Below are 54,060 nucleotides of genomic sequence, written 5' to 3'. Positions count from 1 at the left end.
TGACGGTCCTCAATACCATGGCGAAGACCGGTCAGCCGTGGGAAAACAAACTGCCCGCTTGACACGGTTGCTCTCCCATTTCATGGGAGAGGGGAGCAAACCAGCGTGTTGCTTCCCGCCACTTACCCACGCGAAAGTCTGAAGAACCTCTGCTTTTAGCTTTTTACTTTTAGCTTTTCAGTTTTCAGCCTTGAGGGCGCTCCGCGGAGCGCCCTTTTTCATTGGCACGCCGTTGCTGGTGCCTTGTTTTCCACACGGCCTTAATGCTGCCTTAAGCTGCGGTGAAATAACCTTGCGCCACGGACTGCGTAGAGCGGCCGATCCTACGCCAGCCCCCCTAACAACCAACAGGGCAAGCCGCCCCCCAGCGCATAGCAAACCTGGAGCACGCCATGAACACGCTGTCCCCCCGGCCGATGCCAGCCTGGCTCAACAAAGTGCCCGAAGTCACCGTGGGCTTCTGGATCATCAAGATCCTGTCGACCACGGTCGGCGAAACCGGCGCCGATTTTCTCGCGGTCAACGCGGGGCTGGGCCAGGCCGTCACCGGCTGCGCCATGGGCGCCTTGCTGGCCATCGCACTGTTCGCGCAGGTCCGGGTGCATCGCTATGTTCCCTGGATGTACTGGCTGACCGTGGTGCTGGTCAGCGTCGTCGGCACGCAGATCACCGATGCGCTCACCGATGGCCTGGGCGTGAGCCTGTATCTGAGCACGGCCGTCTTCGCCGTCATGCTGGCGGGAATATTCGTGTTCTGGTACCGACGCGAAGGCACGCTCTCCATCCGCACGATCTGCTCGCGCCGCCGCGAGCTCTTCTACTGGGCCGCGATTCTTTGCACCTTTGCCCTCGGCACCGCCGCGGGCGACCTGGCCACCGAAGCCCTGGGGCTGGGATTCCAGCTCGGCACCCTTGTGTTCGGCGCCCTCCTTGCTCTGACCGTAGCCGCGTTCTACCTCGGCGCCAACGCCGTTCTCACCTTCTGGATCGCCTATATCCTGACGCGCCCGCTCGGCGCCTCGCTGGGCGACCTGTTGTCCCAGGCGCAGACCTATGGCGGCCTTGGCTTCGGCGCGGCGCTGACCAGCGGCATCTTCCTGGCCGTCATCGTCGCCCTGGTCGCGATGGCCCAGCGCAATGCAAGCCAGGCCGTGGGAGCGACGACGGCGCCATGAATGGCACCGATGGTCCTGCGCCGCTGGACTGCTTGCGCTCGCGGCATTCCTGCCCGGCCATTTCAAAGAGATTCTGGCGTCGTTGCGCGGCCTTGGCCGTACCGCTTGTACGTCTGCGGCCGCGCGCCTGGCCAGAACCGCCTGGCTTCATGTTGAAAGCCGCTTAAGCCGCGCGCTCAATCCTTGTTCGGATGCGTCATCTCGATGGGCACGATCCAGCGCGCGTATTCGTCCTCGGTGAGATAGCCCAGCGCCAGCGCGGCGGCCTTCAGCGTCAGCCCTTCCTTGTGCGCCTTTTTGGCAATGGCGGCGGCCTTGTCGTAGCCGATATGGCGGTTCAGCGCCGTCACCAGCATCAGGTTCTTGTCGAGGTTCTCCGCGATCTTCGGCAGGTTCGGCTCGATGCCGAGCGCGCAATGGTCGTTGAAGGCCAGGCAGGCGTCGGCGATCAGCTCGATGCTCTCCAGCACGTTGTGGACCATCACCGGCTTGTACACGTTGAGCTGGAAATTGCCCTGGCTGCCGGCGAACGCCACCGTGGCATCGTTGCCAAACACCTGCGCGCACACCATGGTCATGGCCTCGCACTGGGTCGGGTTGACCTTGCCGGGCATGATCGACGAGCCCGGCTCGTTCTCGGGGATGTTGAGCTCGCCAATGCCGCAGCGCGGGCCCGAGGCCAGCCAGCGCACATCGTTGGCCATCTTCATCAGGCCGCCGGACAGCGTGCGCAGCGCGGCGGAGGTTTGCACCAGCGCGTCGTGCGCGGAGAGCGCGAAGAACTTGTTGGGCGCATCGACAAACGGATGGCCGGTCAGCGAGGCGATATAGGCCGCCGCGCGCGCGCCAAACTGCGGATGCGCGTTCAGCCCGGTGCCCACCGCCGTGCCGCCGATGGCCAGTTCCAGCAAGCCCGGCTCAGCCGTCTTGACGCCATGCAGCCCGAAATCGATCTGCGCCACCCAGGCGCTGATTTCCTGGCCAAGGGTGATGGGCGTGGCGTCCTGCAGGTGGGTGCGGCCCGTCTTGACGATGTCCTGGTACGCCTGCGCCTTGGCGGCCAGCGTATCGCGCAAGGCGCCTACCGCCGGCAGCAGCTTGGTATGGATCTGCTCGACCACGGCGATGTGCATGGCGGTGGGGAACGTGTCGTTGGAGCTTTGGCCGCGGTTCACGTGATCGTTCGAATGCACCGGCTTCTTGCTGCCGAGCTCCCCGCCGGCAATCTCGATGGCCCGGTTGGAGATCACCTCGTTGGCGTTCATGTTCGATTGCGTGCCGGACCCGGTCTGGAACACCACCAGCGGGAAGTGCTCATCCAGCTTGCCGGAGATGACCTCGTCGGCCGCCTGCACGATCAGCCGGCCGATGTCGGGCGGCAATTCGCCAAGTTCCGCATTGGCCTCGGCGGCCGCGCGCTTGAGGATGCCCAGCGCGCGAATCACCGGCCGCTGCCAGCGGAAGCGGCTCACCCCGATCGGGAAATTAATGGTGGAACGCTGCGTCTGCGCGCCCCAGTAGCGATCTGCGGGCACATCGATGGCGCCCATCGAATCGGTTTCGGAACGGAATGCGGGCATGGAAGACACTCTCCAAACAAACTACGTCAAGGATCGCCCGGTACGGGGCAACCTGGACCTGGAGGCACCCATCACCGAGCCGGAATAAACGCCGGCGCCAGTGGCGGCCAGGGCGTGACATGCGCTGATCTTTTCAGTTGTGCGCTGTAGTGCGCTGTAGTTCGCAATACAGCGGGAGGACGATACGGTCTCTCCGTTTTCCTTTTGCGGGGGCAGCCCAGCCGCATGCGTTCCCGCAGCCGCTTCGAGCCAAGACGAACGATAGCCCAGGCGCCGGCCATGGGCAATGAATCCCGACGAAATGAAAGGGGTTCGCAGGCAATGCGGCACGCTGGCCATGCGGGCAAAGTGGAAGTGGGCCAGCGGCCCCGGCCCGAGCGCAGCGCGCCCGCTAGCCGGCACTTTCCGGCTGGGCATCGGGCAAGCGCGCTTTGCCCGCATGCCGCAGCAACGCGCCCGCGATCCCCATGACGATGGCCGCCATGGTGGCACCCGGCCCGAAGATCGCGCTCACCCCCTGGGCGCGCAGCCGCCGGGCGTGGCTGGCGGGAATCACGCCGCCAGCGAAGACCAACGCGCCTGGCCGGCCAGCGCGCAGGCCAGCGCGCAGGCCATCGATCAGGCAGGGCAGCAGCGCCAGGTGCGCGCCGGCCAGGGACGATGCACCCACCGCGTCGACCTGCCCGTGCAGGGCCATCGCTACGGCGTCCTGCGGCGACTGGAACAGCGGCCCCAGCGTGACCGCGAACCCGGCGTCGGAGAGCGCCGCGGCCACGGCCTTGGCGCCGCGGTCATGCCCATCCTGCCCCAGCTTGGCGATGAGGATGCGCGGCGGCCTGCCCAGGCACGCGGCCAGCGCTTGGACCTGCGCGCGGGCCGCCTCCCAGGCCGGGCTGTCGTGCAAGGCCTCGCCATAGGCTTGACGGGCGTAGCGAGGCGCCATCGCATGGCGCGGCCACACCAGCTCCAGCGCCTGCGTGCACTCGCCGAGGGTCGCGCGGCAGCGGATGGCGTTCATGGTCAGGGTCAGCAGGTTTTGCTCGCCGCTGCGCGCGGCGTGCGCCAGTGCGCGCAGCGCCTGTGCCACGGCCACGCCATCGCGGCTTGCCTTCAGGCAGGCCAGCCGCTCGCCCTGCTGCGCCCGGACCTGTCGCCCATCGATCTCCAGGCAGGCCGGCGCCTCGTCGGCTCCCTCCTGGTACCGGTTGACGCCGACGATCACGCGCCGGCCTTCGTCGATCTCCGCCTGTGTGGCCACGGCAGCGCGATGAATCCGCTCATGGACCCAGCCCGAGCCGATCGCCGCCAGCACGCCGCCGGCAGCGGCAATCTCCGCCATCACCGCGCGCACCTTGTCCGCCATTTGCGCCGTGAGCGATTCCATCATGTAGGAGCCCGCCCATGGGTCGGCCACATCGCACAGGCCCATCTCGTGCTGCAGGATCAACTGGGTGTCCCGCGCGAGGCGGGCCGATGCGGCGCTGGGCAATGCCAGCGCTTCGTCATAGGCATTGGTGTGCAGCGACTGCGTGCCGCCAAACACCGCAGCCATGGCTTCAACCGTGGTCCGCACGATGTTGTTGTCCGGCTGCGTGGCCGCCAGCGACCACCCCGAGGTCTGGCAGTGCGTGCGCAGCATGGTGGCCCGATCCGTGGTGGCACCCAGCTCGCGGACGATCTCGCACCACAACAAGCGCGCGGCGCGCAGCTTGGCGATCTCGGTGAAGAAATCCTTGCCCACGCCAAAGAAAAAACTCAGGCGAGCGCAGAAATCATCCACATCCAGCCCGCGCCCGGCCATCTGCCTGACGTATTCCTGCCCGTTGGCCAGCGTCAGCGCCAGTTCCAGCACCGGGTCCGCCCCGGCTTCCTGGAAGTGGTAGCCGGAGATCGACATGCCGTTGAACCGCGGCACATGCCGCGACAGGTAGGCCACCACATCCGCGCAGATCCGCATCGACGGCCCGGGCGCGAAGATCCACGTGTTGCGGACCATGTACTCCTTGAGGATGTCGTTCTGGATCGTGCCGCTGAGCTGATCGAGCGGCACGCCGGCCTCCTCGGCGCTCACCAGGAACGCGGCCAGCACCGGCAATACGGCACCGCTCATGGTCATGGAGATGGAGACGCGGTCCAGCGCGATGCCATCGAACAGGCGCTTCATGTCCTCGACGGAATCAATCGCCACGCCGGCCATGCCAACATCCGCCGGCGCCAGCGGATGATCGGAGTCATAGCCACGATGGGTCGGCAGATCGAACGCGACCGACAAACCCTGCGCCCCCTGCGCCAGCGCCTGCCGGAAAGCCAGGTTGGAGGCGGTGGCGTCGGCAAAGCCCGCGTACTGCCGGATGGTCCACGGCTTGCCCGCGTACATGGAGCGATGCGGCCCGCGCACGAATGGCGCCTCGCCGGGCAAGCTGCCGAGATGCCGCAGCCCGTCCAGGTCGGCGGCCGTGTAGACGGGCTTGCGCGCCAGTCCGCCACCCTTATCTGCGTTCATCGCACTCTCCAACGCTTGCGTGTCACCACATCGGCGATCTTCTCGCCGTCGCTGCCGCGCCGCACCTCGCACCAATGGGCCAGCCCGTCCTGGCCGAACTCCACCGCGGAGAACGACAGCTCCAGCGCTTCGCCAAGGTTGACGTTGCCGTGGAAAAACAGGTCGCGCCCGGCAATCACCGGCGGCTCGTCAAAACGCTGCCATTGCCATTCGGCACGATCGACGATGGCCTGGAAGTTGGCGAAGTAGAGCAGGTCCGCGCCGTTGAAGTCAGCATAGGGGCAAGGCAGGTACTCGGCCATGTGGCTGCCGAGGTGCCGTGCCCGCTCCAGGCCAAGATGGAAGGACCAGTCGCCCGCCCGGAAGCGCTTGGCCAGCGCGCCCATCTCCGCCGCCGCCGCGGGTGGCGGCCCGTCCGCCGGCAGGTTGAAAGCAGCCCTGACCACCGAACGATTGTCGCGTTCGCGCTCACGGCGGATAAAGGTGGACACCATCGATACCTCGGCCCGCCTGGCGCTTGGCCCGTCACCATCACCATCGCCATCGCGCCTCAGTGCATGCGTGCTGAAGTGGCGCGCGCCGGCCACCCGCATCAACTGCGTGTTCACCGAGAAGCCATCGTTCTCGCCAAGCGCTTCCAGCGATGCCTCCCGCAGCCGGATCGCGGTGAATGCGGCATAGGCCTTGTTGCCCTGCGCGTCCCGGAACGCCGGCAACGCCTGCCCGGACAGCGCCGCCAGCCCTTGCCAGTGCAGGTCGCCGCAAGCCTTGAGCAGCCAGTTCTCCGACAGGCCGGTATAGGACAGGTTCGGCATGCCGGCGACATAGCTTGTGCTCGCGCGGAACATGTCAGGCTGCCAGGGCTCGCGCGCCGAGCTTTTCGCTGACGATGGCCGCCAGGTATTCGGCATCGCGCGCAACGCCGGAGAAACGCCCGGAGCCCCAGGTGTGCAGCCACGGCAGCCCGAGGAAGTACAGGCCGTCCTGCGCCGTCACGCCGCGCACGTGGCCGGGATAGCCGCGCCCGTTGAAGACCGGCGCCTCCAGCCAGCTGAAATCCGGGCGAAAGCCGATGCACCAGACAATGGCGCCGATGCCCGCCTGCGCCAGGTCCAGCGCCCAACGCTCCTCGCCCGGCGACCATACCGGCGCATACGTGCTGGCGGGCGGGGCGGCGATGCCGTGCTTGTCGATGAACTTGTCGATGCTCGCGTTGATGCGGTTGTAGGTGTCGTCCGCATCGTCAAGGTTGGCTTTCAGGTTCGGCGTGAAGCGCAGCTTGCCGTCATGGAAATCTTCCAGCGCGCCGAACAGCTCCATGCCTTCGGTGGCGAACTTGCGCAGATCGATGTCGCGCCCGCCGTCGCGGCCCGTCACATAGTGATTGGTGTTGTCGCGCACGCCCTCGCGCAGCGGATGCTCCTGCACCGGCATGTCGTAGTACTGCATGTCAGCCAGCCAGTCCACCACGTCGCGGCCACGGTAGAAGCGCGCGCAGCGCGGCGCCTGGCCCACGGCCAGGAACACCTTGCGGCCCGCCAGGTGCAGGTCTTCGGCGATCTGCGCGCCGGACTGGCCGGAGCCCACCACCAGCACGCCGCCCTCCGGCAAGGCCTGCGGGCTGCGGTACTCGGAGGACTGGATCTGCCGGATGCCGGCGGGCAGGCGCTCGGCCATGCGCGGCACGATCGGCGTGTGATAGCCACCGGAGGCCACCACCACCTGACCGGCGGTGAAGTCGCCCTGCGAGGTGCAGACCAGATAGCCGCCCTGCTCCAGCGGCTTCACACGCAACACCTCGGTGTGCTCCAGCACCGGCGCATTCACCATGCCGATAAAGCCATCGAGGTAGGCGGTGATCTCGTCCTTCTTCATGAAACCGTGCGGGTCGTTGCCCTGGTAGGGATAGCCGGGCAAGGCGCACTGCCAGTTTGGCGTGACCAGGCAGAAGGCATCCCAGCGCTGGCTGCGCCAGGTGTGGGTGACGGTGTGCTTCTCGATGACGAGATGATCGATGCCGGCCTGCTTGAGGTAGTAGCTCATGGACAGGCCAGCCTGGCCGCCACCGACGATGATGACGCTGTAGTGTTGGGGGGAGGTGGCCTTGGTTTCGTTGCGGGTGTTAGACATGATGCGTCCTTCGTTGATTGCTGTGAGATGCGTTAGGGCTTTCAGATGCGGGCTCTTCAGATGCCGGTCTTCGAACTTCCCCGTGGGCTAATCCACCACTGGTTTGCTCCCCTCTCCCACGCAGTGGGAGAGGGGCCGGGGGAGAGGGTGGGCTCCTGCTCAGAGTGAGGGCCTGCGCCATTGCCACCGCCCGCCCTCTCCCCCGCCCCTCTCCCGCAAGCGGGAGAGGGGAGACCACAATTGGCTGAACTTAACGCCCGAAGCCGATCACGCGCACCGTGGCGCCAGGCTGCGAGCAAAAACGCGCGGCGGTGGTCTCGATCTGTTCAAGCTGGTCCATGGCAGAGGAGCAGGCATAGCCATACTTCGCCCTGACGCGCTCCGAGGCACTGCCAAGCGCCTGCCTGGCGATCGCCAGGAACTCGGCCAGCGCGTAGTCCCGTCCCGGGACAAAGAACTCGGTGACCACCGAGGACGGGGAATAACAGGTGACCTCGGTCTGATCGGGCCAACGTATGCGGAAATGCGTGACTGGCATGAGGGCTCCTCAGGCATCGATGTGGGTGGTATCCCGCGTGGCACGGTCGGCCTGCGGGACGATAAATGCATCACGCGCGAAGTCCCACAGCAGCGCGGTTTCGCCGGCACCGCTGACCAAGACCTGCCGTGAATCGTCGATGACGCCGATGTCCGCGCAGGCAATGTCCCGCGCCCTGAATCGCTCGCTCACACGCGCCACATCCTGCTCGCGCACGGCCAGCAGGAAGCCGTAGCTCGGAAATGCCGTGAGCCAGCGCGCCATCGGCACCCCCACGGGCGCCGGAATGCGGCCCAGGTCGATCCGCGCGCCCACGCCGGAACATTCCAGCAGCATCAGCGCCGTGCCCAGCGTGCCAGCCATGCTGATGTCCTTGGCCGCGGCGCACAGGCCGTCTTCGGCCAGCGCGGGCAGCAGTTCGAGATCGGCGCGCAGCCGCGCGGGCGGCGCCTCGGTGGAGGCGTTCCAGTACGGGTACGGCTCGGCAAAGGCGCCACGCAAATCAACCGCCATCAGCAACCGGTCGCCCGGGCGCGCCGCGAAACTCGATAGCAGGCGCCGCGCCCGCCCGACAATGGCCACCGCAAGCTGGGCCTGATCGCTGCGGGCATTGCTGTGCCCGCCGACGATCGGCACGCCATACGCCGCCGAGGCTGCCGCCATGCCCTTGAGCACTTCGGCGGCGTTGGCCACGCCGTTGCTCCAGATGGCGTCCACCACCGCCAGCGGGCGGCCGCCCATGGCATAGATATCGCTGACATTGACCATCACCGCGCTGTAGCCCGCGAACCACGGCTTGGCATCGATGAAATCCCGGACCATGCCTTCGATCGCGAACAGCAGGTAGCCGTCATGATCGGCAATCGCGGCGCAATCGTCGCCCACCGCAACGGCCTGGCCGAGATCGCGCATGCCGCCCGGCAGCGCATTGCCCAGCGACGACAGCACGCCGGCAATATCGGTCTTGTGGCCAAAGCCACGGCTGGCGCGCAGGCTTTGCACAATCCGCGCGACGTTCATGTCCCGCTCCTGCCCAGCGTCGACAGGCCAATGCGCGGCGTCAGGCACGCCGGGTAGTAGTCCAGGTCCGCCTGCATCAGGTGGTGCGGGCGGCCAAGCAGCGTTTCCTCGGCCAGCACGTCCCAATGCAAGCGGCGGAACAGCGGCACATTCTGGCTCTGCACATGCGCGAGGAATCGGGTGCAGCCCAGCCCGTTCGCGCTGCTCACCGCCAGCTTGATCAGCGTCGCGCCGATCTTGCCGTGGCTGCGGTATGCGGCGTGCACGGCCAGCCGTGAGCCAAACCACACGCCGGGCTCGGTTTCGTGGATGCGCACGGTGCCGACCACCCTCTGCGACGCATCCGCCTCGCACTTCACCGCCACCAGCAACTGGGCGGTGTCGTCGATCGCGTCGCGGTCGTCGTCAACAAAGATGCCCTGCTCATGGCAGAACACCGCCCGGCGCAGCGCCATGGCCTCGTCCGCCTCCCACTGCGCCCCGGCCCAGCGGATGCGGAACGTCGTGGCCGCGGGCACTTCCACACAGAGATCGTCGTTCATGCCGCCACCTCTTCATACGAAGACAGCGAGGAGCAGGCGCCGCACTTGCCGCAGCCCGCCTTGATATCCGCCGAGCGCATGCCCGCCGCGCTGATCATCGCGCCCAGCGGCTGGAGGATGGACTTCATGAATGCAGGCGGCGGCGCGGGATGGTCTTCCAGCGGCGTGCCGGTGATGGGCACAAAGGGCACCACGAAGGGATAGACGCCAAGCGCGACCAGTTCCTTCGAGATCGACAGGATGGTCTCAACGCTATCGCCTAGCCCGGCGAGGATATAGGTGCTCACCTGCCCCCGGCCAAACACGGCAACCGCGGCCTTGAACGCTTCCATATAGCGGCTGATCGGCACGGCCGCCTTGCCCGGCATGATCCGCGCGCGCAGCGCGGGCGTGACCACTTCCAGGTGCATGCCCAGCGTATCGATGCCGGAAGCTTTCATGCGCTCGAACCAGCGGTCGTCGTCCGGCGGCTCGCACTGCGCCTGGATGGGCAGGTCCACCGCGGCCTTGATGGCAAAGGCGCTTTCGCAGAGAATTGCGGCGCCGCGGTCCGGCGTGGGCGGCGTGCCGGTGGTCAGCACCATATGCTTGACGCCGTCCAGCAGCACGGCGGCGCGCGCCACTTCGGCCAGTTGCTCCGGCGTCTTGCGCGCAATGGTGCGCCCCGCCGCGAGCGATTGCCCGATCGCGCAGAACTTGCAGGTCTTGCGCCGGCTCTCGTAGCGGATGCAGGTTTGCAGCACCGTGGTGGCCAGCACGTCCGCGCTGTGCAGCGTGGCGATGTGCGAGTACGGCACGCCCTCCATCGTCTGCAGCGCCGAGAAGCGCGGCGCCTTCGGGAAGCTGATGTTCGCAATCGGGATGGTGCCGCGCAGCAGCGCGCTGGTGCCCTTGCCATCAGGCGACGACGCCACGTACGGCGAATGCCAGGCGGTATTGGTATGCACCGGCACCATGATGGTCACGCCATCCACGGTCACCGCCTTGTGGTCGGACGGGCCCGCGCCGCCGCGCCGGCTGGCGGCGCCCGCTGCCGGGTCCAGCAGGCGCAGCCCGACCGATTGCAGCTCGGTCCGAAGCTCAGTTACCGACAACCGGCTCAAGGCCGGCGTCATCTCGCTGGAGTTCATGGTGGGTGCTCCCGTGGTAATTGGAGAAGGCGGTGGCCATGGGCGATGCGGTCGCCGCCGGCCGGTCGTTGATGGCAAGGCTGAGCAATTCCGGCCGGGCGTAGTGCCCCACCGAATCCATCATTCGCTTGCGCTTGGTGATGAGCGACATATCCAGGTCCGCGATCACCATGCCCTCGCCCTCGCGCAGCGGCGGCGCCAGGTGCTGGCCCTCCGGCGACACGATGGCGGTGTTGCAGCCGCCGCGCAGCGCCTTTTGCAAGGCGGGGTCGGTGGTCACCGAGGCGATCTGCTCGTCGGTCAGCCAGCCCGTGGCGTTGACCACGAAGCAGCCGGATTCCAGCGCGTGATGGCGGATGGTGACTTCGATCTGATCGGCAAAGATGGGGCCCACCAGCGAGCCGGGAAACTGGCTGCAGTGGATTTCCTCGTGCTGGGTCATCAGCGCATAGCGGGCCAGCGGGTTGTAGTGCTCCCAGCACGCCAGCGCGCCCACGCGGCCGATGGCGGTATCGGCCACCTTCAGGCCGGCCGCGTCGCCCTGGCCCCAGATCATCCGTTCATGGAACGTCGGCGTGATCTTGCGGCGCTTGAGCACCAGGCGGCCGTCGGTGTCGAAGATGAGTTGCGTGTTGTAAAGACTGCCGTGGTCGCGCTCGTTGACGCCGAGCACCACCACCATGGCGTGCCGGCGCGCGCGCTCGGACACGGCATGGGTGACGGGGCCGGGCACCACCACCGCCTGCTCGTACAGCCGCATATGGTCGCTGCCGGATTGCACGGGCGGCCGTACGAAGGAGAAGTACGGGTAGTACGGCAGGAAGGTTTCCGGAAAGACGATCAGTTGCACGCCTTCCCGTGCGGCGCGGTCGATGGCCTCGCACACTTTGCCAAGCGTGCCTTCGCCGTGCTCGAGGTCCGGTGAGATCTGGACCGCGGCCGCGCGCACAATGCGTTTCTGTGACATGGTGATGCCCGCCCTTTTTCTAAGCGTTGAACCGAAGCGTTAAACCGTCCAGGTATCCAGGATCAGCGCGTTCTCTTTGCGGTGGATCAGCTTCAGGTCCAGCACATCGAGCGGGCTGATCGGGCGGATGCCTTCGATCAGCGAGGCTTCGCCATGGCCATACAGCGCTTGCAGCGCAAAGCGGCAGGCGTAGACCTTGCCGCCCTCTTCCATGAACTTGGTGATCTGCTTGTTGAAGTTGAGATGGCCGGCGAAGGCTTCGTCGCCCAGCGTGGGAAAACCGCGCTGCAGGCCCAGCGTCACGCCCGGTCCGTACAGCAGGATGGAGGTCTCGAAGCCCTTGCGTTGCAGGCGCGTGGCCTGCAGCAGGTTGACGAAGCCAATCGAGCCTTCGAAGGCCACGGTGTGGAAGGTAACCAGCGCCTTCTCGCCCGGTTCTGCCTTGACGTCCTCGAATACCTTCTCTTCGTAGTCGACCAGGAAGTCGCCTTTCTTGTGGGCCGGTTTGTTCACTGCGGGCATGTTGCACTCCATAGGGTTGGTGGATCTGTCGATCGATCGGCGCTGGGCCGACACCAAACCTTGAGCATGGGACATGCCATCTGCCACGCCCGATCATGCGATCAATGCCCGATCAAGCAGCGAATCGCTCATTGATCGCATCGCTGATTTTCCGGATGGCGAAATGTGCGGGAAACGCTTGTGCGCTAGCCGCTACCGGCCCGCTGCGGGCCTTTTGCCGCCATGCACTGTGGTGGAACACGCCAGCCGGGAAACACGCCCGGGCGCGGTGCAGTCCCGCCATATCGCACCATCATTGCGCAAACAAAAATGCAATCATTTCAAGCGCAAAAAACGATCATTGTGGTAGCCTGAGGCCTCAGCTAACCCAGCTGAAGCCGCATCCGACAACCGCGAACAAGCGAACGCCAGGAGCCCACCGTGCCCGGACTTGCCAGCCACTGGCTCAAACGCCTCGGCGAAAGCACCAAACCCGCTTACCTGCTGATCCCCGACCTGATCGAGGAAGACCTGGCAAGCGGCCGCTTGCAAGCGCGCGACCGCCTGCCGGCGCTGCGCGACCTGGCCGACGCGCTGCAGCTCAACTACACCACCGTGGCCCGCGCCTACGCGGAAGCGCGCAAGCGCGGGCTGATCGACGCCAAGGCCGGCAGCGGCACCTTTGTGCGCGGGCGCGCGCCGGCCCTGCCGCTGCGCGCGGGCACCGGCGCCGAAATGACCATGAACAACCCGCCCGAGCCAGCGGCGCTCACTGTGAGGCTGCGCGAGTCGGCAGCGCGCCTGATGAGCACGACGGATCCCTACGACCTGCTGCGCTACCAGGATTTCGGCGGCACGCCGGCGGATCGCGCCGTAGCGGTGGACTGGCTCAAACGCTATGTGCCCGCCTGCCGCGCGGATACCGTGCTGATCTGCCCGGGGATTCACAGCGCCCTGGTGGCGCTGGTGTCGCTGCTGGCCCGGCCCGGGCAAACGATCTGCCTGGATACGCTGGCCTATCCCGGCATCAAGGCCATCGCCACGCAGCTCGGCGTGCGGCTGCAGGCCCTGCCCAGCGATGAGGAAGGCCCCCTCGGCCCGGCCTTCGAAACACTCTGCAAGACGCAAAAGCCAAGCGCGCTGTACTGCAATCCCACGCTGCAGAACCCCAGCACCAAGACCATGCCCCAGGGACGGCGCGAAATCCTGGCGGATATCGCCCTGCGCTACAGTGTGCCGATCATCGAGGACGATGCCTACGGCATGCTGCCGCAGCGCACGCCGGATGCCATGGCCACGCTCGCGCCGGAACTCACCTACTACGTGACCGGCCTGTCGAAATGCTTTGGCGCCGGATTGCGCATTGCCTTTATCCACGGCCCCACCGCGCGCCAGACCCAGCGGCTGGCCGGCACGCTGCGCGCCACCACCGTGATGGCAAGCCCGTTCAATACGCTGCTGGCCACGTCGTGGATCAAGGACGGCACGGCCGAAGACATGCTCAAGGCCATCCGCGCCGAGTGCGTGGCCCGCCAGCTCCTGGCCCGCGACGTGCTGGCGGGGCGGCCATATGATGCCGACCCGGAAGGCTTCCATCTCTGGCTGCCGATACCAGCGGACAGCGGCTGGCGTCCTTCCGAGCTGGCGCTGCATCTGCGCTCGCGCGGCATCGGCGTGGTGTCTAGCGCGGCGTTCGCCACCGATGGCAATCCCCCGGATGCGATCCGGATCTGCCTGGGCGGGCCGGGCGAACGCGACGAGGTCGAGGAATCTCTGCAGATCGTGGCGGATACGCTGGACGATCCGCACCATCTGCATTCGGCCATGCTGTAGCGCGCCACTGCGCCTTCGCCCTGCCGGCGCTTGGCCGGCGCTGGGCCGGCTTCGTTGGGTTTTGGCAACGGCATCAATGTCTGCCGGCGAAACCGCAAATGACTTTGCCGTCTCGCGGACAACCGTCGATAAAATACGCCCCGCTGCGCCCGGCAGGCGCTGCCATTCCATTTCGTTCCATTTCAATACGTATAAAAAGTGCACCTCGGCATCGACCGAGACGTGTGCAAGCGGATCACTGTTTTTGGGAAATCACGGGAAATCATGATGCAAACAAAATTGCGGGCCCTCTATCTGTCCATGGCCGCGGCCTCGCTGCTGAACGCATGCGGCGGCGGCGGCGGCAGCGACACCGCGCAATCGTCCGGCAACGCGCCGGTCACGGTGGCACCGGCAGCCTCGATCTCCGGCGTTGCCGCCACCGGTGCGCCGATCGCCAACGCCACCGTGGCACTGAAATGCGTGGCCGGCACGGCCTCCGTCACCACCTCGGCCACCGGCGCCTGGTCGGTCACCACCGCCGGCCTGGTGCTGCCGTGCGCGGCCCGCGTGACCGGCCCGAACGGCGTGCTGCACACGCTGATCCTCGGCCCCGGCGTGACCAACATCACGCCGATCACCGAGCTGGTGGTGGCCAGCGCCACCGAAAACCCCGACACCGAAGCCTTCTTCAACACGTTCTCCGCCACCTCGGCCGGCGCGGCAAGCAACCGCCTGCCCACTGCCCTGGCCTTGACCAAGCAGCGCCTGGCCAACCTGGGCGTAACGGTGGACACGCTGAACCTGCTCAACCAGGTGTTCCAGCCGCAAGCCGGCGACGCCTATGACGACAAGCTCGAAGCGCTGATCGTGCGCCTGAAGGCCAACAACGCCACCCTGGTCACGGTGGCACAGGAACTGGCCCGGGGCGATGTGGGCCCGGCAGGGGCAACGGGCGCGACCGGCGCCACGGGTGCCGCAGGTCCCACCGGGGCTACCGGGGCTACCGGCGCTACGGGGGCAGCCGGCGCACAGGGTCCGCAGGGTGCCGACGGGAGCAATGGCGCCACTGGCGCTACCGGCGCGACCGGAGCGACTGGCGCAACCGGTGCGCAGGGCGTGACGGGGCAGACGGGCGCGACCGGGGCCACTGGCGCCACCGGCATGCAAGGCCCGACGGGAGTCACCGGCGCCCAAGGCGCCACGGGTGTCACTGGCCCGACGGGCGCTACCGGCGCCACCGGTGCGCAAGGCGTAACGGGTTCCACGGGAGCGACAGGGGCCACGGGAGCAACGGGAGCAACGGGAGCAACGGGCGCTACCGGCGCCACAGGCCCCGCCAACCCGGATCTGGGACAAAACACCGGAAACGCGGCAGGCGGCGGCACCGGCGCCCAATGTACGATAGGCAGCGTGTGGCTAACCGCCACGACATTCGGGCAAGGCCTGCCGGCCGATGGCCGGCTGCTCCCCATCGCGCAAAACACGGCGCTGTTCTCGCTGCTGGGGACTAACTTCGGCGGCGACGGACGGACCACGTTCGCATTGCCAAATCTTGCGTCCGTCACGCCCAACGGCCTGACGTACATGATCTGCACTGACGGCATCTTCCCCGGCCGGAGCTAAGCAGCCGGAGGCCGGGGACACAAAAAGCCGGCCTGCTTGCCGCTCAAGCCTCGGACGCGTTCATTGCCCGGGTGGTGCCGAGCGCGGCTGCGCGGGCACCGGCGCAAGGCTGCGCGCGATCACCAGTTGCTGGCTGTCCCCGCTCGCCAGTGCCAGGTCCCGCAGCTTTCTCCGGATACGAGCCTGGAAATCCGGATCGAGCCCCGCCTTGCCGGCTTCATAAAGGCCGAGCATCTGCCGGAACACCAGCGCCGGCGCAACGTCGGCCGGCAGCGCGGCGATCACCTCCGCCTCCCGCTTGCACCAGGCAAAATCCGCTGCGCCCAGGTCCGTACCGCCCACCGTCAGACTTAGCGTGCGCACCTGGCGGCTCTGCGCAAAGTGCGTGCCACCGCGGCTATTCGTCATGCCGCAGAACAGATAGCTGCCCTCGACGTCCAGCACATACGTCATCTTCGGCACCGGCGCGCCATCGGCGCCACCCGTTGTGGAGAATGCCCGGCCAAAATCGCCCTCCCCCACGATGGCGTCGAGAATCCATTGCGCCTGCGCATGGCGCTCGGGCAGGCGCACCGACACGGTACGGCCTTGCCGGTCGGTCATGCCGAAGACCACGCTGGCCTTGTCCCCCGGGCCAACCGGTATGCCGGCAATCTGGTGCTCAGGCAGGGCCAGCCGATAGCGCGCTTGCGGCATCGGTGCTCCGGTCACTGCATCGCGCAGCACGAACTGATGCCGGTATGGGCCTTCACCGACCGTTCCGGGGCCGCGATATTCGCGGGCCTGGGAGATGCCGGGCAACGCCAATGCCGCCAGCAGGATGACGCTGCTCAGGAAAGGGGGGGTTCTGGCCATTACCATTCATGTCGGATTGAATTCGCCCACACTCAGCGATTTTGCTGTTTATGGCGAATTTCAAGCGACGGATTCTACGTCAGCCAGGCCGCTGGCGTGGCTGCCTAGCGCCAGCCGATCACCGCCTCGGTGCCGTGACAGCTAGCGTAGTTGTCGCATCCGGCGCAGGCCGGTTCGGGACACGGGTGCAGGTCCAGCCGCCGGCATAGCTCGTGGTAGAAGAACTTCTTCCACTTCATGTCCGTGGTGTTGGCCGCGTAGAGCGAGGGAAAATACGCCTGCAGCAAGCGCGAAACGTCATGCCGGCCCGACAGGCCCATGTCGTGCCAGAGATGGGAGCCACCAAAGCAGCCGCTGGCCAGCGCGTGGGCGGCCCAGCGCATTTCGGGGCGAGCGGGGCGAGCGGGATCGCCCGATGCGATCAGCATCTGCACCAGGTCAGCAAACTCGCAAGGCAACGCGGCGGCATCAACCGGCGCCGACTCCGGCGCCCACCCCGCCGCCCTGGCACCCGGAAAACAGTGATCCAGCATCTGCCAGAACTCGGGCTCCGCAAGCCCGAGCCACTGCGCGAACCTGGGCAGCCTGGCAGCGTTGGCGCTTTCCAGCACACCCGCCAGGGCGCGGCAGGCCGGCTCGCCGGGAGCGAGCGAAAACGCGTCTAGGATCAGCAACGACTGGTTCACTGGCAATGCCTTGTGGAGCCGGGCCGGCAACAAAGAGGGGAGAATGCCCTGTGACCGCAATATAGCGATGTATATAACGACAGTCAAACGCAGGCCAGAGCATACCGGGGCAGGCATCGCCTAAAGCTGGAGCCGCTCGAAGGGCATCGGGGGTGAAATGGCATACCCCTGCAGCAGATCCGCGCCGAGCGACCTTGCCAGCACCACGTCGTCCGGGCTCTCCACGCCTTCGGCCACCGTCTGCAACTCCAGCGAGCGCGCCAGCGCCATCGAGGAAAAGAACAGCCGCCGGGCGCGCTCGGTATGGCGTGCGCGGTGCAGCAGGATCTTGTCCACCTTGACCTGTTTGAACGGCAGCAAGCCAAGGGCTTGCAGCGAGGCATAGCCCGAGCCGAAATCGTCCTGGGAGATCACCATGCCGCGGGCGGAAAGCGCGCTGAGGTTTTCCAGCAGGCGCGCCTCGCTACCGCGGGAAATGCGGGTCTGCTCGGTCAGCTCCAGCACGACGCGGGCGATATCCAGCCCATGGGACATGCTTGCGCGCACGAATCCCTGGACGAAGCCGGCCGCCGCCGCGGTCCTCGGGTTGACGTTCAGGGAGAACCGGCCTGCGTATTGCGGAAACCGCATGCGCACCCGGCCGCATGCGCCAAGGAAATGATCCAGCAGCAGTGTCTCCACGCCATGGCCGGTGATGCTGCCGACAAACTTGTCCGGGGCATGGTGCCGCCCCTTGTCGGACCAGCGCGCCAGCACCTCCAGCCCGACGATGCCGCCGTGCTGCGCGCTGATCTGCGGTTGGAACACCGGGTAGATATGCCCGAACTCGATCGCACCGATGAGGTCGCCCCGGGTGAGCGAGAGCAATTCCTCGTGATCCAGGCCGCGTTCGGTGGCATCCATGTCCTGCGGCCCGCCTGAAGGCCACGCCATCCTCTGGCGCAGCCCCGCCAGGCGCGCGGCTGCCGGATCGGCGAAGCCACCGTCGGTGCCGGCGCTGGCCCCGTCCGGATGCGGGACCCTGGTACCGGGAGACGCCGTGCCACTGAAAAACGCGTAATGCAATCTAAGCTCCTGGAAGGCATTTGGACGGCCGGGTGCGACATGCACACGCATCACGCAGGTTCCCCTCTGAAGGAGGACCACCTACCAAGGCAGGGTACTGACGTAATACAAGCCGTAAGACAATCCGTTCTAGCAAGACTGACCCCTTGCTGAACTGTTCAAGGGGTGTAGGAGCACCCTGCGCCTACACCTCCTTTTTTTTGCCCGGGTGTCCCGCACCTGGATCCAGGTGCAGCCCCCCGCCCAAGCCCGCATTGCCCCGATCCCTGTTTTGAAATTCCCGTTTTAAAATCCCTGCTTTAAAACCCCTGCCTTAAAACCCCGAAAAGCGAATACCGATCGAGCCATAGCCGTAGTAGCGATCGAGCTTGCCTGCGGTAGCGGCGTTATAGAGAAACGGGATCGTGCCAACGAAGTTGTACAGCGATGCCTGCCCACGCAGGAACACCTCGACATTTTTCACCACCGCATACGACAGCTCCATCCCCAGCGTGTGGTTTGACTTGATGGGGGAATAGCCGTAAGCACTCGCGCGGCTATCGACGTTGCTGCGCAACAGGTACTGGAACTGATAGCCCAGCCGCGCGCTGAAGTTCTCGTACTTCCAGCGCCAGGAGCCACCCAGGTTCAGGAAGCCGGCCGTGTAGTTGAAATCATCGTTGATGTTCAGGCCGTACTGGCTGGCATCCGTTGAAAACGACGCCGACTGCAGGTTGGTGTTGCCCACGCGGCAAGGCGCGGCCAGGTTGCCGCTGGCAATATTGTCCGAGCCGATGCTCACATTGAAATTGCACCCGCCCTGCTGCAGCCGCGTATTGATGCTGCCGATTGTCACGCGGCTGACGCCCAGGCCAATAAACCCGGTGAGCTTGTTGCGCTCGGTAAGGTCGCCAGAAAAAATCACATCGGCCTGGCCCTGGATGTCGTTGGCGTCGTTGACCGTGACGCTGTTGAACGTGGCATTCCTGACCTTGAGCGCGGATGAGCGGGTCAGGCTGCCGGCGCGGTCACCCCAAAGGGAAAAGCGCAGCATGATGCGGTCCCGCGCGCCAGGCTCGGCCAGCGGGTCATAGTGCAAGGCCAGCATCCAGCTATCGATCTGGTTGTTGTCCTGGCCGTAGTCGATGCCACGGCGCCAGTACGTGGCCGATCCCGACCACTTCGGCGAAAACTTGTAGCCCAGCATCAGCTTGCCGCCGCGATAGTCGCCGGCATTGTCCGGCACGGCACCCTGGCCCTCTCGCAGGTTAAAGACGTCCACGGTCTTGTTGACCATGTCATAGCTGGCCTCCACGCGAAATGACGTGAACTCGCCCGTAGCGGGCTCGGCCTGCAAAAACACATCGTCGGGGGCCGCATGGGCAACGCCGACGCACGACAAACCCAGCATCAAGGCACCGGCATGGCGGAGCCGGCGCGTGCGATACAACAGCATAGGGAGACTCCGAGGCCGGGAGCGGACCTCATCCATGGCGTCAGCCAGTTCTTGGTCCGGCCGACTGCACACAAAAAGAAGCCGGTCACCCGTCACAAGCACCAGAAGGCGCACATGACGGATGACCGGGCAGGCCCTCCCCTGACCATGGGAAGGGCTTCACTACGCACCGATCAGGGGTTCAGCGTGACCGAGGTCGTGATGCCGTTGCCGCTAACCGTGGAGGATTTGGTCTGCACCGTCCGCGCCAGCGTCTTCTGCGGGCTGCCGCTGACCAGCGTAGCGACGTTCACCGCCTTGCCGGCCAGGCCAGACACCGCGAACGTCACGGGGAAGGTGCTGGGCGACTTGGGCGTAATGGCATCGAGCTGCGCCGCGTTCAGCGTGCTTGCGCCCTTCAGCTTGGCCAGGAAGACCGAGAAAGGCAGGCTCAGTGTACCGCTGCCGGCGTACAGATTGTCCGCGACCGCGTTGGTCAGGGTCGTCTCGGCGGAAAGGCTCCCGCCCGTGGCGACGCGGAACGAGTATGTGGTGTTGGCAGGCACCTGCGCGGCCGTCAGCACACCGCTGCTAAACGTGAGCGCAACCTTTTCGATGATGACATCGACCTGGTTGCCGTTATACGTATAGCTCAAACCCGCACGGACTTCAGCTGCGCCGTCGCCAAACGGCTTGCCGACTTGCGAGGTCGCGACCGTGATGCTGCTCAAGGCACCGCCGCCCGTGACGGTCACGGCATCAAAGTTCGTGAACAGCTGGCCGTTGATGGTCATGCTGGCCAACTGGATGAAGTCGGTCGGCTTGACGGCGTTGACCACGTCGGTGATGGCGCCGCTGTTGACGTTGCCGCCTAGGCTGCTTGCCGCGTTCTGGATTGCCGTGGCGTTGCCGGTAGACACGGCAGCGCCGAGCGCAGCCAGGCTGGTCGTCAGCGTCGGGTCAGCCAGCGCGGCCGGCGTTACCGCCGCCACCAGCGCATTGCTCGTCGTGGACTTGGCGCTGTCGGTCACCGCATTGACCGAGCCGCTTTGCTGCAAGGCAGCCAGCGTGGCAGCGGGGTCGGTGCCCAGCACGATCGTGCCCAGCGCGGTGTTCACGTTCGACACCTGGGTGGCCACAACCGGGCCAGCCAGCGCGGCGACGTTGGCCGCCACCGCGGCAATGTTGGCCTGGACGCTGGCCGGGAAACCGGCCTTGGCGTTCTGCACCGCCGAGTTGATCACCGACGTGACCAGCGTGCTGTTGGTCAGGTTAGCGGTACCGGTGGCGTTGTTCACCGCGCTAGCCACGGCACTGGCCGCCGCCGCTGCGGCAGCTTCCGCCGTCAATGTGCCGCCCGTGGCCTTCGACAAGCCTGCCAGCGTCTTCGCGACCTGGTCCACCAGTTGCTGCACCAGCACGGCTGCCTTGAGCACCGCAGCGTCCTGCATCGGGTCCAGCGTGGTGAGGTCCTTGCCTTGCAGGCCAAGCTTGGTCGCCAGCGCCGCGGCCTGGGTTGCGCCCAACTGCGCAACCAGCGTCGTCAGCGGCGTGATCACCGGGGTCTGGCCGGCCTTGTAGGCCACTGCCGGTGCCTGCAGCACGCCGGTGAACGGCAGGTTGGTACCAATGTCGGTACCGCCGGTCACCTTGAGTGCGCTGGTGGAGCAACCATCCGGGAACGTGAAGTCCCCGTTCGCCTTGGTCGTGGTGGTCTTGTTGCTGCAATCGAGGAACGTCACCGTAGCCTGTGACAGGTAGAAGTCGACGGCCTTGCCTTGCACGGTAACCGATGGCGTCGTCGGGGTCGGCGTCGAGTCCGAGCCGCCCCCGCAAGCCACAAGTGCCGCTGCCGCGGAAGCCATGATGCCGAGGGTAAAGATATTCCTGATATTGGTTTGCACTCTTCTCACTCCTGAATCGATACGTCGATTTGTCAATGCGTCAATGCGTCAATGCTTTAATGCGTCGATACGTCGATAGGTCAATGGGTCACTAGGTTGTCTATGGATCCTGACCACGCCTTGGCTGCGCACCGCATGCGGTGCCTTACGCTGCCCTGGCTCGTCGCATCTCATGGATACCCTGGCTGGCTCTTGCGATCGGAATCGGCAGCACTACAACAAGACTGCGCTACTGCCTTTGCCAGCTTCACTAGATAAACAATCTCCACAACCGTGTCACCCCTACTAGGAGGGGGAAAGCGCAAGCTTGCATGTCAGCCCGTAACCCCCACCCTCGCGAGAGTCGCAACGGCATCGCTGCCGCGTGCCGTTCCTACGGTTATCAGGACGCGTAAAACGATGCCGGCTAACGCGTATCCTTGCATTGCCTCGCATCGCGTCGCCTCGCCTCGCCTCGCATTACCTCGCGCCTAGTGCAGAACCGGAAAATCCGCCGGCACCAGCCAGCGCGCCACATATCGGCCCATGGCTTCGAGCAATACATCGGAAGTCAGCCCCGAAGCGCCCGCCAGCGCGGGGCACATGATCCAGGTCGTGCCATCGTGCTCCAGCACGCGCAGCGTCTTGGCCAGATCGGCCGGCTGCAAAATGAAATCCCCCACCCGGGCTTGCTCAAGCCCGAACGCCAATACGAAATCCAAGAAATGCCGCTCGCCCAGGCACACCACCACCTTGGGCTTCCACTCCCTGCGAATGCCTTCGATAAAGCGGAAGCGGTTGCCAGCCCGGCACAGATCCAGGTAGCGCTGCTTGGGCACGAGCGCCGGCTGTCCGCGAAATGCCTTGGACCAGGGCGTCTGGCCAATCAGGTGCGCCGGCAACGGAAACAGGCTGAGCTTGAACTCCGCGCCCCCCGGCGCATAGAGATGCTGATCGAAGTAATGCTTCCAGTCGCACTCGCTCTGCGGGCGCGCAAAGGTCTGCGCACGCGCCGCCGCCATGATCCTTGCGATCTTCTGATGCGACTGCCAGCGCTCCATGCTCTCGCGATGGCGCTCGCGATACGCGCGGTCCCAGGCGCCTGGTTGCATGCGCGGCTCCAGCGGCGCTACCAGCGACTCGACCCATGGATGCGGTGTGCTGTCGCAAAACCAGACTGCCGCCGCCGGATTTCCCCCTTCCATACCAACGTAAGACGCGAAGTACGCGTCCAGCTGCTCACGTGAGAATACTGTCTTCTGTTCTATTTCCATGCCCCTACCGCTTGGTGGAATTAAAGATGCCCACGCGCTGAGGCAGTACTTACCTATACGACGTGACGGGCCGTGAGACGCCTCGAATGCAACGGCAAATCTCTAATAGAACGATGGAGACAACCCGCTGACGGGGAATGCAGAGCTTCCCGCGCTTCCCGCGCTTTTCGCGCCTCCCACCTGCTTCGTCTCGGATGCCGGCCGGCATAAAACCAAAGCCTGGCTCCAACGGATTTGACCTGCCTACAACCAATCTGGATCAGTGCTTTTCCCTTTGGGAAAGCGATTGCCGGAACGTATATCGTCAATCCCGCGACGCTCCGGCTACCGCCCCAAAAAGCCCGATCTCGTTTGCGCGAAACAATCACTTGGCGGTGCAAGATTCTGCGTGAGATTTGATCATGACGCGCCCCCCTTTGGAGGGATTCGCGGCAGTCTTCTTTCCCTTCTTACGCGGGGTAACGACACTTTGCGCGGCATCGCACAATCGGGCGGCGGTAAATGGCGAATGCACGGCGAATGCACGGCATATGCACGGTATATGCACGACATGTGCGGGGCGTGTTCACAACATGTGCGTGGCAAGCACAGGCATGGAAGTGGGACAGCCACAACGCGTTGCCTGCAAGAACCTCGGTTTTTCGATAGAGTGGTGCCGATGCGCCGGCGTTTTGCCGGTCCTATGCAGCACCGGGTGCGCCCAACGCCCATGACCGAGCCTCCCATCGCACTTGCACCGACCCAATCGGAACCGCAGCCCGCGCCCCCGGACGCGCGTCTGCCGCATACCCATTTCCAGGTAGGCGGCGACGGGCCCCGTGCCACCAGCGTGGGACAAATCCTCGCCTGGCGCCAGCGCGTCGGGCATGTGATGGACGTCAACCTCACCCGGGACACCCTGGCAGCCCCGTTCCAGGCCTGCATCGACCGCTACCTGGTCGAGGACATGCTCTTCACCGACTGCCGCTGCGATGGGCTCACGCTGGAGCGCAACGTCGCGCGCATCTCCACGGACACCATGCGGCACTATGCGCTCCAGGTGTTCGTCGAAGGCAGCGCCGGCGTGGTCGAAGGCATGCGGCACAACCCGATGCCGCAACACGGCGGCATCCTGCTCACGGACCATGGGCAGCCCATCCACATGCACCGGGGTGCCGTGCGCGCGCTCTCGGTCTTCGTGCCACGCACGATGATGGATTCCATCTTTCTCGGCGCCGAGGCCGCGCACGGGCGCATCGTGCAAACCAACACCCCGCTGACCCGGCTGGCCGTGGAGCACCTGACGGCGCTGAGCCGCGAGATCCCCGGCATGGCGCCGCAAGCGGCTGTCCAGGCCATGCACGCCAGCGTGCAACTGCTCACCGCCGCCTTTCGCAAGGGCGCGCGCCTTGAGGAAGGCGCCCGCGCCGCCGCGCGCAGCGCCATGCTGGCCCGGGCACGCCGGCTGATCGACGCCGACCCCGGCGCGGCGGAGCTGTCCCCCGGCAAGCTGCTCGCCAGGATGGAAATCTCCCGCCCGACCTTATATCGATTGTTCGAGCAAGAAGGCGGCGTGCAGGCCTATATCCGCAAGAGCCGCCTGCGCGCCGCCGCCGCCGACCTCGTGAAGTTCCCCAGCTTGCCGATCAGCAATATCGCCTACGGACTGGGCTTCAATAGCGCATCGGACTTCACCCGTGCGTTCCGCCGATCCCTGGGCATGTCGCCCAGCGACCTGCGCGCCTATGCCACCAGCCCCGAGAACACCGAATTCAGGCTAGCCGCGTTCGCAGTGCAAGGCGATGACTTCCGGCAGTGGCTGCATCGGCAACAGCGTTGAGCTGCGCGCCCGCGGCCACTGCATCGCCATCTCAGGCCGGGTAGTACTCCGCCTCGCAAAGCTCCGCCTCGTGCGGCCTTACCTGAAAATCGGCCATGGTCAGCCATTGGCTGATAAAACGCCCCATGGCGTTCAGCAGCACATCGGACGCTAATCCGGCCGCCCCGGCCACCGAGGGGCAAATAATCAGGTTTGTCCCCTCGCTGACATAAACGCGCAACTCCCTCGCCTGATCGGCCGGCTGCAATGTGTGTGTGGTATATGGCACGCCCCGCATGCCAAAGGCCTGCAGGTAATCCGCCTCGAAGCGCTCGCCAAGGCAAACCACCACCTTGGGCCGCTCGAGCCGGCGCAACTGGGCGATAAAGCGGAACCGGGCACCATTGCGGCACAGCGCAAGGTATTTGGATTTGGGGTTCAGCTCCGGCTGGTTGCCGTGCAGTTGTGTCCACGGCAACCCGTTCTCAGAACGGATGGCCAAGGGGAACAAGCTCAGCTTGAAATCCCATCCGCGCGGCCGGTAAAGATATTGCGCAAGGTAGCGCTGCCAATCGCCGCTATCGTCCCGGCCGAACAGCACCATCTCCCGGGCCGCCGCCATGATGCGCGCGATGCGCTGGTGCGTTTGCCACTTGGCCATCTCGCGCAGATGGCGCAGCCTGAATTGCGCATCCCACGCCGGCACCTCAAGCACCGGGACAAGCTGCGCGGGCAGCCGCGTGCTATCCGAAGTCGGCATGGCGTCGCAGAACCAAACCGCGCTGGCCGGACTGCCCCCCTCCATACCCACGTAGGAAGCAAAGTAAGCATCGAGCTGCTCGCGGCTCAGGGTGCCCCCGCCCTGCTCCGTCGCTCCAGACATATCAGACAAACTAGCCAAACCAGCCAAACCAGATAGATCAGCCATCACCAACACCCCCATCATTCCCGTCGTACGCCTATTGACCCGTCAAGACACCGGATCGCTGCCGGCATTGCCCCGGCTGCGTCGGTTCCCCCCTCTCTTCGAGTTCCGGGGCAGGGGTCGCCAAGCATCCCCCCTTTCGCGCACGCCTTATAGACAATGGTCTCTAGCGTCCAAGATTAAAGCCACACCCGCGCGCCTCTTGACCGTGCGTCTCACTTTTTGGCAATTGGTGCGGTGATTGACCTGGTGACGGGCTCCGATTGGCGCGTCAGCCACACCGGCAGCCCGGCATGCCAGCGCCTGAGCCGGGTCAGCCAGCCGCCCGGCCACCCCCGCCAACACAAAAAAGCGTCAAAAAAATCACTTACAGCCTTCGCCCGCAAGCCTTCCGCCGTCGGGCTTTCGCGATGAGGCGCGGGGCGAGAAGGCGCTGCCGCTGGACAGCGGCTATAAGAACCGGCTGCACCCGCAAAAGGGGGCAAGCTGCAAGACAGCGCGAGAGAGATCGCAGCCATTTCCCCTACCTAATATCCGCATTCATCCGGCAATCCCCCCTCTGAAGCGGGGATAGAAAATTCAAAGGGAGAAAATCCCCCGCCTTTAGAAAAAGGCTTCATCCGACTTTCGTGTGGGTCGATGTATCTCTGGGCTAAATCCAGCACTGCCGTAGCTCCCCCATACAGTACCCACACAAAGGTCCGAAGCACCAGAAAAATCAAATATCGATCCTGATACAAACTCGATACGTCATTGAACAATCCACGCACCAACATCATCCATCGGCACCAAGACCGCCCCAGCATGCACAAGTCCCGAGCGCAATGCGCGGCCTCGCCAGCAACCCCGCGCCATGATGCCAACAATCCCCTCGCGTTCCCTTCTCTCGCAGGGTACCGGTAGATGTCGCTGCGCCGCACTATCTGCCCCATCGATAAGACGAGCAAACCGGCGCCCATAGCGCCTGTTTAAAACGAAGCGACGATATTCCAGCGACGCGTCCTTGCATGGACGACGTATGGGCGCCAGGGTCAGCCGCCCCAAGTGCCACGGAATCGACTGCACACGCTGCAGCCAGCGCCGACTTCCTTCGTCCGATCAAAAACGCCATGCCATTTGAGACAGCGCGCATGGCCGGGCCGACGTAGTCAATGGCACGTCGCCTTTACCAATTGGGGATAAATGGTTCGGCCGCACCAGCGTGCGGCGGGATTGCGAACGCTTTCGGGGAAGATCATGGGAGTTTATCGCGACATGTTTGCCAGGCATTACGACCAGCTAACGCTGGCCGCACGCCTGCTGGACGTAGCTGTCATCTGGATTGCCGGCTACCTGGCAACCGAATTACGCTTCGCAACGGACGCCACGCCCAGCGCGCCCATCCACCAGTTCATCCAGTATTTCGGCTGCACCGTCGCGTTTATCGTATTGCCCGCGTTCGACCTGTACGCCTCCTGGCGTGGCCGCAGCGCCTTCTCCCTCTTCACACGCATGCTGGCCGGCTGGACCCTGGTCTGGCTGATCAGCATCCTGGTCTGCTTCCTCCTCCATCAAGCCGACTCGCTCTCGCGCCTTTGGGCCACCTATTGGTATGTCGGGTCCATCGTTGGCCTGCTGGTGCTGCACATCGCCAGCCGCTCCCTCCTGAGCCTTGTCCGCGGCACCGGTGTGAACACCAAGCACGTACTGATCGTTGGCTACGGCCGCACCGGCCAGGAAATGTACCTCCGCGCCACCGCCAACCGCCGCACCGGCTACAGGGTGGGGGGCATCTACGCATCGCCGGTCGAAGCCACGCCGGCCGGTGTGCTGCGTGTGGAAGACAGCGCCAAGATTGCGGACTTCGCGCGCCAGCACAAGATCGACGAAGTCTGGATCACGCTCCCCATGAGCGCCACCCGCCAGATGCAGAGCATTGCGTACTCGCTGCGCAACGACTTCATCGACATCAAATGGATCCCCAGCCTGCTGGACTTTGACCTGCTCAACCACAAGGTGGGCGATTTTCTTGGCATGCCCGCGGTAGAACTCAACCGCCCGCCATCACTCGGCGTGCGTGGCGCAGTAAAGTCAGCATTCGACCGCAGCTTTGCCGCCCTGGTACTCGCGGCCCTCTCCCCGCTGTTCCTGGTCATCGCCGTGCTGATCAAGCGCAGCTCCCCCGGCCCGGTGTTCTTCAAGCAAGAACGCCTGGGCCTGGACGGCCGCGTGATCCACGTCTACAAGTTCCGCAGCATGAAACCCCACGACGAGCACGGCGTGGTCACCCAGGCCACCAAAGGCGACAGCCGCATCACCCCGATCGGCGCCCTCCTGCGCCGCACCAGCCTGGACGAGCTGCCCCAGTTCATCAACGTGCTCAGAGGCGAGATGAGCGTGGTAGGCCCCCGCCCGCACGCCATGGCCCACAACAATATCTATAAAGAACAGCTCGACCTGTACATGCTCCGCCACCGCGTCAAGCCCGGCATCACCGGCTGGGCGCAGATCAACGGCTACCGCGGCGAGACCGATACGCTGGACAAGATGGCCAAGCGCGTTGAGCACGACATCTTCTACATCCGCAACTGGTCGTTCTGGATGGACTTGCGCATCATCTTCTGGACCGCATTCAAGGGCTGGACTGGACAGAATGCGTACTAATGGCAAGACCAAGGCATCCCTGGTCGAGTGCTCTCGGTCTTGCAAACAAACTCCCGTTGCTAGCCCACTCTGGTCCATCCACGACGAGGAAGATCCCAACAGAGAGAACAGTCCGTGTCAATGGCTTTCGACCGCCCCAAGCATCTAGGGACTTCGCCCTATACAACTTGATAATTCATAGTCTCTGCAGCACAACCTAGACATGGCCCAATCCTGACTACTCGTCGAAAATGAAAATCGATATCCAACCGGTAATTCTGTGCGGAGGCTCTGGAACACGGCTTTGGCCTCTATCTCGTGAAGCCTACCCCAAGCAATTCCTACCCCTCATGGGAGAACGTTCCCTCCTTCAGGAAACAATAGGTCGCATAGGAAAAGTACCTCTCAAGCGCCCCCCGCTTCTAGTCGGAAATGAAGATCATCGCTTCGTTGTGGCAGAACAACTTAGGAAGATTGGCATAGACGATTTCGAGCTCATATTGGAGCCTACTCCTCGCAATACCGCGCCAGCGATTGCCGCTGCGGCCCTTCGGGCGATTGAGGATGGTTCCGACCCGATACTAGTCGTGCTACCTTCCGATCATGTGATCGCGGACTCTGAGAAGTTTTCGGCCTCCCTCAATACCGCCATTGAGGTGGCGAGCGCCGGTTATTTAGTAACATTCGGTGCGCTACCGACCGAACCGGCTACAGGCTATGGGTATATTCTTGGCTCTGATGAACCACTTCACTCATCCGATAGTTTAATCAATAGATCCTCGGCTCTACGCGTCTCGCGTTTCATCGAGAAGCCTTCTATTGAGAAAGCCACTCGTTACTTGGCGGATGGTGGCTACTACTGGAACAGTGGAATGTTCGTATTTCGAGCATCGATCTATCTAGATGAATTACAGCATCACTCACCACATATACTTCAATCAGTAAAGGAAGCAGTCGCTAAAGGCAGCGGCGACTCCTCGTTCTTTAGACTGGATCGAAATCTATTTTCAGCTTGCGAAGCCGACTCTATTGACTATGCTGTAATGGAGCGGACCAACAGAGCCGCCCTAGTACCCCTGGATACACCGTGGAGCGATGTTGGCTCATGGGATGCGGTTTGGAAGCTTGGAAAGGTGGGCTCCGATGAGAATATGATCCAAGGCGACGTCTTTACAGAGAAATCTCAACGTTGCCTAGTTCACGCATCCAGCCGTCTTGTTGCAACAATTGGAGTTTCCGATCTTGTTGTTATTGAGACTACAGACGCAGTGCTCATCACGAATCGCGATGAGGCGCAACGCGTAAAGGAACTAGTAGGAAAGATAAAGGACCTCGGTCGAACCGAAGGTAGTCAGCACAGACAAGTTTCTCGGCCTTGGGGCACGTATGACTCCGTGGAGAGCGGATCTCGCTACCAAGTCAAAAGAATAACCGTGAATCCTGGAGCAAAACTCTCTGTCCAGATGCACCATCATCGCGCCGAACATTGGATCGTTGTTTCTGGAACGGCTAGGATCCGGAATGGTGAAAAAGAGTACCTTCTATCCGAGAATGAGTCCACATATATACCGATTGGCGAAATCCATTGCCTAGAAAACCCAGGAAAGATACCGCTTGAATTGATCGAAGTCCAATCGGGAAGCTATTTGGGTGAAGACGATATTGTGCGATTCGAAGACAAGTATGGTCGCGCATAGGCAGTCGAGAACAACAATCTAGCTGAAACGACGCAAGGCATATGAAAGTGAGAGGGCGCAGTGCCAATTGCGGGAGTTGGGAATATGCAGTCTCGTACTTGCATTGCACGGGCTCCGCCTGGCGGCCGCCAGGATAACTCGCCGTCTGCCTGCGGACGCCCGGAAGCCCGAGCCGGAGGTTCAGGAGCAGTTCACCTGACCGAACGCTCGTACAAAAAAGCAGGCTGCCCGCTTCGCGCTATTGGCGATGAGTATTCAGTTAGATCGCCAGAATCCTGTTACCAACTTGTGATCGAACTGCCTGCGACTCATGCTTGGCACATCAATATGCATGAACTGCTCGGCCTCGGCGGCTCGCGCGTCGAGTGCTACCGCCTGAAGCGGCACGCAAGGTTTGGGGCATGCGCAATGCGAGCCCGCCCCCTGGCTATTGGAGATTGCACGGGAACGGTGAATAATGCGGGCATCGTGCTATCACCGGGGGATGTATGGACGGAAGACGACGTGCCGCGATTGTGACGCTATGCGGGTTCGGACTCAGCTGCTACGGCCGCGCTGGAAGTGCTCAAGTGAGCGAGGCAATGGCAAATCTGTCCGACCGGGTGAAGGCGCTGGCGGACTATACGGCGCTGCGCGCCTACGGCGGTAGTGCGCAGGCGGTCTATGTCACGGGGCCGCTCGGTGCGGGCCAGTCAAGCGGTATCGCCGGCAGCTTTGTCGGCGATGACAGCGACACCACCAGCGCAGACAACGGCGGTACGATCATCGTGGCGGCGAATGGGCGGCGATGGAAGCGTCAATATCGTGGCGCTATCAAAGTAGCTTGGTTCGGGGCGAAGGGGGACGGCGTTTCTGATGACACCACGCCAATCGGGAGGGCTATTGCCTACGCGGTTTCGCTCAATCAGCCGGCCTCCGTCTATTTCCACCCAGGAAAATTCATGACTACGGCGGGAATTACTGCGAACCCGACGCTTGACCGGAATCAGCTCGTTACAAGGCTGACGCTGTTTGGCGATGATGGGCACCGCGCGTATGATAGTGGTGCCGATATGCCTGCGTCAATTTCCGCTTCGGGGACGTTTTCCTCTGTCCTTGACATGCGTGCTGTCCAGAAATTCACGATTAAGAATCTCGGATTCAATGCGCCCGCAACTGTCGATAGCATTATCCGCTTTGGGGCGGAGGGCATTGCGAATTCCACACAGATCCCTCGCGTTGGTTCCATCACCGGCTGCCTATTCTACGGCGCGAAACGCTGCTTAGATGGCTACCTGACCAGTGGCTTTAGGATCATTGGTTGCAATGTAAGCCGAGCCACGACAAACGGTGTGCGGCTGAATGCGTGCGGCGATTGGGAATCTACAGACAACTTCTATAATAACATTGGCCCTTTATTGAGGGGTGGTGTTGGTTCGAATTACTATGATGGTGCCGCATTTCTTGCTTATGGCGGTGGCGGCAATAACAATTTCCGCGGCGGCAAAGTTGAGGTTAACAGTAAAGGTTTGCTGTTCGACAACGTTCAGGGCGTAAATATCTCAGGAGTTCAATGGGATAAGAACAAGGAATTTGCCCTCGCTATTGGCGGAAATCAGAACACCGCTAGGAAGACCACCAATCTCGGTTATCAGCCACGCTCATTCTCCGTATCGAATAGCCGGTTCATCGCCTCAGGGTGGGATGCGACTTACGGGTGTCATATCCTTCTCTCCAATAGGGGAAATGATTCTGAATTGGCGCTCTCGATAATCGGGTGCACATTTGCGCGGGGTGGCCAAAATGCGACCGATCTCGATATGACTGCATCCGGCATTTATGGCGCCGGTCCGGTCCGCTGCATACGCGCAAACAACGATGGCATGGGAACCAGTTCAATCTATGTGTCAAGCGCTGGGAATTCTTATAACGGGGGTGCTACCGCATATTCGTTTGAATCCTATACTGCCAATACCGTCTTCGATTCGGGCGGCGGCGATCACTTCGATCTGCCATGCATCAACCAAGGCACAGGCAGCGAGCGTCGCGGCACAACCCGCCACGTGTATGTGAGCGTGACGTGGACACCTGGCGATATCGCAAACGGCGCTATGGTTCAGTCCCCTGTGGCGGCGCTCGCAAATGTTGGCTTTGGTACGCCACTGCGTGTGGCGGCACCGTCGAGCCTTTCAGGGCTGTTCGCGGAGGCTTATGTGACCGGCAAGGGAACTGGCGTTATCCGCCTGCTGAACCAAACCGGAGCCACCGTACCGGCACCAGGCGGTACGTACAGAATCTCGTATGAGGTAGACAAATGGCTCTGATCCGTTACACCCTTGATGCAAGAGGGACCCTGGTCGACGCCCGCGGCCGAGGAGTGATCGTACCGGCGCCACTTCTGCGCCACCTCAGAACCCGTGGCCGGCGATGGCCGTGTGTGAGCTAGGCGCGCGGACAGTACTTGAAAAGATGTTGATCTGCCCAACCTCGGCCGCCAACCGTCATACGGATGAGCTGGCAACCTGAGGGCACCAACAGCAGTTCCCGCTTGACCGTGATCGCCTAGCTAAATTTGGCGCCGAGCGCATACTAGGCTCGCCCTGCGAGCAGTCGGATCAGCGGATCCGGGCGCCATGCCTCATTGATTGGCCACCCATACTCCAAGTTAGTGAGACAGATCGCACAGATTCCCGGAACTTCACTACTCCCTCAGAAACCGCGCAATCCCTTACGTGGAGTCAGGAGGTTGCCGAAGAACGGCTCAATGGCAGCACATGGCGTTCGTGACTTAATGACTTCAGCGGCGACACACCAGGCGCAATACATCTGACGCAAGAGGTAGGGTTGCCGCGTCTTCCAGCATGCTCCGTTCCGGTGCCGTTCCGCTGGCTCCCAGCGTCGCAAGAAGGTCACCAGAGATTATCAGGCACCCAGGGAGCATGCAAAAGCCTACTATGGACAACAGCTAAGGGAATAAGAGCTTGCACCGGATGGAACTAGGCCAAACCTGGAATCTCGTCAGCCCAAAAAACGCCATCATAATTCGAAAAAACTGCCTCTTCGCTATAGAGTTCGCGAAAAAAACCCTTTGCATCCTCCGACATCTGGTTATTAATTTTCAAATCCGTTAGTTTGATCAGCCACGAATCGAAGTCCTCCACATTATCTTCTATAAAGCAATGGATACCGTGTTTAACCGGAATGCCTTCGACGCCAATCGCGGTACTAACCAGTGGCAGCCCTTGAGCGAATGCATCAAGAGCCTTCAGCTTCACCCCACTACCGAAAAGTAGTGGCACGATCATGGCACAACAGCCAGACAAAATCGGCGCAAGATTTTCGACATAACCAATCATACGCACACGCCCACCGAGCGAATCCACCTTACTCCGCAATCTCTCACTTGGATTTTTCCCTATAATTATTAGCTCCGAATTCGGCAACTTCTCAATAAGCTTCGGAAAGGCCGTACTCAAAAAATTATACAGCGACACTTCGTTGTGAGGAATATTTAGAGAACCCAGAAAAACGAATTTCGGCTGTCCATCAAATCGTCTTTCCATGGTTACGGGCTGGCGCACCCATGGCCTAATGACATCCACTTTGCGCCGAATCTCCGTGGAAAGCTTCTCTGCCTCCTCATCATTAAGTAAGATCGCCCGATCGAATTCTATCGATTGCGCGCACTCACTGCGTGCAATTCTTCTTTTCTCAAATGAAAGTAAGTGTGTCTGCAACCTCACACTATTCTCGACGAGACGCCTAGCAAAAGTCGGGATAAATCTTCCGAAATTCCCAAATATGCTATCACCCAGTGACATACCCACCTCTATCTGCTCACTCATACGGGCGTATCGAACCGAAAACAAATCGTCCAGATATAGTAGCGAAATCCAATCAGATTTCGGGCGGCGATATTGTCCAAAACGGACAGTATCAAAAAGCACTATAGTTGGCCCAAGCTGCTGCAGCTTTTCATGTAACTCCTTGCTCGCTCTGCGAGACCAAAAAACTGACTCCTGCAAGCTCTTCTTTCTAACTATAACCGAATGATAAATTACATTTACCAATTTTCTGTAAATACCCGGCGGCTTAATGTAATGCACGTTCCGCTGCAGCAATCCACCTTCCGATGGCAGAGACTCATCGCGATCATCCAAAATCACCCAATGAACCGACTCCGATCCGAAACGCTTCAGAAAATACCGTAGCAACCCATTGATAACTACCTTCTTCCCATTATCAACGGGGAATGGAAATAGGTTGGAAACAATCACTATCTTCTTTCCGCTCATGTCAACCCTCCTTGCTCAAGCGATATAATAAAACTAACGCCTCGCAAAAATTAAGACCATTAATCTCTTCCATTTTCCTTCTTCCAGCCGACACCAGCTCATCTCGAAGATGCGCACTATCCAGTAGCTGAGAAATAGCAGAAGAAATAGACTCAATCGAGTTTGGATTCACCTCGAGAACAGCACCCGCACCAATCTCGTTCATTGGCGGCAGATTTGAAGTAACAACGGGTAGGCCGGCAGTGAAAGCCTCAATAATTGGCAACCCATAACCCTCTTTCAGACTAGGAAATAGCATCATTTCTGCGCGGCGCAGGTAATTGGCCACTTGATCATCCGAGACCCACCCTGGAAAGATTACTTGATCAGACGCGAATTCTTGTGCAAGTTCAGAATCGGACGGGAGTCCGAGAACAATCAAGCAAATATCTTGTCGCTTAAGTGATCGAAAAGCTTCGATTGTTAACCTCGAATTCTTGTGTGGAGACGTTCCACCAATATGCAGCACGATACGCCGAGTGCCAGCCGATTCCTCATCTCCCTGTTCAGTCAAATGCAGACGGACCGTTTCCGCTGGCGTGTACATCACCATAGGCTTAATACCAAACGATCGCGTAAGAGCGCCTGCCGAAGCGTGACTGACCGTAACGACCTTCGGTGCACGCCATCCGATCCATCGCATAAGCAGTCTTCGGTATAGATTTCCTAAATTTTGATATAGGCCAACCCCGAGAGACTCTTCGAATATCAAGTCGTGTACCGTAACAACAGAAGACCTCGGTGAGGAAAAAATACTGATTGTATTGTATGGAAAATGAGTAACATCGGCGCCGATTCGTTTGCTTAACAAAGGAACTACAACTTGCTCCCACAGTGGGTAAGGCAGACGAGGTCCATTCACTACCTTTATTCTATTGAACGCGGGAATATTTAGATGAAGCGAGCCGGGCAATGCAACATAGACTTCTAGCCACTCTGGAGAATAGCGATCAAGGGCATCCACCACCTCTCTCATATACCGGCCGAGGCCACGTGGCTTATCCAGCCAAAAACCATCTATCAGGAGTCGCAACGAAGTATCGTGCTTAGGCATGATTTAACATCCGCGAGCGCTTGACAAGTCTCGAGGATTTCTTCTCAAAGATTTGACTCAGTGTTAGCCCTCCGAGCCAAAAAACAATGAACGGCAGAGTTCTCACCAAAATTTCTGTAACAACAGATCCCGTGAGAGTATACAAAACGCTGTGAAACCAAATCATAATAAAAAAAGCCCTTGCATATAATGTACGTTGACGCATAGCAAGCGCCCAAAGTAAGTTCAGTAGGATGACCCCTAAAACAATCCCCAGCCCGACAGCAGTCTCCCCGCCGAGAATATAGAAATCACCAAATATTGTTACAGTCAACTCCCAAATATAGGAATAAACATCCCCACCATAATATTGAGCAGTGACCTCTCGCCCCAGCGATGGAGTAAACCCCTCATATCCTTGACCAAAATATTTATCAAAAACATCAAAAGCGAATCTAAAAACGGAGTCCGAACTCAACGCACTACCAGCATCGTTTACAACGACGTGCAATCCAAACTCACTTGTCGCAGTAAGCCTTTCCAGCAGACCGAGAGCCGCCTCAATCAGGTCGTGCGCGCCATACACAATCTTGAACAAGAAAAGCGTTATCAGGAGAATAGAAATTCCTGCAATAGCTGATATTGCAAAACTCAGTCTCTTTCCACTACAGCGGCGTCCCAATATAATAAGAACCCCAGCCCAAAGAACAGCACCTTTACCACCAGTAAGCGAGTACGAAATTAGTAGCCAGATAAAAAGAAGCCAATCGATTGCCTTAACTCTCTGTGACAATGCGAACCACGCGGCAACGTAGATAATAAGAAATGGCACATAAATCTTAATAATCTTGAACGCGATGCCGGATTGCATAAATTCCATTCTGGCAACATCGGGATCACTTGAAAGCAGTGGAATACCTGCCACCGCATAGTGGAAAACGGAAAATGCCACTGTTATCGCAACAACCGAACGGACAAAAACTCTACTTTCAATCTCTACGAGAGATACACCCCGGAAGGGAGATCGACGGCGCCTCAGCTTATTCCAGAGCATCCATAGGAGAAGGAAGCCGACCCAGATTGAAGTGAAATACACATCTACGCCATGCGCAAGCGTCCGAGCGCTGTTAGCGAAAGCACCAATCATAAGCATCACCGCGATAAGTAGCGGTATTGCTAGTGGTGGGGAAGTTCTGTTACTTGGTACTTGCATAGTTAGCTCGCAGGCTTAGCGAACCATCCGGCAATACGACCCCTCGCGATAGCTAGTTGCAATCTCACCGCTTGACGATCATTCCTAATAACTCCAATTGCAGCTCGAATAAGACATGCCGTTAATGACCTGAGCACGAAGTGCAACGAATAGTCGTGCTTTCGGAATACTCGACCCGCTCCGGGCGCATACAGCGCTGCCCTGCGGATGGCTTCGTCGGTAACCGCACTACCTTCGATTTTTACGGGGTGGTATAAAAGAATAAGCGGGTCAAAGATGATCTTGAACCCCCGGTCAATGCAACGGATGAGGTAGTCGGTTTCCTCTCCAGATTGCCAAGGTGTTTCAGATCCAACGCCAAGTGTTTCATCGAATTCTCCAATCTCTTTCACAACCGGCGCTCGCAGGAAGATCGTGAAAGAAATTGCATTTCTCCACACGCTAGTTCGATCAAGCGTCAGCCCCGTTTTAGACCAGGCTCGTTCACTCCGCCCAACTTCATCTGTGAAACGACCCACCACGCCATCGATGCTTGTGTTCTTGCTGAGAACTGAACTTACCTCTCTAAGGGTATCTTGCGAATACCAGCAATCGTCGTCCGGAAAGGCGATAACCTCGCCGATGGCGTGCCGTAAACCAACATTTCGTGCTTTAGATAGCCCTGGCGACGACCGCAAATGCAAAATTCCATCTATTCCGGAGTTTTCTATAATCGATACAAGCCTATCATCCTCGTTCTGGTCAACGACAATTAGTTGAAAATTCTGATGTGTCTGGAATTTAAGACAATTTATGAAATGCGCCAATTCCTTAGTGCGGCCTTTTGTAGCCAAAACTAGTGAAATTTTCATACCTATACCCGCACTTTCTGTAACGCCTGTAGGCCATTGCTGTTGGAGGCTATTCCTCCAAAATTTACTACCTTCGATCCATGCAGCGTCGCATCGTAGATGTCTCGATTCTTTCCGTAAGAATTATCATAGAGCGTGACCGACTTCCCTACTAAAGCAGCACCAATTCCAACATGAAGTCGATTGGTGTTGATATGATTCGCCGAGCTCAATATCTTGAGAAATCTGGATGAAACAAGATCACATTCTTCGCGCGAATAGTAGTTAGATCCATACAAGTTCGATAAGTCTTGAGCTGCCACGCCAACCTGATCAGGTGGAGCTTCACCATCGACGCGAAATATATTTAACGCCCCAGTGTCGCTAGGAACCACTCCCTTCGTGCGGTACATCCATAATAAATATTTAGCAAGTGTCTTTGGTCTGCTCGCAAGGTGCAGGGCAAGATTTGATATGCCTTTAATTCTATTCGCTCGCAGGTATAAATCATTCACTCTTATCCTAAAGGCCATATCTGGACAGAAAAATGATCGAACATTCGGAGCGTTACTGCGAACCCAATTCAGACTCCGATGCTCACGGCACACAAGCGTAAAGCGATCATCGAGACTCCCAAGCAATTCAACATTACCTCTAATTGTATGGGGAAGAACCAAAGCGGCATGCACACCTACACGAAGACACCTTTCAATAAAGGCGGCACATTCACCATAATTCGGCACAAAATTACCGCCCCCGGAATATATAACGGTCATTCCATCCCGGAGTGAATTCAATTTTATTGTCCGTGGCTTTACACCAATATCATCAAAGAACTGCCACATTCCAGAGGCAATCAGTGCGTCTCCACCGTTCCCCTCATTTGGCACATAATAGACATCACCTTTAGCTCCATCGACCAAGCCCTTAACTACTTTTTCCAACTCCAACCATTCTGTCGGATCCACGATTCTGCTTTTCTCTTTCATAATTTAAACTCCAAACATTGCTTTATGTTTGATTCGCAATAGAGGGCGCAGATCCGGATCGATCCAGTCCATTAAATAGTGCGCGACGAACATCGATATGAGCGTCGCCAGTGCGGCCCCTTGAATGCCCTGCTTCGGAATTAGTACGAGATTCAATCCCGCATTCAGAAGGGCGGCAACCACCGTTCTGAACGCTATCTTTCGTTGCAATCCCTCAGCAATAAGATACCTGGCTGACACAGAGCCAAGCGCAAGCCAGCTCGAAGATAGCATCACTAGCCATAGCACATCAGATGCACCTAAAAATGCCTTACCAAATGTGTGAATTATTAGAGGTTCTGCCACAAAGAAACTTATAGCAGAAATGGTGATTGAGGCCCAAAATACCAAAGCGAAGACCTGGGCAAGGCGCTTTTTGAATTCGCCCTCATCTCTAGCCTTCGCGTTAAGAAGCGCCGGAAATAATGATATGGAGAGAAGATAGGGCACATTCGCCCAACCTTCGTAAATCTTTATCGCCGCAGAATATATCCCTACGTCGTGTTCACCAAGCATTACACGTATCATCACCTGGTCCAATCGCATGTAAATGGTGACAGCAAGTGCCGTGACAAGGAGTGGCCAGGACTTGGATACGAGGTACCTCGCTAGCTTAATGGCGTCGGAAATTCCAGAGAATTTGATGCCTAAATTCCTGGCCTGGTATAAATATAATGCGGAAAGAAAGATGTGATCAACGGATGCCAATATACAAAATAACGTTAGATCAGCACCACTGACGACGGCCAGCACCTTAAGACCCGAGGAAGCGACTATCACCAGACTCTTGCAGAATGCCACGCGCTTCGCCATTAGGCGCGAATAGAGTACCTGCTCAATGACAGCAAGGGGCTGAAGTATTAATATGCCACTGGCGAGAATCTGATATTTTGCGGTGGATTGATCCAGTAGAATTGTGGCAATTGAGACTGAGAGGAGCGCAGCCGTTCCTGCCACCAGGGAAAGCCAGAATGCTGCGGATACGATTCTAGATTTATCGTACTGAGGAACATTAAGCTCTTTGACGAGGATTCCATCGAATCCGAGGCGCGAAAATGCCGCGGCAAATGCCACTATTGAAGTAACATATGTGAAGAGACCAAAGTCCGCAGGCCCGAGATATCGCGCGACATATATTCCAACAACCAGCGCCGAAAATACTCTAAAAAAATACTCGGAAAGGACCCAACCACTATTAGCCGCGTGACGGCGAAACCCAGGATGACGAATGAAGGAAAGCGCTTTGTTCTTTACGCCTCCTATTGTACCGAGCTTCATATTTATGAATCCGAAGACGTCTTTTCACTTTCGGGAAGACGCGTAGCTAAAGCACTTCACCCTTAAGCATTCTGGGCGAAGCGCGAAGGCCGCATACATTTCGTGCAAAACGAGTGCCCCAGTTGGAGGTCGCGATCCGAGCATGACGAAAGCTCTCTCTCCCCACATGCGGCACTGCAGCATTCATCATAGAGAATTTCCAAATCTAGGGATCCCCCATCTAGGGGTAACTGGCATGGCTAAGCACTCAAGCGTCATTTGACGTCACGTACCCGTAGTATGCATACCGGTATCGCCCATATTTGGAGCCGTAGCCATATCGAAACGCACTTGGATCTAGTCCGTTGAATATCACACCCTTAACATCGACGTTCGCATTTCGGAGTTGCTTTGCACTCTCTGCAACCTCGCCAATGGTTGTCTTCTCGAACCGCGTAACCAGAAATACAGTGGCACAACGAGCAGCCAAAATGGCGGAATCTGATACGGCCAAGACGGGCGGCGAGTCGATCAACACCAGATCGTAGCGCTCACTAAAGCCGTCCAGCAAATGAGCGAGGCGATCATTAAGCAACAATTCTGCCGGATTTGGAGGAATGGTGCCCGTGCTAACAAAATCGAGACCGTCAACCAAGTTGTGATGAATTACGTCATCCAGCTTTGCTTCACCGGCCAACACATCAGATAAACCTGGTTTCCGATCCTTCCCAAAATACTGGTTGAGATAGCCTTTTCGCATGTCTGCATCCAACAGCAGTACGCGCTTGCCACCTGCCGCCAATACCGCCGCTAGATTTGCCGACACGAAGGACTTACCCACACCCGGCGTAGGCCCGGACAGCAGCACGCGGTTATTGTCCGCATCCAGTAAGGCGAATTGCAACGCGGTGCGAAGACTGCGCAGGCTCTCGACGGAGGGATCGTTCGGATAGTGATTGGCCAGAAGGTGTTGGCCGGGCTTACGCGAACGGATGTCATCAGTCAGGGCTACCTGCGTCCGAGAAAGAGGAACGGTGGCATAAACGTTCAACCCCGTATGCTGCTCCATATCCTGTGCATCAGTAATACCGCCGTAAAGAACATTGCGTACAAATGCGACGACTATACCCAGGATCAAGCCAAGCGCGGCCGCAAGAGCGATAACAAGAGGTTTCTTGGGCTTAACTGGCTCTTCTGGAATGCGCGCATTGTCTACTAAGCGCACGTTGCCCACCTTACCGGCCTTTACCAGCTTGAGTTGCTGCATATTGTTCAACACGCCGACGTAGAGATCATTATTGACTTGCACATCTCGCATCAAGCGCAATGTATCCTGTTCAAGGTCGGGCAACGTCTTCATTTGCCTCGTCACATCTCCAACCTTTGCGCTTAGTGCGACGATCTGCTGATCCAATGCCTGCAAGGAAGGATGGTCAGGCCTGAAGCGGGTCAACAGCTCCGCGCGCTTCTGCTTGAGTTCGAGCAGACTGGTTTCCGAGGTGACTGCGTCCTGCAAGTAGGCCTTCCCTTCTTCGCTCAGGTTGAACGTCCCTCGCTTGTTACGCATGCTGTTGTACTTGACTTCTGCACGTTCAAGCTCAGCCTTGAGTTGAGGCAGAAGGTCTCCAAGAAAAAGCAGCGACTTCTCGGCTTCGGCGGCCTTGCGCTTGATGTTCTGCGCGACATACTCATCACCGATCTCGTTCAAGATTGCGGCAGTGAGACCGGGATCCTTGCCCTGGAGCGATGCACCGATAATGCCGCTCTGCTTGCCTTTCTCCGCGATCTTCAGGTCGTCCTGAAGATCTTCCAGCGTCTTCAATTTCGAGTTCCTGACGAGAGTGAAAACCGAGCCAGGCTTGGCCTTGAGTTCATTAATCAGCATAGTGATCGTGCCGATTTCCTGCGTTACCTCCAGGGCCTGACCGACAGTCCCTTCGATGGGACTGTCCAGGTCACCCTGCTCCAGCCGAAAGCGACCTTCACCCAGCGAGGTGAGCTTGAACTTTTCACCTTCCAGATCGATCGGTACATTGAACGCTGTAACCTGGATAGCTTCAGTTCCCCAGACATAGCCGCCGATACCAAACAGGCCCGGTTCGGAGAGCCGCTTGGCCCGGCTAGCGATCCACGAGCCAAAGACGGGGAAGTACTTGGGCTTGGCCTCGATATACAATCGAAGATTGTCGACAGCTTTCCCGACCACCATCCTCGAGCGCAGGATCTCGATCTCAGCCGTGGCCTCCGTCTTCACATCGAACAGCGAGGAAACATCCCCCAGCAAGCTCTTGGCACTGTTGGGATTGTCTTCCACCTGCACGAGGATATCTGCTTCGTAAACCGGCCGCGCCAGGAACGCATACGCCACCCCGAGCGCCAATACCACCGCGGCAACGCAGGCAATCAACCGCCGGTTGCCCAGCAGTACATCCAGGTATTTGACAAGATCTATCTCGTCATCCGCTGGCGCGGCAACGGGTACATAGGGAGGGTTTTGATTCATAGGTCAGACTGCGAATTCTGTGGATGCTGGATCGGTTCAACCCAGTGCCCGGATTCGGGGCACCCAGGTCTGCACGCCGTGCTGTATCTGCTGTAAGGCGCGCTCGAAGGCCTCGCGCGGCTGGCGGTATGGGTCGGGGATATCGAACTTGGCGATTTCACCAAGGCGAAAAACCTTACCTGAGGCTGCGGGGTATCGGCGCTGTATTTCATGCTTTTGCTCACTGTCCATGACCAGTATCAGGTCGGCCTGCTTTGCCTGGATGCTGGTTAGTTGCTGGGCACGGTGCTGCGAGATGTCCAGTCCGGACTCACCCATGACTTCGGTGGCAATAGGGTCGGGAGGCTTGCCAACCAGGGCGCCCAAGCCCGCCGAAGCGATATTCACATTCGGCAATGCGTGCCGCAGCAATTCTTCCGCCATGGGGCTGCGGCAAATATTGCCGAGGCAAACGACAAGTACGTGCCGAATCATTTCAGCGCGTTGGCAGTGGAGGTGAAGAAATTCCCGCTCGGGACCAATTGATTGATCACGCGGCTCCAGCGGACGACACCGGCTGCATCGACATACACGACGTCTTTCGGCTTTAGCTCGAACGACTCCGCCAGAGCCAGCGAGACTGGGGACTTTCCATCGAGATGAAAGACATGCGGCTCCCCGTCCAAGTTTCTGCGAATAACGTACAGCTCTTTTGCATCGGCGGAGGTGGGATTCACGCCGCCGGCCTCTCCGATAGCTTCGTTTAATGTCAGCCTTCCGTTGCGGGGAAGCACAGTGGACGGGCGGACCACTTCACCGGTTACAAACACCCTACTATCTTCGCGTTGTTCAACTCGAACAATGTCGCCGTTGCGTAGGAGAACACGACTTGGGTCAATACCTTGTTGTAGCAGCCCTGGCAGGTCGACATAGTAGTTCTTGCCACCACGAGAGATACGAATACGACTGTTGTCGCCCGTGCTCGTATTTACGCCGCCGGCACGATTGAGCGCTTCAACCAACGTCATCGGTACGTCATCGATGTTTTGCGGACCTGGGGTCTTCACTTCACCGTCCATGTATACGCGCTTGCTGCGGAAGGCGAGCACACGCACGGTTACCTGGGGCATGTTGACGACATTCTTGAGCTTGGCGCTCAACTCCCCGCGGATTTGGTCAGGCGTCTTGCCGAGTACGATGAGCACGCCTGCATACGGGAACTGGATCGTGCCGGCGGGACTGACTACATAGCCGGGTACATTGGCTGCGCCGCTGTAGTTGGGAATTTCGTACGTGGACCCAATCGAGTAGGTCTGCGTAGGAAACACCAGTTCAGGGTGATCCCACACCACGATGGAAAGAATGTCGCCAACGCCAACTGTATAGGCCTCAGGCTCACCAAACAATTCGCTCACCGATGCATTAGTCGGCGTGGCAGCAGCCTTCATAGCCCGCACCAACGCCGGCGTAATCTGCGTAACCTTGGGCACCGATTCCGGATCTTCCGGATCGAGCGGGCGCTGCGGATCAAAGCGCATGCCCGGCGCTAGCGCGCAGGATGCCAGCACCGGAATCGTCCCCAGCAACAGCAACGCTCTACGGAAAGACAGAAGGCTTGAAAGCTTGAACACGTCTTGATAATTCCCTTGATACCCGAAAGTCCGCGCTCCTGGCCGTCTCCTGGCTTGGGATTGCTGCGACGAATCCGCTTGTTCAACATGGCACACGTCGGTGCCTTTCCGCTGCGATGAGCTGCAGGGCGGAGATGAACGTTGCGGCGGTGGCGTCTTGATGCCTGCACGCTTGGCTCTTGCAGTGCATCACTGCGCGAAGACCGGCGAAGTGTATGGCTCTTGGGGGTAGATCTTCAAGGCGAAGCGGCCGTTTTTGCCGTGTTTTCTATCCCTACTGAAGAGTGGACCCGACAAAAGTAGGGATGCCCCTAAAAGGGGTAATGCAGAAGAATTTGGTTTGTGTTCATGATGGAGTTTCTTGCCTCTGTTTGTATGTTGTCACCCGATTGGGCTAAGCGATTTTTGTCGATTTTCCCGGGGTTTTTCGCGTTTTTCCGCTGGTGCGCAACGGAGCGGCTTGAGGATGGATCGAGCCAACTCATCGTCCGATTGCGCTGGCCACGCGTCGGCCATGTAGGGGCCATGCATGGCTTTCACTTCCCCACCAAGGGAGGGATCAAATAACTTGGGAGGGACTTCCCCGGCGATGCGAATTCGTGCTTGCGTGGAGATGAATAAAAGGCTTTGCAGTTAGATCTAAAACATCATGTTGTGATGTATTATTGCTGCGCTCTGTTTGGCATTGCCGATTGCCATGACCTTAAAAAACGGACCTCTGACTTTCGTTTGGGTGCTGCATGCCGCTGCGAATGCTGGACGCAATACGCTGGTTTGCTCTCCTCTTCCATGCAGTGGGTGAGGGGCGGGCGCTCGCTCAACGTGATGCGCCTCGCGCTTTGCGCAGGCCCGCCCTCTCCCCCAACCCCTCTCCCGCCGTGCGGGAGAGGGGAGCTACGGCAGCGCTGGGATTGGCCCAGCGTTGGCTGGAATTAGCCCAGCGATGCATCGACCCACACAAAAATCGGATGAACCTAAAAATCAAATGAACCCAAAAAAAAGGGTGTAGGCGCGGGGAGTGCCTACACCCTATCGGGAATTAGCAAGGGGTCACGCTTGCTGGTGCTGATTATTGGTGCACATGTCTATTACAGTTACCCCGCTAAGGTAGGTGCCACGCTTAGGTGGGGATAGGAATGTGCTGTCGCCGTCGATATGGCATTCGTGGCCGGGCGGGGCATGCCTTTGTCCAGACATTCGTACCCTGCGCCGGGGTGGGTCCTACCAAGGCGGGGTACCGACGCTGCGTTTGCCTAACGAGAATGGTTCGCTGTTGCACTGGTTGTCACCTTGAAGGGCAGAAGCAGATGCTGGATTCAATCGAAAAAAACCTGGCGGCCGATGCGGCGGTGTTTGCATCGGGCGAGGCGTGGATCGAGGCGCATCTGACGCCGTCGGGCTGGGTATATGGCAGCTACAAGGAGGAGGATGCGCACCCCGTCTTGATTCCGGCGCCCGGTGAGTCCGTGCTGACGGTGCGGCGGCACTATATAGTGAGCGGCGCGACCGCACCCCGGCGGCTTAGCGAGATCCGCACGACGCGCGCGGATTCTGCCCGGGAGATCATTCGCTTGCTGGAGGCCTACGGCGAGCCGCATTTCAATATCAAGACGCGCCAGGTGCCGAGAGTCCCCGGCGTAACGTTCTGACTGGCATTGTCTTGTTGCCTTGCCTCCCCGCCCGATCACGGCGGCGGGCATGCCCGGCCTTAGCCCCGACCATAGCCCCGACCTTAAGCGCCAGAACCTAGCCCGAAAGGATGACGGGCTAGGGCAAACGGTGAATTGACGGCCTATGCTCGGGCGCTACCATCGAATTAATCTGGCTCGATCTTCTTGGCTACGGCCTGTCCAGCCGGACACAGCAGGGAAAGCGCCTCTGGCTGCATGCGTATACACTGCCGGTTCTCCGCGGGGGACAGGGTCCTGCGAGTGCCGCGCCGGGAGCGCGATTTTGCGGCGTAGTCTAGCCTGCGCGGCCGTAACAACGAGACAAGACAATAAAATCATGAAAGTTTCGACCACCAACGTCCTCAATATCCTGGAGCAGGGCGAAATCACTGCCGTCCGGGATCTTGCGCGCTACATCTCGCATCCTCGCGGATTTGTTCTGCTTCGCACTGCCTTTATCGCAATGGCCGCGGTGGCCGTGCTGTGCTTTGCGGCGAGTAGCTTCCATCTCGATGGTTTTGAGAACGTGGGGATTGGCGCGGCTGTGGTGGCCGCGCTGCTGCTGCTTGGGGAGCGCCGCTGGTTCGGTAACCGCGACGAGGTGGTGGTGCCGGCTGAGCTGCTTGCGGTGCTGCGCGGGCAGCTTCGCCAGGAGATGTTTGGCAAGCTGGAGGAGGTGGCGAGGCGCCTGACCCATGATGGCCCCGGGGATGGGGTGATCCGGGTTCGCACCTTGTGGCAGTTCCTGTCGGAATCCGTGGCCAGCGATACGCTCAAGCGCCGGGATGCCCGCCGGCCTGCCAAGGAATCTCAAGCGGGCTGAGTTCCGGCACGCACAGCCCGGGTGGCCTGGCATCCTTATATCCGCGATGAGCACGCGGCTTGCCCGCGGCGGGCCACGCAGGCAGCACGGCGAGGATTTCCGTAGGGTGGAGGATCCTTATCCTTACCCAGCCGCGGCCTTCTCTGTCGACCGGGCCGAACAATTCTTCTGCGGGAAAGCGCCGATCTGGCGTGCTGCATCGCCTCTGACCCTTCCTCCTGATACGTCGCCAGCGTGCCCGCGTGCGAGTGGACTCGCGCTACATGGGTCGTCTGAAGCACACCGGGAGTTTCAGTATAAATTAGGCATATTGCTGTTTTACACTGAAACCACATCTTGCTAACGGCTGGCATCGGCGATGCAGATTCTCGGCATCGTTGGTCTCATAGGGATAAGGCGGGGAGAAAATCCCCCGCCTGTGAACTCCCCCGAAGCTACTCCGAATATGCCTGGAACTGGATGGAAGCAGGTGACGAGCGACCCGCCGCTATGCGTCGCCGCGCCCGTCCTCCCCATGCTCCGCCGCGAGTTCGCTCAGCACCAGTATTTCTTGCGCCAGTCCGGTCGCCAGTGAGAGCAGAGGGCCCTGGATGTCTGCGACCAGATCACCGAATGTTCCGGCGGCGGCGCTGTCGCGGGTCATGAAGAGTAGCGCGTAGAGTTGTGCCGCTTTTTCGCCGGCGAGGCTCAGCGGGCTTTCGCATGGGGTATGGGCGGTCACGAACATGTCCGCGCCGGAATGTTCGGCTGTGACGCCGTAGCGGCTGTGCCTAAACATGGGCAGCCTCCGTCGCGGTGGCGTTCCGGTGTGCGTGGGCGAGTGGACTAAGGCGAGTCAGGCGTTGCCCGGAATGGGCGAGCGAAGATTGGGGCATGAGAGTGCCTCCTACGGTAGCGAATCGAACTCCGCTCCCCGCTGCTATTCGGGGTGGGCGGGCGCAAGGCCGGGTAGCAGACCGGAACGTAGGTGCCGGCGAGCCCGAAGGCTCCCCAACCCAGGCCCGCCCATAGGGGCGTGCGAAGGCACCGGACGTGAGAATCCCGCCTAGCGGCGGCCGTCCGTCTACGTACTTCGGGCTGCTATTCCCGATCGCTGTTGTTGCAGCGACCCGGAGAGTATACCCCGACCAGAACCCGGAGAGAAACGTCGGCTGGACCGCCCCAGCCCCCTGGGCGGCAGCGCTTGACTTCCCGCCTCCCGTTCTGTAATTTCTGTCTACACAGAAATTACAGAACGAACAGGTGGCGCGATGAAGATCTTGGTGACCGGGGCGAGCGGGCTGGTGGGATCGGCGCTGGTGGCCCGTTTACTGGCCGAGGGGCATCACGTGGTGGCGCTGGCGCGCCGGCTCGATGCGCTGCCCCGTCATCCACGGCTTCACCGCGTCGCGGCGGACTTGTCCACCTGGACCACGCCGGCGCATTGGCTGGCGGCCTTGCGCGGTGCCGATGCTGTCGTCAACACGGTGGGCATTTTTCGGGAAACCGCGCTGCAGCATTTCCGGGCATTGCACGTGGATATGCCGCTTGCCCTGATGCGGGCCTGCGAGCGGGCTGGCGTGCGGCGCGTGGTCCAGCTATCCGCGCTGGGCGCGGCGGCGGATGGGGCTACCGCCTACTGGCGCAGCAAGGGCATGGCGGACGATGCCTTGCGCGCTAGCGCGCTGGACTGGGTGATCGTGCAGCCGTCGCTGGTGTATGCGCCGTCTGGCCGCAGTGCCACATTGTTCCGGCGCTGGGCGGCGTTGCCCTTGCTGCCGGTGCCGGCGGATGCCGGGCATGTGCAGCCGATCCATATCGACGACCTGGTTGCGCTGCTGCTGCGGGTAGTGCGCACTGACTGCGCGGGCCGGCGCACGGTGGCGGCGGTTGGGCCGGTCCGGCTGCGGTTTGGCGACTGGCTTGGCGCCCTCAGGGGCGGCATGGGGCTGCGCACAGCGCGGGTGCTGCGTGTGCCGGGCTGGATGGCCGGCCTTGGGGCGCAATGCCTGGCGAGGCTGCCGGGCAGCCTGGCCGATGTCGACAGCCTGGCCATGCTGCGCACCGACAACAGCGCCAGCCCGCACGCCGCGGCCACCTTGGCCGCGCGGCGCTTGCACGCGCCGGCCGGCTTTGCCACCGCTGCCGAGCGGCTGCCTGCCTTGCTGTTCTGGACCCTGCTGGCTGCCCGGCTGGCCATTGCCGCGGTCTGGCTGGCCACCGCCTTGGTCTGTTTCGCGGATCTGGCCGCGGGCACGGCCTTGCTGCGCGAGGCGGGGCTGCCGCCGGCCTGGCGCGCGCCGCTGGTGTGGCTGGGCGCGGGGCTGGACCTGGCGCTTGGCGTGCTGGTGCTGTGGCGCCCCACCCGCGCGGTGTGGGCCATGCAGATGGCGCTGGTGCTTGGCTATACCGCGCTGATCACCTGGCTGGCGCCGGCGTGGTGGGCGCATCCCTTCGGGCCGGTGCTGAAGAACCTGCCAATGCTGGCGTGGTTCGCCCTCTTCCTGCAGCTCGATGCCGATGCCCACGCCGGGAGCGACACCAACATCGGCACCAACATCGGCATCGACACCAGCGTCGGCCGGCAAGCCACCGCATATGGACCAACCGAGGAGCAAGCATGACCTACCTGACCGTCAAGTGGCTGCATATCTTGTCCGCCACCTTCATGTTTGGCACGGGCTTTGGCACCGCCTTCTATCTGTTCTTCGTGAACCGCAGCAAGAACCTGCAGGCCATGGCGGTGGTGACCCGCTGGGTGGTGCGCGCCGACACCTGGATCACCGCGCCGGCCGTGGTCTTTCAGCCGCTGAGCGGGCTTTACATGATGCATGCGGCGGGGTATCCGCCTTCGGCGTCCTGGCTGTGGATCTCGCTGTCGCTCTATGCGCTGGCCGGGGCTTGCTGGCTGCCGGTGCTGTGGCTGCAATGGCGGATGCGCGATATGGCCGGGCAGGCTGCGCAGGCATGGCAGGCATCAGGCGGCACAACCGATGCCGCCGATGCCGCCGGGCTTGCGCCGCGCTACTGGCTGTATGAGCGTATCTGGGTGGCGCTGGGGTTTCCGGCGTTCGGCGGCTTGCTGGTGGTGTACTGGCTGATGGTGAGCAAGCCGGCCTGACCCACCCGGAAGCGGACGGGCAACCTTAGCCGATCCGTCTTTGGTAGGATGGCCAATCGCCACGGATTGAGATGCGTGCTGACAATGCCCCAGATCGACCTGAGAACGACTGTCTTGCTGTCAGCGGTGATGTCGGCCCTGATGTCGGTCGTGCTGTTGTCGGCGTATTACAGTTTCCCGCGGTCGATCAAGGGAATTGGGCGTTGGGTCAGCGGCTCGCTGCTGCTGATCGTTGCGCCGGTGCTGTTCTGGTTGCGCGATATCGCCCCGGACTGGCTCTCCATCGTGGTGGCCAACTGCCTGGTGATGGCTGCCATGGCCCTGTGGATGCTCGCCGTGCAAGCGTTCTACGGGCGGCCGCAAACATGGCGGTCCGCCGCCGCGCTGACGGTGCTGGGCACGCTGCTGCTGGCCTGGTATGCGCTTGGGCAGCCGAACTATGTGGCCCGGGTGACCATCGTGACCTTTGTCGCCGGGATCTTCTACGTCGCGCAATGCGTGCTGATCGTGCGCTATGGCGAACGCCATTTCAGCACCTACTTCTTTGGCACCCTGATGATCGACCAGGCGCTGGTGGTGGAGCTGCGTTTCGTCACCAGCCTGTTTGCCGGGATGACCAGGCAGTCCTTTTTTGCCCCCGGGGACGTCATCCAGATCATCTACCTGAGTTCCAACACCCTGATGGACCTGGCCTTGTCGGTCGCCTTCATGCTGGTGATCACGCGGCGCCTGCACGTGGAACTCGACATGCTCTCCAGGACCGACCCGCTGACGCTGCTGCTCAATCGCCGCGCCTTGAATGCGGCCGGCCAGGAGGCGCTGGAGCGCATGGCCGAGGACGGTAGCGAGATGGCGTTGCTGTTGATCGACCTTGACCACTTCAAGCGCGTCAACGACAGCATGGGGCATGCCGAGGGCGACCGGGTGCTGATGGAGTTCTCGTCCATGCTCAAGCGCGAGCTGCCGCCCGGCGCCTGCCCGGGGCGCTTCGGGGGCGAGGAATTCCTGGTGTTGCTGCCGCATACCGGCATGGCGGGCGCGCTGGCGCTGGCGGAGCGCCTGCGGGCTACGTCGTCCCGGTTTTTTGGCGAGCGCGTCACGCATCTCACTATCAGTATCGGCGTGGCCTGCGTGGAAAAATCGGAGACGCGCCTGGACGACGCCATCGGCCGCGCCGATCTTGCCCTGTACCGCGCCAAGAGCGCGGGCAGGAACCGGGTCGAGGCGGTGATGCAAGCGGCCTGAGGGGCCTGAGGGGCCTGAGGGGACGGAGGGGACTAAGAGGTGGCCATCAGGCGAGCAGGCGGCCCAGCGTGGCTACCGCGATGGTGAGTGCGCCAAGTGCCAGGTTCAGGCCGACGGCCTGCCGGATGCGGCCCAGCGCGGTGCCGGCGGCCTTCCAGTCCTGCGCATCGACGCCGCGCCGCAGCGCACCGTAGGGGCCGAAGAACACATAGGCAAAGATCCCGATCATGATCAGGCCAAGGCCGAACATGATGTGCCAGTGGACAGGCGCGGCGGCAAACCCGAGCGCGCCGAGCATGGACAGGCCGCTGATGGCGATCAGCGCGACGGCGCCCCAGACCCAGGCCAGGAACCGCGCGAACACGGCTCGCCACAAGCGCAGCCGCTGCGGCGGCTCCAGCAGGGTGGCCGCCGCCGGGCGCAGGCAGACATAGGCGAAAAACATGCCGCCCACCCAGAGCGTGACGCCAGCGATGTGCAGGAAGCGGAGGACGGGATCGAGGGTCATGGGTTTTTGGATTCTTCGGATTTTTCGGATGACGGGGATGGGCAGGCTCCAGCCGGCGAACCGCGGCGGGGACTGTTGGGGGAATGCCGCATTCTAGCCCCCGAACGCCACTTGTGCCGGCCAAAGCAACGAATAAGACACACATGCCAGAGCAATGGCGTCGGCATAAGCGGAGCGCTCCCCCGCTTCTGCTAACCTACCAACCGGGTCAGTCGCCCACGATGGAACATGGGCAGCCAGGACGGATAGGCCAGTGGTCAGGCTGGTCCGCAAACCAAGAATAAGATACTCATGCGGCACTCTTTAAAGTATCGGGTCGCCTTAGCCACGGCGCTCGTGGTGACATTCATCATCCTGGCGCGCGCGCTGTTTACCCAGTACTACGCGTTCCAGACCCTGGCTGCGCTGCGCCAGGCCCAGCAGGAAACGCTGGTCAAGCTGGTTGCCGAACAACTCGACGAGAAGTTCGAGACGCGGGCGATCGCCCTGCGCCGCCTGGGGCGCCAGCTGGCGCCCATGCTCGGGCAGCCGCCCGCCGACCTGCGGCGCTTTGCGTCGCAGGCCGTATCCATGCCGCAGTTTTTCAATGCGGTGTTCCTGGCCTTGCCTGACGGCGACATGGTGTTCAGTACCGCCGTACCCATCGGGCAACGCATCCACCTGTCGGACCGCGACTACTTCCGCGCGATCCTCAACGGTTCCGAGTTTGCCGTGTCGGACCTGCTGCGCGGCCGGATGAGCGATTCGCCCGGCGTGGTGCTTGCCGTGCCCCTGCGCGGCCCGGACGGCAGGCTGCTGGCCGTGGTTGGCGGCGTGTTGAATTTCTCCGAGAGCAACTTCCTTGGCCAGCTGGCGCACAGCCGGGTTGGCCTGACCGGCGGCTATTGCCTGGTTTCCTCCGGCACGAATCCGCGCTACGCCATGCACTCCGATCCTTCGAAGGTGATGACGCCGGCCAAGGCGCATGGCGAAACCTGCGGCGTTGGCGCGCCGCCCTCCGGGTGGGAGATCCTCAACCCGACGCAGCCCGTGGTGGCGCGTTACCTGCTTGAGTCCAATGGCTGGGAGGTGGTGTCGGTCCTCCCCGCCGACGAAGCGTACGCCCCGCTGTTCGCGGCCCGCCACAAGACGTTCATGATCGCCGGCATGTCGCTGTTGCTGGCCGCGCTGCTGATGTGGCTGGTGATACGCCGCATGCTGGCGCCGCTGGAGCTGCTGCATCGGGTGGTCAGCCAGGTGCCCAAGAATCCTGCCGCACTGGCTGCGCTGCCAACCGGGCGCAATGACGAGATTGGTGAGCTGGCCACCACCTTTGGCGCGGTCATGCACCAGCTCTCCGAGCGGGAAGCCGCGCTGAGCGCCGCCAAGGATCGCGCCGCCGAGAGCGAGAAGCGCATCGAGGCCATTGCCAACCATGTGCCCGACTTTGTCTCGTTCATCGACATGAGCGAGCGCTATGTCTTTGTCAACGAGGCCTACGCGCAGCGGTTCAACCTGCCGGTGCAGCAGATTGTCGGGCTGACGATGCGCGAGCTTTGGGGCACCTCCGTCTACGTGGCATCGAAGCCTTACCTGGAACAGGCCTACCTGGGCGCGTCGGTCACCTTCAGCCTGGAAGGCAAGGATGATGCCGAGTGCATGGAGGTTACCTACCAGCCCGCCTGGAATGACGGCAAGGACACGGTCCAGGGCTTGTACATGTTCGCGCGCAACGTAACCAGCGAGCGCCAGAAGATGCGCAGCCTGGAAGCGCAGACGCTCACGGACCACCTCACGGGCCTGCTTAACCGCAAGGGGTTCGACCGGCGCATGGCCGATGCCATGGCCCGAGCTGGCGCGAACCACGCCAGCGCCGCCCTGTTGCTGGTGGACGTCGACGATTTCAAGACCATCAACGATACGTTTGGGCACGCCGTTGGCGACCAGCTGCTGGCTTCCTTCGCCGAGCGCCTCTCCGCCTGCGTGCGCACTGGCGACGCCGTGGCCCGGATCGGCGGCGACGAGTTCGGCATCGTGCTGGACGACGCACTCAACATCGCAACGCTGGAGCGCATCGCCCAGGCCATCGTGCACGCAGCCCGGCGAGCGCATTTCATCGAAGGCCATACCATCGTGGCGACAGCCAGCGTGGGCATGGCCATCCATTACCCGGACGACGGCCAGACCGCGAACGAACTCTTCATGCGTGCGGACATGGCGCTCTACGAAGCCAAGCGCAGCGGCAAGGCGCGCTACACGCCGCCGCCTGCCTCGAGCAACCGTGCCTAGCGTCAATACGCGTCAATGCGCGACAATACGACAAAGCAACAACACAGCAGCACACTCCCCCCCTGAGGATGACCCCGTGACCGACCCGATCCTGATCCGCCCCGCCGAGCCAAGCGATTTTGAAGCGTGGAAAGTGCTATGGGATGGCTACAACGCCTTCTATGGACGCAAGGCAGAGACTGCGCTGCCGATCGAAATCACCCGCATGACGTGGTCGCGCTTCTTCGACGCTTACGAGCCCATGCACGCGCTGGTGGCGGAGCGCTCCGGCGAATTGCTTGGCCTGGTGCATTACCTGTTCCATCGCAGCACCATCCAGATCGGCCCGAGCTGCTACCTGCAGGATCTCTTTACATCCGAGGCGGCACGCGGCACGGGCGTTGGCCGCGCGTTGATCGAGGCGGTCTACCAGCGCGCCGAAGCCGCCGGCGCCAAGCGGGTCTACTGGCAAACGCACGAGACCAACACGACAGCGATGAAGCTCTACGACAAGGTCGCGGAGAACTCGGGGTTCGTGGTTTATCGCAAGCCGGTTTAGCGTCCTGGATGCATCGGACCTCAGCGGGGGTCGATGCATCGCCGGGCTAAATCCAGCGCTGCCGTAGCTGCGCTCTCCCACGCGGCGCGAGTGCTGTTGTGGGAGAGGGCAGGCGTGCGCAAGAGCGGGGCATATCACCTTGGGCGAGCGCCCGCCCTCTCCCCCGCCCCTCTCCCATTTCATGGGAGAGGGGAGCAAACCAGCGTTGTGCATCTGCCCCGTCATACATCGGACTTCAGCGATGGGGCAACGCATCGCTGAGCTAAATCCAGCGCTGCCGTAGAGCAAACCAGCGTTGTGTATCTGTCCCGTCATGCATCGGACTTCAGCGAAGGGGCAAGGCATCGCTGACGCTAAATCCAGCGCTGCCGTAGCTCC

General features: G+C 61.1%; 43 protein-coding genes. 15 read left to right on the top strand and 28 right to left on the bottom strand.

Annotated elements, in window-relative coordinates; all coding sequences use genetic code 11:
• Positions 1–392: 392 nt before the first annotated feature.
• Complete coding sequence (locus AC1RQK_RS37215) at positions 393–1,175, top strand: COG4705 family protein (RefSeq protein ID WP_492814448.1); 783 nt, start codon at positions 393–395, stop codon at positions 1,173–1,175.
• Between the two features lie 176 nt (positions 1,176–1,351).
• Here AC1RQK_RS37215 and fumC read toward each other — a convergent pair whose 3' ends face one another.
• The 10 genes from fumC to AC1RQK_RS37165 form a co-directional block, all read right to left on the bottom strand.
• The gene (fumC, locus tag AC1RQK_RS37210) at positions 1,352–2,755 is read right to left on the bottom strand and encodes a class II fumarate hydratase (protein WP_492814446.1); all 1,404 of its coding nucleotides are present in this window, start codon (positions 2,753–2,755) and stop codon (positions 1,352–1,354) included.
• A 391-nt stretch (positions 2,756–3,146) separates the two neighbouring features.
• Positions 3,147–5,258, bottom strand: coding sequence for a methylmalonyl-CoA mutase (gene scpA / locus AC1RQK_RS37205; protein WP_492814444.1), 2,112 nt, complete (start codon positions 5,256–5,258; stop codon positions 3,147–3,149).
• Complete coding sequence (locus tag AC1RQK_RS37200) at positions 5,255–6,106, bottom strand: Pnap_2097 family protein (RefSeq protein WP_492814442.1); 852 nt, start codon at positions 6,104–6,106, stop codon at positions 5,255–5,257. Before AC1RQK_RS37200 ends, scpA begins: the two co-directional genes overlap by 4 nt.
• Before the next feature lies 1 nt (position 6,107).
• Positions 6,108–7,388, bottom strand: coding sequence for an MSMEG_0569 family flavin-dependent oxidoreductase (locus AC1RQK_RS37195; RefSeq protein WP_492814440.1), 1,281 nt, complete (start codon positions 7,386–7,388; stop codon positions 6,108–6,110).
• 250 nt (positions 7,389–7,638) lie between these two features.
• Entirely contained in the window at positions 7,639–7,926 is a 288-nt protein-coding gene (locus tag AC1RQK_RS37190; RefSeq protein ID WP_492814438.1) for an MSMEG_0570 family nitrogen starvation response protein, read from the bottom strand.
• 9 nt (positions 7,927–7,935) lie between these two features.
• On the bottom strand, positions 7,936–8,946 hold the full coding sequence (locus tag AC1RQK_RS37185; RefSeq protein WP_492814436.1) for a sll0787 family AIR synthase-like protein: 1,011 nt from the start codon (positions 8,944–8,946) through the stop codon (positions 7,936–7,938).
• A complete protein-coding gene (locus AC1RQK_RS37180) occupies positions 8,943–9,488 on the bottom strand; it encodes an MSMEG_0567/Sll0786 family nitrogen starvation N-acetyltransferase (protein WP_492814434.1) in 546 nt (181 codons plus the stop codon). The genes AC1RQK_RS37185 and AC1RQK_RS37180 overlap by 4 nt, the downstream gene beginning before the upstream one ends.
• A complete protein-coding gene (locus AC1RQK_RS37175; protein WP_492814432.1) occupies positions 9,485–10,618 on the bottom strand; it encodes an MSMEG_0568 family radical SAM protein in 1,134 nt (377 codons plus the stop codon). Before AC1RQK_RS37175 ends, AC1RQK_RS37180 begins: the two co-directional genes overlap by 4 nt.
• Complete coding sequence (locus AC1RQK_RS37170; protein WP_253928861.1) at positions 10,569–11,585, bottom strand: Nit6803 family nitrilase; 1,017 nt, start codon at positions 11,583–11,585, stop codon at positions 10,569–10,571. Before AC1RQK_RS37170 ends, AC1RQK_RS37175 begins: the two co-directional genes overlap by 50 nt.
• A gap of 39 nt (positions 11,586–11,624) precedes the next feature.
• Positions 11,625–12,107, bottom strand: a complete 483-nt coding sequence (locus tag AC1RQK_RS37165) for an MSMEG_0572/Sll0783 family nitrogen starvation response protein (protein WP_035811662.1) — start codon at positions 12,105–12,107, stop codon at positions 11,625–11,627.
• Between the two features lie 73 nt (positions 12,108–12,180).
• Here AC1RQK_RS37165 and AC1RQK_RS37160 point away from each other — a divergent pair, with 73 nt between their 5' ends.
• The 3 genes from AC1RQK_RS37160 (at position 12,181) to AC1RQK_RS37150 (ending at position 15,524) form a co-directional block, all read left to right on the top strand.
• Positions 12,181–12,456 (top strand): hypothetical protein, encoded by a 276-nt coding sequence (locus AC1RQK_RS37160; protein ID WP_492814429.1) that lies wholly within the window; start codon positions 12,181–12,183, stop codon positions 12,454–12,456.
• Between the two features lie 71 nt (positions 12,457–12,527).
• The gene (locus AC1RQK_RS37155) at positions 12,528–13,919 is read left to right on the top strand and encodes an aminotransferase-like domain-containing protein (protein WP_492814427.1); all 1,392 of its coding nucleotides are present in this window, start codon (positions 12,528–12,530) and stop codon (positions 13,917–13,919) included.
• A gap of 264 nt (positions 13,920–14,183) precedes the next feature.
• Positions 14,184–15,524 (top strand): phage tail protein, encoded by a 1,341-nt coding sequence (locus AC1RQK_RS37150; RefSeq protein ID WP_492814425.1) that lies wholly within the window; start codon positions 14,184–14,186, stop codon positions 15,522–15,524.
• Positions 15,525–15,584: 60 nt separating this feature from the next.
• Here AC1RQK_RS37150 and AC1RQK_RS37145 read toward each other — a convergent pair whose 3' ends face one another.
• The 6 genes from AC1RQK_RS37145 to AC1RQK_RS37120 form a co-directional block, all read right to left on the bottom strand.
• A complete protein-coding gene (locus tag AC1RQK_RS37145) occupies positions 15,585–16,379 on the bottom strand; it encodes a hypothetical protein (RefSeq protein WP_492814423.1) in 795 nt (264 codons plus the stop codon).
• A 104-nt stretch (positions 16,380–16,483) separates the two neighbouring features.
• Complete coding sequence (locus tag AC1RQK_RS37140) at positions 16,484–17,065, bottom strand: nitrogen fixation protein NifQ (protein ID WP_492814421.1); 582 nt, start codon at positions 17,063–17,065, stop codon at positions 16,484–16,486.
• Between the two features lie 120 nt (positions 17,066–17,185).
• Complete coding sequence (locus AC1RQK_RS37135) at positions 17,186–18,130, bottom strand: EAL domain-containing protein (RefSeq protein WP_492814419.1); 945 nt, start codon at positions 18,128–18,130, stop codon at positions 17,186–17,188.
• Positions 18,131–18,443: 313 nt separating this feature from the next.
• Positions 18,444–19,565 carry a hypothetical protein gene (locus tag AC1RQK_RS37130; protein ID WP_492372909.1) on the bottom strand — a complete coding sequence of 374 codons (1,122 nt, stop codon included), beginning with the start codon at positions 19,563–19,565 and terminating at the stop codon, positions 18,444–18,446.
• A 173-nt stretch (positions 19,566–19,738) separates the two neighbouring features.
• The gene (locus tag AC1RQK_RS37125; RefSeq protein WP_492814417.1) at positions 19,739–21,448 is read right to left on the bottom strand and encodes a hypothetical protein; all 1,710 of its coding nucleotides are present in this window, start codon (positions 21,446–21,448) and stop codon (positions 19,739–19,741) included.
• A 470-nt stretch (positions 21,449–21,918) separates the two neighbouring features.
• Complete coding sequence (locus AC1RQK_RS37120; protein ID WP_492814456.1) at positions 21,919–22,695, bottom strand: XpsR family transcriptional regulator; 777 nt, start codon at positions 22,693–22,695, stop codon at positions 21,919–21,921.
• 715 nt (positions 22,696–23,410) lie between these two features.
• Here AC1RQK_RS37120 and AC1RQK_RS37115 point away from each other — a divergent pair.
• Positions 23,411–24,520, top strand: coding sequence for a helix-turn-helix domain-containing protein (locus tag AC1RQK_RS37115; RefSeq protein ID WP_492814415.1), 1,110 nt, complete (start codon positions 23,411–23,413; stop codon positions 24,518–24,520).
• 31 nt (positions 24,521–24,551) lie between these two features.
• Here the strand turns inward: AC1RQK_RS37115 and AC1RQK_RS37110 are convergent, their stop codons facing one another.
• Entirely contained in the window at positions 24,552–25,382 is an 831-nt protein-coding gene (locus tag AC1RQK_RS37110; RefSeq protein ID WP_492814454.1) for a transcriptional regulator, read from the bottom strand.
• A gap of 1,296 nt (positions 25,383–26,678) precedes the next feature.
• Here AC1RQK_RS37110 and AC1RQK_RS37105 point away from each other — a divergent pair.
• The 3 genes from AC1RQK_RS37105 (at position 26,679) to AC1RQK_RS37095 (ending at position 32,046) form a co-directional block, all read left to right on the top strand.
• Entirely contained in the window at positions 26,679–28,067 is a 1,389-nt protein-coding gene (locus AC1RQK_RS37105) for an undecaprenyl-phosphate glucose phosphotransferase (protein ID WP_492814452.1), read from the top strand.
• Between the two features lie 230 nt (positions 28,068–28,297).
• On the top strand, positions 28,298–29,743 hold the full coding sequence (locus AC1RQK_RS37100; protein ID WP_492814414.1) for a mannose-1-phosphate guanylyltransferase/mannose-6-phosphate isomerase: 1,446 nt from the start codon (positions 28,298–28,300) through the stop codon (positions 29,741–29,743).
• Between the two features lie 581 nt (positions 29,744–30,324).
• Complete coding sequence (locus tag AC1RQK_RS37095; RefSeq protein ID WP_492814412.1) at positions 30,325–32,046, top strand: putative phage tail protein; 1,722 nt, start codon at positions 30,325–30,327, stop codon at positions 32,044–32,046.
• A 672-nt stretch (positions 32,047–32,718) separates the two neighbouring features.
• Here AC1RQK_RS37095 and AC1RQK_RS37090 read toward each other — a convergent pair.
• The 9 genes from AC1RQK_RS37090 to AC1RQK_RS37050 form a co-directional block, all read right to left on the bottom strand.
• Entirely contained in the window at positions 32,719–34,017 is a 1,299-nt protein-coding gene (locus tag AC1RQK_RS37090; protein ID WP_492814410.1) for a glycosyltransferase, read from the bottom strand.
• 1 nt (position 34,018) lies between these two features.
• Positions 34,019–35,110: a glycosyltransferase family 4 protein gene (locus tag AC1RQK_RS37085; RefSeq protein WP_492814408.1), complete on the bottom strand. Its 1,092-nt coding sequence runs from the start codon at positions 35,108–35,110 to the stop codon at positions 34,019–34,021.
• Positions 35,103–36,302: a hypothetical protein gene (locus AC1RQK_RS37080; protein ID WP_492814406.1), complete on the bottom strand. Its 1,200-nt coding sequence runs from the start codon at positions 36,300–36,302 to the stop codon at positions 35,103–35,105. The genes AC1RQK_RS37085 and AC1RQK_RS37080 overlap by 8 nt, the downstream gene beginning before the upstream one ends.
• 2 nt (positions 36,303–36,304) lie before the next feature.
• A complete protein-coding gene (locus AC1RQK_RS37075; RefSeq protein WP_492814404.1) occupies positions 36,305–37,153 on the bottom strand; it encodes a glycosyltransferase family 2 protein in 849 nt (282 codons plus the stop codon).
• Between the two features lie 2 nt (positions 37,154–37,155).
• Complete coding sequence (locus AC1RQK_RS37070) at positions 37,156–38,121, bottom strand: polysaccharide pyruvyl transferase family protein (protein ID WP_492814402.1); 966 nt, start codon at positions 38,119–38,121, stop codon at positions 37,156–37,158.
• A gap of 3 nt (positions 38,122–38,124) precedes the next feature.
• Positions 38,125–39,438, bottom strand: a complete 1,314-nt coding sequence (locus tag AC1RQK_RS37065; protein WP_492814400.1) for a flippase — start codon at positions 39,436–39,438, stop codon at positions 38,125–38,127.
• A gap of 247 nt (positions 39,439–39,685) precedes the next feature.
• Positions 39,686–41,920 carry a polysaccharide biosynthesis tyrosine autokinase gene (locus tag AC1RQK_RS37060; RefSeq protein WP_492814398.1) on the bottom strand — a complete coding sequence of 745 codons (2,235 nt, stop codon included), beginning with the start codon at positions 41,918–41,920 and terminating at the stop codon, positions 39,686–39,688.
• 36 nt (positions 41,921–41,956) lie between these two features.
• Positions 41,957–42,394 carry a low molecular weight protein-tyrosine-phosphatase gene (locus AC1RQK_RS37055; protein WP_492814396.1) on the bottom strand — a complete coding sequence of 146 codons (438 nt, stop codon included), beginning with the start codon at positions 42,392–42,394 and terminating at the stop codon, positions 41,957–41,959.
• The gene (locus tag AC1RQK_RS37050; RefSeq protein ID WP_492814394.1) at positions 42,391–43,530 is read right to left on the bottom strand and encodes a polysaccharide biosynthesis/export family protein; all 1,140 of its coding nucleotides are present in this window, start codon (positions 43,528–43,530) and stop codon (positions 42,391–42,393) included. Before AC1RQK_RS37050 ends, AC1RQK_RS37055 begins: the two co-directional genes overlap by 4 nt.
• 1,307 nt (positions 43,531–44,837) lie before the next feature.
• Between AC1RQK_RS37050 and AC1RQK_RS37045 the strand changes: the two genes are divergently transcribed.
• The gene (locus AC1RQK_RS37045; protein ID WP_492376326.1) at positions 44,838–45,179 is read left to right on the top strand and encodes a hypothetical protein; all 342 of its coding nucleotides are present in this window, start codon (positions 44,838–44,840) and stop codon (positions 45,177–45,179) included.
• A gap of 358 nt (positions 45,180–45,537) precedes the next feature.
• Positions 45,538–46,023 (top strand): hypothetical protein, encoded by a 486-nt coding sequence (locus tag AC1RQK_RS37040; RefSeq protein ID WP_492814392.1) that lies wholly within the window; start codon positions 45,538–45,540, stop codon positions 46,021–46,023.
• 487 nt (positions 46,024–46,510) lie between these two features.
• Here the strand turns inward: AC1RQK_RS37040 and AC1RQK_RS37035 are convergent, their stop codons facing one another.
• On the bottom strand, positions 46,511–46,801 hold the full coding sequence (locus AC1RQK_RS37035; RefSeq protein ID WP_174426436.1) for a hypothetical protein: 291 nt from the start codon (positions 46,799–46,801) through the stop codon (positions 46,511–46,513).
• Positions 46,802–47,273: 472 nt separating this feature from the next.
• Here AC1RQK_RS37035 and AC1RQK_RS37030 point away from each other — a divergent pair, with 472 nt between their 5' ends.
• The 3 genes from AC1RQK_RS37030 to AC1RQK_RS37020 all read left to right on the top strand — a co-directional run bounded on the left by AC1RQK_RS37030 (position 47,274) and on the right by AC1RQK_RS37020 (position 50,368).
• On the top strand, positions 47,274–48,626 hold the full coding sequence (locus tag AC1RQK_RS37030) for an NAD(P)H-binding protein (protein ID WP_492814390.1): 1,353 nt from the start codon (positions 47,274–47,276) through the stop codon (positions 48,624–48,626).
• Positions 48,623–49,123: a DUF2269 family protein gene (locus AC1RQK_RS37025; RefSeq protein WP_492814388.1), complete on the top strand. Its 501-nt coding sequence runs from the start codon at positions 48,623–48,625 to the stop codon at positions 49,121–49,123. The genes AC1RQK_RS37030 and AC1RQK_RS37025 overlap by 4 nt, the downstream gene beginning before the upstream one ends.
• A gap of 84 nt (positions 49,124–49,207) precedes the next feature.
• Positions 49,208–50,368, top strand: coding sequence for a GGDEF domain-containing protein (locus AC1RQK_RS37020; protein ID WP_492814450.1), 1,161 nt, complete (start codon positions 49,208–49,210; stop codon positions 50,366–50,368).
• Between the two features lie 46 nt (positions 50,369–50,414).
• Here AC1RQK_RS37020 and AC1RQK_RS37015 read toward each other — a convergent pair whose 3' ends face one another.
• The gene (locus AC1RQK_RS37015) at positions 50,415–50,876 is read right to left on the bottom strand and encodes a CopD family protein (RefSeq protein ID WP_492814386.1); all 462 of its coding nucleotides are present in this window, start codon (positions 50,874–50,876) and stop codon (positions 50,415–50,417) included.
• A gap of 291 nt (positions 50,877–51,167) precedes the next feature.
• On the opposite strand from AC1RQK_RS37015, the gene AC1RQK_RS37010 reads away from it, so the two are divergent.
• Positions 51,168–53,144 (top strand): sensor domain-containing diguanylate cyclase, encoded by a 1,977-nt coding sequence (locus AC1RQK_RS37010; protein ID WP_492814384.1) that lies wholly within the window; start codon positions 51,168–51,170, stop codon positions 53,142–53,144.
• Positions 53,145–53,220: 76 nt separating this feature from the next.
• Positions 53,221–53,682 carry a GNAT family N-acetyltransferase gene (locus AC1RQK_RS37005; RefSeq protein ID WP_416050628.1) on the top strand — a complete coding sequence of 154 codons (462 nt, stop codon included), beginning with the start codon at positions 53,221–53,223 and terminating at the stop codon, positions 53,680–53,682.
• Positions 53,683–54,060: the final 378 nt, after the last annotated feature.

This window comes from Cupriavidus sp. GW822-FHT02D05 (assembly GCF_058802485.1).
The sequence above is the reverse complement of the archived record's forward strand: the minus strand, read 5'-3'. Positions and strand labels throughout refer to the sequence as shown.

Bases quoted from the DNA above. Each gene is read 5' to 3' on its own strand.
- AC1RQK_RS37215 (WP_492814448.1), top strand. From the start codon at position 393: ATGAACACGCTGTCCCCCCGGCCGATGCCAGCCTGGCTCAACAAAGTG.
- fumC (WP_492814446.1), bottom strand. From the start codon at position 2,755: ATGCCCGCATTCCGTTCCGAAACCGATTCGATGGGCGCCATCGATGTG.
- scpA (WP_492814444.1), bottom strand. From the start codon at position 5,258: ATGAACGCAGATAAGGGTGGCGGACTGGCGCGCAAGCCCGTCTACACG.
- AC1RQK_RS37200 (WP_492814442.1), bottom strand. From the start codon at position 6,106: ATGTTCCGCGCGAGCACAAGCTATGTCGCCGGCATGCCGAACCTGTCC.
- AC1RQK_RS37195 (WP_492814440.1), bottom strand. From the start codon at position 7,388: ATGTCTAACACCCGCAACGAAACCAAGGCCACCTCCCCCCAACACTAC.
- AC1RQK_RS37190 (WP_492814438.1), bottom strand. From the start codon at position 7,926: ATGCCAGTCACGCATTTCCGCATACGTTGGCCCGATCAGACCGAGGTC.
- AC1RQK_RS37185 (WP_492814436.1), bottom strand. From the start codon at position 8,946: ATGAACGTCGCGCGGATTGTGCAAAGCCTGCGCGCCAGCCGTGGCTTT.
- AC1RQK_RS37180 (WP_492814434.1), bottom strand. From the start codon at position 9,488: ATGAACGACGATCTCTGTGTGGAAGTGCCCGCGGCCACGACGTTCCGC.
- AC1RQK_RS37175 (WP_492814432.1), bottom strand. From the start codon at position 10,618: ATGAACTCCAGCGAGATGACGCCGGCCTTGAGCCGGTTGTCGGTAACT.
- AC1RQK_RS37170 (WP_253928861.1), bottom strand. From the start codon at position 11,585: ATGTCACAGAAACGCATTGTGCGCGCGGCCGCGGTCCAGATCTCACCG.
- AC1RQK_RS37165 (WP_035811662.1), bottom strand. From the start codon at position 12,107: ATGCCCGCAGTGAACAAACCGGCCCACAAGAAAGGCGACTTCCTGGTC.
- AC1RQK_RS37160 (WP_492814429.1), top strand. From the start codon at position 12,181: ATGCCATCTGCCACGCCCGATCATGCGATCAATGCCCGATCAAGCAGC.
- AC1RQK_RS37150 (WP_492814425.1), top strand. From the start codon at position 14,184: ATGATGCAAACAAAATTGCGGGCCCTCTATCTGTCCATGGCCGCGGCC.
- AC1RQK_RS37145 (WP_492814423.1), bottom strand. From the start codon at position 16,379: ATGGCCAGAACCCCCCCTTTCCTGAGCAGCGTCATCCTGCTGGCGGCA.
- AC1RQK_RS37130 (WP_492372909.1), bottom strand. From the start codon at position 19,565: ATGCTGTTGTATCGCACGCGCCGGCTCCGCCATGCCGGTGCCTTGATG.
- AC1RQK_RS37115 (WP_492814415.1), top strand. From the start codon at position 23,411: ATGACCGAGCCTCCCATCGCACTTGCACCGACCCAATCGGAACCGCAG.
- AC1RQK_RS37110 (WP_492814454.1), bottom strand. From the start codon at position 25,382: ATGTCTGGAGCGACGGAGCAGGGCGGGGGCACCCTGAGCCGCGAGCAG.
- AC1RQK_RS37105 (WP_492814452.1), top strand. From the start codon at position 26,679: ATGTTTGCCAGGCATTACGACCAGCTAACGCTGGCCGCACGCCTGCTG.
- AC1RQK_RS37100 (WP_492814414.1), top strand. From the start codon at position 28,298: ATGAAAATCGATATCCAACCGGTAATTCTGTGCGGAGGCTCTGGAACA.
- AC1RQK_RS37095 (WP_492814412.1), top strand. From the start codon at position 30,325: ATGGCAAATCTGTCCGACCGGGTGAAGGCGCTGGCGGACTATACGGCG.
- AC1RQK_RS37090 (WP_492814410.1), bottom strand. From the start codon at position 34,017: ATGAGCGGAAAGAAGATAGTGATTGTTTCCAACCTATTTCCATTCCCC.
- AC1RQK_RS37085 (WP_492814408.1), bottom strand. From the start codon at position 35,110: ATGCCTAAGCACGATACTTCGTTGCGACTCCTGATAGATGGTTTTTGG.
- AC1RQK_RS37080 (WP_492814406.1), bottom strand. From the start codon at position 36,302: ATGCAAGTACCAAGTAACAGAACTTCCCCACCACTAGCAATACCGCTA.
- AC1RQK_RS37075 (WP_492814404.1), bottom strand. From the start codon at position 37,153: ATGAAAATTTCACTAGTTTTGGCTACAAAAGGCCGCACTAAGGAATTG.
- AC1RQK_RS37070 (WP_492814402.1), bottom strand. From the start codon at position 38,121: ATGAAAGAGAAAAGCAGAATCGTGGATCCGACAGAATGGTTGGAGTTG.
- AC1RQK_RS37065 (WP_492814400.1), bottom strand. From the start codon at position 39,438: ATGAAGCTCGGTACAATAGGAGGCGTAAAGAACAAAGCGCTTTCCTTC.
- AC1RQK_RS37060 (WP_492814398.1), bottom strand. From the start codon at position 41,920: ATGAATCAAAACCCTCCCTATGTACCCGTTGCCGCGCCAGCGGATGAC.
- AC1RQK_RS37055 (WP_492814396.1), bottom strand. From the start codon at position 42,394: ATGATTCGGCACGTACTTGTCGTTTGCCTCGGCAATATTTGCCGCAGC.
- AC1RQK_RS37045 (WP_492376326.1), top strand. From the start codon at position 44,838: ATGCTGGATTCAATCGAAAAAAACCTGGCGGCCGATGCGGCGGTGTTT.
- AC1RQK_RS37040 (WP_492814392.1), top strand. From the start codon at position 45,538: ATGAAAGTTTCGACCACCAACGTCCTCAATATCCTGGAGCAGGGCGAA.
- AC1RQK_RS37035 (WP_174426436.1), bottom strand. From the start codon at position 46,801: ATGTTTAGGCACAGCCGCTACGGCGTCACAGCCGAACATTCCGGCGCG.
- AC1RQK_RS37030 (WP_492814390.1), top strand. From the start codon at position 47,274: ATGAAGATCTTGGTGACCGGGGCGAGCGGGCTGGTGGGATCGGCGCTG.
- AC1RQK_RS37025 (WP_492814388.1), top strand. From the start codon at position 48,623: ATGACCTACCTGACCGTCAAGTGGCTGCATATCTTGTCCGCCACCTTC.
- AC1RQK_RS37020 (WP_492814450.1), top strand. From the start codon at position 49,208: ATGCCCCAGATCGACCTGAGAACGACTGTCTTGCTGTCAGCGGTGATG.
- AC1RQK_RS37015 (WP_492814386.1), bottom strand. From the start codon at position 50,876: ATGACCCTCGATCCCGTCCTCCGCTTCCTGCACATCGCTGGCGTCACG.
- AC1RQK_RS37010 (WP_492814384.1), top strand. From the start codon at position 51,168: ATGCGGCACTCTTTAAAGTATCGGGTCGCCTTAGCCACGGCGCTCGTG.